This is a genomic window from Collinsella sp. SGI.180, from assembly GCF_050313455.1.
GTDB lineage: Bacteria > Actinomycetota > Coriobacteriia > Coriobacteriales > Coriobacteriaceae > Collinsella.
Genome location: NZ_JBNPLL010000001.1, coordinates 173,014 through 218,327 on the forward strand (window position 1 = coordinate 173,014; position 45,314 = coordinate 218,327).

Annotated in this window: 34 protein-coding genes and 2 tRNA genes; 7 read left to right on the forward strand and 29 right to left on the reverse strand. The window is 61.2% G+C overall.

Annotation, left to right across the window (positions count from 1 at the left end):
* Positions 1–371 precede the first annotated feature (371 nt).
* Together fucO and ACQRAP_RS00665 are read right to left on the reverse strand one after the other, a co-directional pair.
* A complete protein-coding gene (gene fucO, locus ACQRAP_RS00660) occupies positions 372–1,538 on the reverse strand; it encodes a lactaldehyde reductase (protein WP_154515935.1) in 1,167 nt (388 codons plus the stop codon).
* A 228-nt stretch (positions 1,539–1,766) separates the two neighbouring features.
* Entirely contained in the window at positions 1,767–2,483 is a 717-nt protein-coding gene (locus tag ACQRAP_RS00665) for a YoaK family protein (RefSeq protein WP_154515938.1), read from the reverse strand.
* Positions 2,484–2,733: 250 nt separating this feature from the next.
* On the opposite strand from ACQRAP_RS00665, the gene ACQRAP_RS00670 reads away from it, so the two are divergent.
* Positions 2,734–4,878: a YgiQ family radical SAM protein gene (locus tag ACQRAP_RS00670; protein ID WP_427794647.1), complete on the forward strand. Its 2,145-nt coding sequence runs from the start codon at positions 2,734–2,736 to the stop codon at positions 4,876–4,878.
* Here ACQRAP_RS00670 and ACQRAP_RS00675 read toward each other — a convergent pair.
* The 3 genes from ACQRAP_RS00675 to ACQRAP_RS00685 form a co-directional block, all read right to left on the reverse strand.
* Positions 4,875–5,786 (reverse strand): CPBP family intramembrane glutamic endopeptidase, encoded by a 912-nt coding sequence (locus tag ACQRAP_RS00675; RefSeq protein WP_427727440.1) that lies wholly within the window; start codon positions 5,784–5,786, stop codon positions 4,875–4,877. The two genes, ACQRAP_RS00670 and ACQRAP_RS00675, sit on opposite strands and share 4 nt — an antisense overlap.
* An 88-nt stretch (positions 5,787–5,874) precedes the next feature.
* The gene (locus ACQRAP_RS00680) at positions 5,875–6,078 is read right to left on the reverse strand and encodes a type II toxin-antitoxin system RelB/DinJ family antitoxin (RefSeq protein WP_117734431.1); all 204 of its coding nucleotides are present in this window, start codon (positions 6,076–6,078) and stop codon (positions 5,875–5,877) included.
* 973 nt (positions 6,079–7,051) lie between these two features.
* On the reverse strand, positions 7,052–9,250 hold the full coding sequence (locus ACQRAP_RS00685) for a DEAD/DEAH box helicase (RefSeq protein WP_427794648.1): 2,199 nt from the start codon (positions 9,248–9,250) through the stop codon (positions 7,052–7,054).
* Positions 9,251–9,886: 636 nt separating this feature from the next.
* Between ACQRAP_RS00685 and ACQRAP_RS00690 the strand changes: the two genes are divergently transcribed.
* The 4 genes from ACQRAP_RS00690 to ACQRAP_RS00705 all read left to right on the forward strand — a co-directional run bounded on the left by ACQRAP_RS00690 (position 9,887) and on the right by ACQRAP_RS00705 (position 13,539).
* Complete coding sequence (locus tag ACQRAP_RS00690) at positions 9,887–12,229, forward strand: heavy metal translocating P-type ATPase (RefSeq protein WP_427794649.1); 2,343 nt, start codon at positions 9,887–9,889, stop codon at positions 12,227–12,229.
* 147 nt (positions 12,230–12,376) lie between these two features.
* Positions 12,377–12,598 (forward strand): heavy-metal-associated domain-containing protein, encoded by a 222-nt coding sequence (locus ACQRAP_RS00695; RefSeq protein WP_154515953.1) that lies wholly within the window; start codon positions 12,377–12,379, stop codon positions 12,596–12,598.
* A gap of 51 nt (positions 12,599–12,649) precedes the next feature.
* Positions 12,650–12,919: a metal-sensing transcriptional repressor gene (locus tag ACQRAP_RS00700; protein ID WP_229778266.1), complete on the forward strand. Its 270-nt coding sequence runs from the start codon at positions 12,650–12,652 to the stop codon at positions 12,917–12,919.
* 146 nt (positions 12,920–13,065) lie between these two features.
* Positions 13,066–13,539, forward strand: a complete 474-nt coding sequence (locus ACQRAP_RS00705) for a hypothetical protein (RefSeq protein ID WP_427727434.1) — start codon at positions 13,066–13,068, stop codon at positions 13,537–13,539.
* A 90-nt stretch (positions 13,540–13,629) separates the two neighbouring features.
* Here ACQRAP_RS00705 and ACQRAP_RS00710 read toward each other — a convergent pair whose 3' ends face one another.
* From ACQRAP_RS00710 to gltB, 5 genes are all read right to left on the reverse strand, one after another.
* Positions 13,630–15,000: an amidohydrolase family protein gene (locus ACQRAP_RS00710; protein WP_427727432.1), complete on the reverse strand. Its 1,371-nt coding sequence runs from the start codon at positions 14,998–15,000 to the stop codon at positions 13,630–13,632.
* Positions 15,001–15,490: 490 nt separating this feature from the next.
* Positions 15,491–16,567, reverse strand: a complete 1,077-nt coding sequence (locus tag ACQRAP_RS00715) for a hypothetical protein (RefSeq protein ID WP_427727431.1) — start codon at positions 16,565–16,567, stop codon at positions 15,491–15,493.
* A gap of 435 nt (positions 16,568–17,002) precedes the next feature.
* Positions 17,003–17,710 (reverse strand): hypothetical protein, encoded by a 708-nt coding sequence (locus tag ACQRAP_RS00720; RefSeq protein ID WP_427794650.1) that lies wholly within the window; start codon positions 17,708–17,710, stop codon positions 17,003–17,005.
* A 424-nt stretch (positions 17,711–18,134) separates the two neighbouring features.
* Complete coding sequence (locus ACQRAP_RS00725) at positions 18,135–19,616, reverse strand: glutamate synthase subunit beta (RefSeq protein ID WP_427794651.1); 1,482 nt, start codon at positions 19,614–19,616, stop codon at positions 18,135–18,137.
* A 5-nt stretch (positions 19,617–19,621) separates the two neighbouring features.
* Positions 19,622–24,319, reverse strand: coding sequence for a glutamate synthase large subunit (gene gltB / locus ACQRAP_RS00730; protein ID WP_427794652.1), 4,698 nt, complete (start codon positions 24,317–24,319; stop codon positions 19,622–19,624).
* 523 nt (positions 24,320–24,842) lie between these two features.
* On the opposite strand from gltB, the gene ACQRAP_RS00735 reads away from it, so the two are divergent.
* Positions 24,843–26,099 carry an Nramp family divalent metal transporter gene (locus tag ACQRAP_RS00735; protein WP_427794653.1) on the forward strand — a complete coding sequence of 419 codons (1,257 nt, stop codon included), beginning with the start codon at positions 24,843–24,845 and terminating at the stop codon, positions 26,097–26,099.
* Between the two features lie 469 nt (positions 26,100–26,568).
* On the opposite strand, the gene ACQRAP_RS00740 is transcribed toward ACQRAP_RS00735, so the two are convergent.
* From ACQRAP_RS00740 to ACQRAP_RS00765, 6 genes are all read right to left on the reverse strand, one after another.
* A complete protein-coding gene (locus ACQRAP_RS00740) occupies positions 26,569–26,712 on the reverse strand; it encodes a rubredoxin-like domain-containing protein (RefSeq protein ID WP_035137395.1) in 144 nt (47 codons plus the stop codon).
* Between the two features lie 90 nt (positions 26,713–26,802).
* Positions 26,803–27,306 carry a flavin reductase family protein gene (locus ACQRAP_RS00745; protein ID WP_117743517.1) on the reverse strand — a complete coding sequence of 168 codons (504 nt, stop codon included), beginning with the start codon at positions 27,304–27,306 and terminating at the stop codon, positions 26,803–26,805.
* 232 nt (positions 27,307–27,538) lie between these two features.
* A complete protein-coding gene (gene smpB / locus ACQRAP_RS00750) occupies positions 27,539–28,009 on the reverse strand; it encodes an SsrA-binding protein SmpB (protein WP_006235325.1) in 471 nt (156 codons plus the stop codon).
* Positions 27,999–28,916, reverse strand: coding sequence for a hypothetical protein (locus ACQRAP_RS00755; RefSeq protein ID WP_154515983.1), 918 nt, complete (start codon positions 28,914–28,916; stop codon positions 27,999–28,001). The genes smpB and ACQRAP_RS00755 overlap by 11 nt, the downstream gene beginning before the upstream one ends.
* Before the next feature lie 95 nt (positions 28,917–29,011).
* Positions 29,012–29,088: transfer RNA gene (locus tag ACQRAP_RS00760), tRNA-Glu, on the reverse strand.
* Positions 29,089–29,105: 17 nt separating this feature from the next.
* Positions 29,106–29,179: transfer RNA gene (locus ACQRAP_RS00765), tRNA-Gln, on the reverse strand.
* Between the two features lie 252 nt (positions 29,180–29,431).
* On the opposite strand from ACQRAP_RS00765, the gene ACQRAP_RS00770 reads away from it, so the two are divergent.
* The gene (locus ACQRAP_RS00770) at positions 29,432–29,572 is read left to right on the forward strand and encodes a hypothetical protein (RefSeq protein WP_427794654.1); all 141 of its coding nucleotides are present in this window, start codon (positions 29,432–29,434) and stop codon (positions 29,570–29,572) included.
* A 341-nt stretch (positions 29,573–29,913) separates the two neighbouring features.
* On the opposite strand, the gene ACQRAP_RS00775 is transcribed toward ACQRAP_RS00770, so the two are convergent.
* From ACQRAP_RS00775 to ACQRAP_RS00835, 13 genes are all read right to left on the reverse strand, one after another.
* Positions 29,914–30,426, reverse strand: a complete 513-nt coding sequence (locus tag ACQRAP_RS00775) for an arsenate reductase family protein (RefSeq protein ID WP_427794661.1) — start codon at positions 30,424–30,426, stop codon at positions 29,914–29,916.
* Positions 30,396–30,962 carry a VanZ family protein gene (locus ACQRAP_RS00780; RefSeq protein WP_427794662.1) on the reverse strand — a complete coding sequence of 189 codons (567 nt, stop codon included), beginning with the start codon at positions 30,960–30,962 and terminating at the stop codon, positions 30,396–30,398. Before ACQRAP_RS00780 ends, ACQRAP_RS00775 begins: the two co-directional genes overlap by 31 nt.
* A gap of 120 nt (positions 30,963–31,082) precedes the next feature.
* Positions 31,083–31,688: a recombinase family protein gene (locus ACQRAP_RS00785; RefSeq protein ID WP_427717749.1), complete on the reverse strand. Its 606-nt coding sequence runs from the start codon at positions 31,686–31,688 to the stop codon at positions 31,083–31,085.
* Between the two features lie 156 nt (positions 31,689–31,844).
* Positions 31,845–33,998: a ribonuclease R family protein gene (locus ACQRAP_RS00790; RefSeq protein ID WP_427794655.1), complete on the reverse strand. Its 2,154-nt coding sequence runs from the start codon at positions 33,996–33,998 to the stop codon at positions 31,845–31,847.
* A 267-nt stretch (positions 33,999–34,265) separates the two neighbouring features.
* Entirely contained in the window at positions 34,266–35,186 is a 921-nt protein-coding gene (ftsX, locus tag ACQRAP_RS00795; protein ID WP_154515997.1) for a permease-like cell division protein FtsX, read from the reverse strand.
* A complete protein-coding gene (gene ftsE, locus ACQRAP_RS00800; protein WP_427727416.1) occupies positions 35,173–36,390 on the reverse strand; it encodes a cell division ATP-binding protein FtsE in 1,218 nt (405 codons plus the stop codon). The genes ftsX and ftsE overlap by 14 nt, the downstream gene beginning before the upstream one ends.
* Positions 36,391–36,726: 336 nt before the next feature.
* Positions 36,727–37,668: a transketolase family protein gene (locus ACQRAP_RS00805; RefSeq protein WP_154516000.1), complete on the reverse strand. Its 942-nt coding sequence runs from the start codon at positions 37,666–37,668 to the stop codon at positions 36,727–36,729.
* A 1-nt stretch (position 37,669) separates the two neighbouring features.
* Complete coding sequence (locus ACQRAP_RS00810) at positions 37,670–38,500, reverse strand: transketolase (protein ID WP_154516003.1); 831 nt, start codon at positions 38,498–38,500, stop codon at positions 37,670–37,672.
* Between the two features lie 207 nt (positions 38,501–38,707).
* Positions 38,708–39,598 (reverse strand): YitT family protein, encoded by an 891-nt coding sequence (locus tag ACQRAP_RS00815; protein ID WP_427727413.1) that lies wholly within the window; start codon positions 39,596–39,598, stop codon positions 38,708–38,710.
* Positions 39,599–39,760: 162 nt separating this feature from the next.
* Positions 39,761–40,909 carry a peptide chain release factor 2 gene (gene prfB / locus ACQRAP_RS00820; RefSeq protein WP_154516009.1) on the reverse strand — a complete coding sequence of 383 codons (1,149 nt, stop codon included), beginning with the start codon at positions 40,907–40,909 and terminating at the stop codon, positions 39,761–39,763.
* The gene (gene secA, locus ACQRAP_RS00825) at positions 40,909–43,716 is read right to left on the reverse strand and encodes a preprotein translocase subunit SecA (protein ID WP_427794656.1); all 2,808 of its coding nucleotides are present in this window, start codon (positions 43,714–43,716) and stop codon (positions 40,909–40,911) included. Before secA ends, prfB begins: the two co-directional genes overlap by 1 nt.
* Positions 43,717–43,872: 156 nt before the next feature.
* The gene (locus tag ACQRAP_RS00830; RefSeq protein ID WP_427794657.1) at positions 43,873–44,145 is read right to left on the reverse strand and encodes a hypothetical protein; all 273 of its coding nucleotides are present in this window, start codon (positions 44,143–44,145) and stop codon (positions 43,873–43,875) included.
* A complete protein-coding gene (locus ACQRAP_RS00835; RefSeq protein ID WP_427794658.1) occupies positions 44,132–45,235 on the reverse strand; it encodes a hypothetical protein in 1,104 nt (367 codons plus the stop codon). The genes ACQRAP_RS00830 and ACQRAP_RS00835 overlap by 14 nt, the downstream gene beginning before the upstream one ends.
* Positions 45,236–45,314: the final 79 nt, after the last annotated feature.

Here is a 45,314-nt window from a genome sequence, read left to right on the forward strand (position 1 = left end):
ACCGTGGGCCCCAACGACCCCATCGCGAACGACAAAACGACGCGGTTACAGCAGTGTTGCAGGTCGTCGCAAAGCAGAAACTCAGTAACAACCCCCTCCACTCATCGATAGCCCGCCCACAATGGCTGTCGATGGGCGCCTGTGGGCCACTACGGACCCTTCAAAACGTTATGCATTTTTAAGAGCTTGCTGAATACTCCCAAAAATGCACGCTGGGAAGTGCACCACCTATCCGCAGCGGGCAGCATGCTTTAGTTTTACCCGTCCCAAGACATCGACGCAGCACAAAAAGCCCCGCCGTGCGTAGCGCGGCGGGGCCAGCGGCAAGTCAAAAGACCATACGCCTACGGGCGAAGGACCACCAAACTGGGCTAGGCAGCCGGGCAGATCTTCTTGAAGAGCTCGATGACGTCGTCGAGCGTCGCCTCGCGCGGGTTGCCCGGGAAGCAAGCGTCGGCCATGGCGTCCTTGGCCAGGACCTCGATCTCGTCAGCCTTCATGGCCTCGCAGACGTGCGGGATGTTCACGTCAGCGGAGAGCTGCTTAACGGCGGCGATAGCGGCGTCGGCAGCCTCATCGGTGCTCATGCCCGTGGTGTCAACGCCCATGGCGACGGCGACCTTGGCCAGGCGCTCGGCGCAAACCGGCTTGTTGAACTCCATGGCAATCGGCAGCAGCATGGCGCAAGCGACGCCGTGCGGGGTGTCGTAGTGAGCGGACAGGGTGTGAGCCATGGCGTGATCGATGCCCAGGCCAACGTTAGAGAAGCCCATGCCGGCAACATACTGACCAAGAGCCATGCCCTCGCGGCCGGAGCCGGGCTGGCCGGACTTGGCCTCGGCAACGGAGTCGCGCAGGTTCTCGCTGATCAGCTTGATGGCCTCAAAGTGGAACATGTCGGAGAGCTCCCAAGCGCCCTTGGTGGTGTAGCCCTCGATGGCGTGGGTCAGAGCGTCCATGCCGGTGGAAGCGGTCAGGCCGGCGGGCATGGAAGCCATCATGTCGGGGTCGACGACGGCGACCTCGGGGGCGTCGTTGGTGTCGACGCACACGAACTTGCGGACCTTCTCGGGGTCGGTGATGACGTAGTTGATGGTCACCTCAGCAGCAGTACCGGCGGTCGTCGGCACGGCGATGGTGAACACGGCGTGGTTCTTAGTGGGAGCAACGCCCTCGAGGCTGCGGACATCGGCGAACTCGGGGTTGTTGATGATGATGCCGATGGCCTTGGCAGTGTCCATAGAGGAGCCGCCACCGACGGTCACAATAGCATCAGCCTCGGCGGCCTTGAAGGCCTCGACGCCGTCCTTGACGTTCTGGATAGTGGGATTGGGCTTGATCTCGGAGTAGAGGCTCCAAGCGATGCCGGCGGCATCGAGCTCGTCGGTCACCTTAGCGGTAACGCCAAACTTGACCAGATCGGGGTCGGAGCAGACGAAAATCTTCTTGTAGCCGCGACGCTGGAGCTCGCCGGGGATCTCCTTGATGGCGCCGGAACCATGATAAGAAATGGTGTTGAGAACGAAACGATTAGCCATTGATAGCCTCCCATCGTGTGCGGGGCACCCATTACGCCCCACGCTATGGCTCCCATCCTAACGCTTTTGAAGCGAAAAACGCGTGAGAACGTCAGATTATTTAAAGCGTTTCAACAACTGGTATCGTCACCGCCTGACCACTAAACAAAAAGGGGCGGCCGAGATGACCGTCCCCTCCCCATTATTGATCAGTGTGGCAAGGGGTCAGCCCCTTGCCACATCCTGCCGCTATTTTTGGCAGGCCTCTTTCCAATCTTCGCAGGCGCGCTTCCAGCGAAAACGCAGGTCGCGCTCGCGGTCGATAAACATGATGGCAAACGCCACGAACAGCAGCACGCTCGCCACCGCAATAGCGTGCAGCCCCATGCGCTCAATACACCAGTTTCCCAGCACAGCGCCAAACACAAAGGTAAAGATCACGCCAAAGTACAGCAGGCCGTTTTCCAAAAAGCCGCGCTTGTGGGTGATGATGTAGTCGTCCACGTTTTGCAGCGCGTTGCGAAGGTTACCGATGCACATGGTCGTGGCAATGCCGTGACCGTGGATCTTGCGGAAGCTCTCGACCTGCATACCACAGGCAAACGAGATGAGGCAGTTGGCGAGCAAGTTGTAGCCGCCACCGGGGATAAAGCTCACGCCCAGCAAGATGACGGCTTCAAAGAACACCGTCACCTGGCGCCAGTGAATCACGCTGCCAAACCGTTCGTGTACCAGGTCGGCAAGCATAATGCCCACGGCAAACGACACCACAGGGAAGAAATAGCGCCCCGCGAGCGCCCAATTGCCCTCCGAGATGCTCACGCCCACCAGCAAGATGTTGCCCGTCTGCGCGTTGGCGAAAACATGGTCGCGCCCAATGTACGAATAAACGTCCATAAAGCCACCGGCGAGCGCCAAGATGATGCCCAGCTCAATAGACTCCGATATCTGTTTGGCACGCTGCATCGTCGTGCGCCCTCCTTGTTGACGACCTTCTCGTGCGTTGGCGGAAACATAGCCGCCGTTCATACTGTAACCCATTGACAACATGGCGCGCCCGCGAGACGGACTCCCCAACGCGCAGATACACCGTCTGGAAACAAACGGCGGGCGCGGCATCGACACCCGACACCTCGTGTACTCCACCAGTCTTTTTAGCCCCGTCCCAAAAAGACTGGTTACAATTACGTGCAGCATACAAACACCGGGAGGAATCGTGGCAAAAAAGCCCCAGGACGCTCAGCACAACCAGCACGGCAAGCATGCCCAACGCGGCCAGCAGCAAAAGCGTGGAAGCAAAGCCCAGGGCTCGCGCCCCGCGCATGCCCCGGCAGCGCCTGTCCGCCCCTGGCGCCCGGGCCGCGATAAGTTCCTCCCCGTCAGCCGCGCCGACATGGATGCGCGCGGCTGGGACCAGTGCGACTTTGTCTACATCTGCGGCGACGCTTACGTGGACCATCCCAGCTTTGGCATGGCCATCATCAGCCGCGTCCTCGACGCGCACGGCTACAAGGTGGGCATCATCTGCCAACCCGACTGGACCGACCCCGCCAGCATCACCGTGCTCGGCGAGCCGCGCCTGGGCTTTCTCGTCAGCGCCGGCAACATGGACTCCATGGTCAACCACTATTCGGTGACCAAGCACCGCCGCCACACCGACGCCTATACCCCCGGTGGCGAGGAGGGGCACCGCCCCAACCGTGCCGTCACGGTCTACGGCAACCTCATCCGCCAGACATTCAAGGACGCCCCCATCATCATCGGCGGCATCGAGGCAAGCCTGCGTCGCTTGGCCCACTACGACTACTGGCAGGACAAGCTCAAGCGCTCGGTACTGCTCGACTCGGGCGCCGACATCCTCATCTACGGCATGGGCGAGCACGCGATTGTCGAGATCGCCGACGCGCTCGACGCGGGACTGCCCGTCGATCAGATCACCTATATCAATGGCACCGTCTACCGCACGGGTTCGCTCGACGAGGTCTACGACTACGACCTGCTGCCCAGTTGGGACGACCTTACCGCCGACAAGCTCAACTACGCGCGCAGCTTTAACGTGCAGCAGCAGAATATGGACCCCATCACCGGACATCGCCTGGTAGAGCCCTACCCCAACAGCGTCTATGTGGTGCAGAACCCGCCGTCGGCGACGCTCACCACCGACGAGATGGACGAGGTGGCCGAGCTCCCCTACGCACGCGATTGGCATCCCGATTACGACGCGGCGGGCGGCGTGCCGGCCTTTGCCGAGATCAAGTTTTCCATTAGCTCCAACCGCGGCTGTTTTGGCGAGTGCTCGTTTTGCGCGCTCACCTTCCACCAGGGTCGCGTGCTGCAGATGCGCAGCCACGACTCGATCATGCGCGAGGCCGAGCTGCTCACGCGCGATCCCGAGTTTAAGGGCTATATCAACGACGTGGGCGGGCCGACGGCCAACTTTAGCCGTCCCGCCTGCGACAAGCAGCTCAAGCACGGCGTATGCAAGAACAAGCGATGCCTGTGGCCGAGCGTGTGCAAGAACATGGTGGTCGACGAGAGCGGCTACACCCAGCTGCTGCGCGACCTGCGCCAGCTGCCGGGCGTCAAGAAGGTCTTTGTCCGCAGCGGCATCCGCTTCGACTACACCATGGCCGATGCCTCGGACGAGTTTTTGCGCGAGCTGCTGGAGCACCACGTCTCGGGCCAGCTACGCGTAGCACCCGAGCACGTGAGCGACGCGGTGCTTTCCGTGATGGGCAAACCGAGCCGAGCCGTCTACGACGCATTCTGCCGCAAATTTGAACGCTTGAACCGCGAGTACGGACTCAAGCAGTACGTGGTGCCGTATCTGATCTCGAGCCACCCCGGATCGACGATGAAGGAAGCCGTGGACCTTGCCGAGGCCGTGCGAGACATGGGCTACATGCCCGAGCAGGTGCAGGACTTCTACCCCACGCCGTCCACCATGTCGACGTGCATGTACTACACCGGCGTGGACCCGCGCACCATGGAGCCGATCTATGTGGCGCGCGACCCGCACGAAAAGGCCATGCAGCGCGCGCTCATCCAGTATCGCAAGCCCGAGAACTATAAGCTCGTGCGCGAGGCGCTAGAGAAAGCCGGCCGTCGCGACCTGATCGGCTACACCAAGCATTGCCTGATCCGCCCCGTGCCGCCACGCCCGGGCGAGACATCTGCCGGCGGCGGACATGGCACCGGCAAGAAGGGCGGCAAGGGCCACGGTGGCGCTGGCGGCGCTGGAGCCAAGGGACCCAAGGGCAGCAAGGGCCACGGCGGCATGTCGCGCGCGCAGAACACCGCCGGGCGCAACCGTGCGGCTCAGGGGCGTCAGGGTGCCAACGGAGGCGGTCGCCGCAACTAAGGCAGCAATGCGCTCGCTGCGTCCATCCCACACGCGTGGCGCAGCGAGCGCATTGCCTCAACGAGGATGACGCCGGCGATGGCGACCGTAATTGCCACGTCGAGCGGCGTGTTCACAAACCACAGCAGGCCCATGAGATACGACCCGGCATTAAACGCAAAGTGCAGCAGGATCGTGTAGCGGAGCTTTCCGGTCGTTACGAGCACCCAACCAAAGATGAGGCCGGCGGCACCCGCGTAGCAACCCTGCACCCAATTCATGTGCATAAAACCAAAGATTGCCGCCTGCAGCACAATCGCCGCGGCGACACCCCACGTGCTTGGGGCCGCCCAGGACACTATGGCGCCGTCTTGCGCACTCGCACGACGCCGGCGCTTCCAGAGCGGACGGCACTGGGGATTAAACGCACGCAGTGAAAACTCAAAGATAACACCGCGCACCAGGAGCTCTTCGCAAAACGGCGCGCCGAGCACCGTGGTCAGGACGGCAAGAGGACTGGTATCGCCCATGCCCGTTTCCTCGACAAGCTCGCTGTAGTCGGCCGCGGCATCGGGCAACAGCGACAGCACGGCGTCGGTCACGTAGCTAACGACCACCTGCAGGGCAAGACCGATCACGATAACGCAGGCGATGCGTTTCCACGCCCCACGCGCTCCCCCGCCGAGCGGATGCTCGCTTTGCGAACGCGCCATAAACGAGCGCGGCCACAGATAACGCCACCACAGCAGCGCCATCAAAAACGACGCCGTCTGAGCGGCGGCTTGGAACCATTGAATATCGAGATTGTCGATCGGATAGCCCGTCAGCACCGACACGGCATCGAAAACAGAAAACAGAACCACGCTCAGGGCTATATCGGCAGCGACGACGCCAAAACAGGCGAGCGCCCACGCTATCGCATTGAGCATGCCAACCTCCTCAAAACCCGGCACTGAGGGACGTTCCTTAACTGCCGGCAGACAAGGAACGTCCCCAAGTACCGGCAGTTTGGGACAGTCATTGTTGATGAGAATCGGGTGCAGTGCCAAAGGCCCCGTTGGGCGAGATGTCGAACGGGAAGGTGCCGCAGCGATTGAACGCGGCGATAAACATGCGGATGGCGTTGGACGGCGTGGTGCCCACGAGCTGGGTTGCCGCCGCGAAGGCCGCCTTTTCCTCGGGCAAGACCTTCGCGACAACCGGGGTCATGTGTTCTGCCATGGCGCTTCCTTTTTGAAACGACGGTGGTGCGGATAGATGCGGGCCACGCGGCTGGGCGACGGGCTGTGAAGGCAACCCGATTGGCCCGCATCTGGAGTTTGTTTTTGCGGCGTTGGTATTACTTGGTATTCCTAAGTTATACCCGGCAGATAGAATACCACACCCGGTCCCATGGGGACGGAGAAAAGACGGATTATTTTGTTGCTGGGTTAGTATTTAGAGCGTGATGATGTCCGAGATATCGAGGGCCTAAGCGTCGGCGTATGGCGCGCCCAGGCTGGGTATCCGGCGCATGGCGCCCTATTGTCTTGCATAATTTCGCTTATGCCATGCATAAAAAGACGGGGGCACCCCTTCTCGTCCCAACGTACCCCCGCTTGTACCGTGCAAAAACCGGAGTTTTCAGCATCGCGGCCCCCGCAGGCGGTGCCGCGAATCGTGGACGCCGCGCGATTGGCGTCGTTTTGGGGCACGGCGCGACGCGAAACGCGCGTTATCGCCGCGCCGGACGCCGTCAGCCAACCCAAATCGCCTGCCGAAGGATCCCGCTGGCTCAAAAAGACGATTCCGGCGCGTATGCAGCCACCCCGGCTTGCTGAAAACTCCCGAAAATGCACGGCGCGCCCCGGGGGACCCGTGCGCGCCACGAAAAACACGCCCGCATCCAAAAGAATGCGAGCGCGAAAGCCGGATGGCGGCAAGGGCGCCAGGCAGCGGGCGAAATCCCCGGCGTGTCCGCCCGGGCACCGCAGCCGCCGCGCGTCAGCAGAAAACCTCATGCCCTGCGTTGATGTCGGCCCCCCGCATACGCGAATCTCCAACTAGGTCGATAGCCCGTATCTCTTGCCACGACCGTCTCCGCGCGTTTCCACGAAGAAGACTCGCCCCAACTAATACCGAGCCCACTAAAAGGGCCCCGAGCATAGTCTGCTCGAGGCCCAAACTCGTGTCGCCTTACCGCGCGACGCGCATGTTACTTGCGCTTGCCGCCGCCGTCACCGGGGCGACGGGAGCTGCCGCCGCGCTTGCCGCCACGGCTGTTGCCATAGCTGCCACGGTTATCGCGACCGCCGGCACGGCCACCACGGGAGCCGGCCTGGTTGCCGCCGCGACCGCCACGGTGGCCGCCGCGACGCTCTTCGCGGGTATCGTCGTAGTTGCGCCAATCATCGCGACGATCTCGACGGGCACGCGGGTCGCGACGATCGCGCGACTCGCCAGAACGGCCAGCGCCACTGCGGCCGCCATTGCCGCGAGCATCCTCGCGACGCTCACCGCCGCGGCCGCCGCGCTCTTCAAAGCGCTTGCCGCCACGGGACTCACCGCCGCGGCCGCCGCGCTCGTCATCGCGACCGGAACGACGACGGTCGCCCGCGCCGCGCTTGCCGCCGCGCGAACCGCGGCCCTCGTCCTCACGCTCAACACGGCGACGACCGCCGCGGTCCTCGTCCTCACGACGACGGCGGTGCGCCTCGCCCTGGAACTGCTTGGCACGACGCTCGGCACGGTTGCCGCGCGGGCCCTGCTCAACAGCACCGCCGCGCTCCTCGGCAGCCACCTCGCGGGCCACGCTCTCCACGGCCTCGTCCACGCGAGCCTGAACGCCCTCGCGCACGCGGGTCTTGCCGCCGCGCTTGGGACGGCTCGGGCGCTCGCTGTCGCCGCGACGCTCATCGCGACCACGGTTGGAACGACCGGCCACATCGCCGTAATCGTCGCCGTTGCGCTTGCCGTCGCGACGCGCCTGCTCAAGCTTCTTCTTGCTCTTGGACTTACCGCGCTTGGTCTTCTTCTTCACCTTAAAGGCCGCAGGGTCGCGCTCGGGATCAACCGCGGGCGGATTGGGGCCCACGTGCAGGTCGCCGGCCTCGTAGATGTCGGCAGTCTTGTCCATGAGTTTCTCGATCTCGTAGAACTCATCCACGTCCTGCTCGGTCACAAACGTGATGGCCCAGCCCAGCTCGCCGGCGCGGCCCGTACGGCCAATACGGTGGATGTAGTCGGTCGGCTCGGCCGGCACGTCAAAGTTCACGACGTAGCGCACATCACTGATGTCGATGCCGCGGGCGAGCACGTCGGTTGCCACCAGCACGTCAACGGTACCGTCGCGGAAGGCCGAAAGTGCGCGCTCGCGCTGGGCCTGGCTGCGGTTGCCATGAATCGCGGCAGCCTTGATGCCCTTGCGCTCCAGACGACGGCAGCAGCTGTCGGCACGGTGCTTGGTGCGCATAAAGACGATGGTGCGCTCCGGGCCTTCCTTTTTGAGGAACTCGGGCAGCAGGTTGTTCTTGGCCTCGATGGACACCGGGAACACAAACTGGTCGACGGTGTCGGCGGTCGACGTGGCGGGCGCGATCTCCACGCGGGCCGGGTCGCTCACCAGATCGGTGATCTCGCCCACGGCCTCCTCGTCGAGGGTCGCCGAGAACAGCAGCGTCTGGCGCTCGGCCGGCGTCTCGCGCACAATACGGCGAACGGCGGGCAAAAAGCCCATGTCGAGCATGCGGTCGGCTTCGTCGAGCACCAGCACCTTGACCTCGTCCAGGTGGCAGGCACCCTGCTCGATCAGATCGACCAGACGGCCCGGCGTTGCGACCAGGATGTCGCAGCCGTACTTGAGGGCAGCGGTCTGCGGCTTGTAGCTCACGCCGCCCACGACGGTCACGGCAACATGGCCGGTGACGTCGGCGATCTTGCTCGCGACCTCGTCGATTTGCTGGGCGAGCTCGCGCGTAGGGGTGATGACGAGCATCACGGGGCCACGGCCGTTGCCCTCGGGCTTTTTAGCACCGCGACGACGGTTACGGCCGCCGCGCTCGCGCACAGGTTTGGGAGGAGCGATGTGCTCCAGATTGTTCATGGTCGGCAGCAAAAAGGCGGCCGTCTTGCCGGTGCCGGTCTGAGCGGCGGCAAGCAGGTCGCGGCCCTCGAGCACCACGGGGATCGAGCCGGCCTGCACGGGCGTCGGCGCCGTGTAACCCAGGTTCTCGATGGCACGAAGTATCTCGTCCGAAAGACCCAGCTCGTCAAAGGCGGGCAGGTTCTCGGTAGCGGACTCGACGGTCTCGGCGGCGCTGGCCTCGTCGGCCGCATCGAAGGCAGCCTGGGCCATGGCCTCGCGGGTCTCGTCCAGGATCTCGGCGTCGGTGACGTCGGATACAGAATTACGCATATGTTGTTGTTCCTTATCTGCACGCGCAAGGGGCACGGCATGCGGCCGCGCGGGCGTGCTTGGTAGTGCGCTAGTACATACAAAAAGGGTGCGCACAGAGAGGACGTTGCTCAGCACGCTGGCGATCGCTTTGGCAGCCATATCACGCGCCGTCCAGACGCAGCAGCTCTAAGCGATGGAGCAGATTCGCCGCCGGTTAGTATACCTGCACTCCGTATGCCCCCACGTAAACCACAGATGACGGGGCGGACGGGGTGGGTCTGGGCCAATTGTCTCAATCTGTAACAGTTACGAGGCAAAACCAGGTCTACACGTTACGAATCGAGACAAACCAAAGCCTCGCAAAACAACATCTCGATCTGTAACAGATAGAGGTCATTTTCCCTGCCAGATGTTACAGATCGAGATGTTAAGCAACCGCCGAACTGTTTGTCTCAATCTGTAACAGTAACTCGGCAAAAACGGAACTAGATGTTACAGATTGAGATGAAGGGCGAGGATGGTGCACTAACCCGGCAGTCGACCCCGCATCGGAATGCCATACATTTCAACTTTTGCAATACACCCCCAGGGGGTATGGGTGTATAGTATCGAAAGGTTAACAATTCCAACACCGAACCACAGAAAGGAGAAGCCATGGCTCAAGATAAGTTCGACGTAGGCGGCATGACATGCGCCGCCTGCCAGGCGCACGTGGACCGTGCCGTGAGCAAGCTCGACGGCGTCCAAAGCGTCGCGGTCAACCTGCTCGCCGGTTCCATGATGGTCGACTACGACCCCGCGCAGGTCTCCCCCGACGATATCTGCACCGCTGTCGATCGCGCGGGTTACTCGGCCTCGCCCGTCAGTACGGGCACCGGTGCCGCCGGCTCAAACGGCAGCGCGCAAGTCAGGTCCGGCACCGCCCATATGGAGTCGCCCACCAAAAAGCTGGAGGCCGCCGCCTCTGCCATGCGCACCCGCCTCATCGTCTCGATCGTCTTCCTCATCCCACTGTTCTACATAGGCATGGGACACATGCTCGGCTGGCCGCTGCCCGGCATTTTCACCGACCATATCCACAGCATGACGCTCGCCCTCACCGAGCTTGTCCTGCTCATCCCCATCGTCTACGTCAACGACGCGTACTTTATCAACGGGTTTAAATCGCTCGCGCACGGCGCACCCACCATGGACGCCCTCATCGCCGTGGGCGCCACCGCTTCCATTGCCTGGTCGCTCTATGCCATGTTCATCATGGCCGACCAGCTGGCCACGGGGCAGGTTCACGAGGCCATGATGACAGGCATGGACAATCTGTATTTTGAGAGCGCGGGCACGATCCTGTCGCTCGTCACCGTGGGCAAATACCTCGAGACGCGCAGTAAGTCCAAAACCGGCGGCGCCATCGAGGCGCTCATCGATCTGGCGCCTAAAACCGCTGCCGTCGTTGCCGACGACGGCAGCGAAACCACCGTCGACGTCGATAGCATCCTTCCCGGCCAGGTCCTGCGCGTGCACCCCGGCGAGTCAATCCCCGTCGACGGCGTGGTGCTCGAAGGTAGCTCGGCCGTGGACGAGAGTGCGCTCACCGGCGAGTCAATCCCCGTGGAAAAGACCGCCGGCGACACCGTCAACGCCGCCACCGTCAACCGCACCGGCTCGTTTACCTTCCGCGCCACGCGGGTTGGTGCCGACACGTCGCTGGCCAAGATCATCCAGCTCGTCGAGGACGCCAACGCCACCAAGGCGCCCATCGCCCGCATGGCCGACAAGGTCGCCGGCGTGTTCGTGCCCGTGGTGTTCGTGATCTCGGCCGTGACCTTTGCGGTGTGGATGGCACTGACCGGCAGCATAAACGAGGCACTTACCTCCGCCGTGGCCGTGCTGGTGATCAGTTGTCCCTGCGCGCTCGGCCTAGCCACGCCCGTCGCCATTATGGTAGGCACCGGCAAGGGCGCCGAGATGGGCATTCTGTTTAAGAGCGCCGAGGCGCTGGAGAACCTGCGCAGCGTGGGTACCGTGGTGCTCGATAAGACAGGCACGGTCACCCGCGGCAAACCTGCCGTGACCGATATCGTGGTAGCCACGCGCGCCGACGGCTCGCCCGCCATGAGTGAAAAGGCGTTACTGAAGCTCGCTGCCGCGCTGGAGCGCTCGAGCGAGCATCCGCTGGCCGAGGCGATTATGACCGAGTGCGAGGCGCGCGGAATCGTGGCGCGCATGGTCGAGGACTTTGCCGCCGTGCCTGGACGAGGCGTTACGGCGCGCGAGGGACAAAACGCCATCGCTGCCGGTAACGTTCGCCTGATGAACGAGCTGGGCGCGGAGGTGCCCGCCGGTCTTGCCGAGCGATTCGCCGCCGAGGGCAAGACACCGTTGTTCTTTGCCAAGAACGGCGAGCTTGTCGGCACCATTGCCGTGGCTGACGAGGTCAAGGAGACGAGCGCTGAGGCCATCGCCGCGCTGCGTTCGCTCGGCGTCGACGTGCACATGCTCACCGGCGACAACCGTGTGACGGCCGAAGCAATCGCCCGCCGCGTAGGACTGAGCAGCAAGCAGGTCATTGCCGACGTGCTTCCCGCCGACAAGGAACGCCACGTGCGCGAACTGCAGGATGCGGGCGGCAAGGTCGCCATGGTGGGCGACGGCATCAACGACTCCCCTGCCCTGGCGCGCGCCGACGTGGGCCTTGCTATCGGCACCGGCGCCGACATCGCCAAGGAAGGGGCAGATGTGGTACTCATGCGCAGCGACCTCATGGACGTCGCCCGCGCTATCGAGCTTTCGCGCGCCACGATTCGCAACATCAAGCAAGACCTGTTCTGGGCGCTGTTCTACAACGGCATCGGCATTCCGCTCGCTGCGGGCGTGTTCTTCCCCCTCACCGGCTGGCAGCTCTCGCCGATGTTTGGCGCCGCAGCCATGAGCCTGTCGAGCGTGTGCGTCGTGTCCAATGCTCTGCGCCTGAAATCCTTTAAGCCTAAAGTGGCAAAATAGGCTCACCATTACGTCCATTTAGAACGGGCTTTCCAGGTGCCCGAGATTGACCTGAAAGAGGAGCGACGCGTACTTTGGTACGCGAGCGACGGCTTGAAGGTCAAGGTCGGGTGCCTGGGAAAGCCGACATAACAGAGAGGAATACCCATGCGTTACACAATTAAGACTTCCGGCCTTATGTGTGGCCACTGCGACGCTACTGTCGAGACGGCACTGCTCAACGTTGCCGGCGTGACCGACGCCGATGCCGATCACGAGACTCAGACGGTACAGGTGGAGTGCGCCGACACCGTGGCCGCTGAGCAGCTCGCTGCCGCCGTCGAGAGCGCCGGCGAGAAGTTCCACGCCCTGTCCGTGACCGCAGCCTAGCTGCTACCAGAAGCATTCGACCCCATCGACCAGAAACGAGGACCCGCCATGATGGCAGACCACAAATCGGTGAACCGTATGCTCAAGACGGCGCGCGGCCAGATCGACGGCATCCTGCGGATGGTCGAGGAGGACCGCTACTGCGTCGATATTTCCACGCAGCTCATGGCCACACAGGCACTCCTCGCGCGCATTAACGCCGACGTGCTCAAGGCGCATATCGAGGGCTGCGTGACTTCGGCAATCGAATCGGGCGACGAAGACCTCAAAGCCGCGAAGCTCGCCGAGATCGAACGCGTCGTCGACAAGCTCTCTAAGTAATCGGCGCATTGAGGACAGACCACTTTGCACCGTCTTGATGTTCCGAGGACGGGTATGTTTGCACCACATTGGTGCAGATTAACCTGTCCCCCTTGCTCTAAATCGGGTATAAAGGCGTGCGGCATATCGAATGAAAGGCAATTTGCATGAATGACTTTATGAAGGGCCGCAATGGCGCCGACGAGCTCACCATCGTGATGGGTTTTGCCGGCATCGTCATCGCGATGATCGGATCGATGGCCCGCGTCCAGTGGCTCAGTTGGATCGCCATCGCCGTCATCGTGATCGGCGTGCTGCGCGGCCTGTCCAAAAACATCGACGCACGTCGTAAGGAGAACGACGCCTTTGTCGCCGGCTCGGCTAAGGTCCCCGGCTTGGGCAAGTTTGTCGCCAGCTTGGGTGGCGGCGCTGCAGCGGCCAGCACCTCACGCGCGGCCGGCACCAGTAAGGAAGACTTTGAGCGTGCCAAGCGCACGGCCAAGAAGATGTGGAAAGGTCGCAAGACCACGGCATACCTCAAGTGCCCCAACTGCGGCCAGATGCTCTCCGTTCCCAAGGGCAAAGGCAAAATCCGCGTCACCTGCCCCAAGTGCCACGCCAAGATGGAAACGCGCTCGTAGCCGCCATACCGCAGGACAAAATAAAAGCCGAGGCCTCGCACTGGGACCTCGGCTTTTTTGAATGCGACAAAGGGCCCGCCCCCGTCACGCCTACGCCACGCCGTCGCGGGCAAGCTCCTCGGCAAGCGCCTCGGCTGGCATGGCCATAATCGTGTCGAGCTCGGCGTCCACCTCGGGAATACGCCTCACCTTGAGCTTGCGCACCAGATCGCCACGACACATCACGTGCATCGGCTCGCGCAGAGCGCACAGGTCATCGAGCGGGTTCTCGCGCGTCACCAGGATATCGGCAGCCTTGCCGCACTCGATCGCACCGGTCTCGCCGCCCAGCCCCAGCAGCTCAGCATTGACCTGCGTAGCCGTATGCAGCGCAAACGCATTGCTCACGCCCACGTACTTGGCAAAATAGGCCACCTCGCGCCACATGTCGTACTGGGTCACGAACGGGCAGCTCGAATCCGTACCCAAACCTACCTTGATACCGGCTTCCAGCGCCGCACGAGCGCTCTCGATAATGCCCGAGCACACGATATCGCCGTTCTTCTTTTGCGTGTCAGTCGAATGAGTCTTTTCCGGATCGAGCAGCACAAACGGCAGTGCGGGGCTGATCGTGCAGGTCACACTCGGCGCACGCCCCTCGAGCTGAGTTCCCGCGGCGCCGCGGTACAGCTCCAGGATCTCGGGCGTCAACGGAGCGCCGTGCTCGATCGTATCGACGCCGGCCTCGAGCGCGGCCTTCACGCCCTCGGTGCTCTCGACATGAGCCATAACCGGAAGGCCCATATCGTGCGCTGCCTTGCACGCCGCTGCGGCAACCTCCACCGGCATACGCAGCACGCCCGGCTCGCCCACCTCGGTCGCATCGAACACACCGCCCGTTACGAACAGCTTAATGACGTCGGCACCGCGCGCATACAGGTCGCGCACCTGTTCGGCCGCCTCGGAGGGACTGTTGGCCACCTGGGCGAACAAGCCCGCTCCGTGGCCACCCGGCACCGTGACGCCCGTTCCCGGCGCCACCAAACGCGGACCCTGATACTTGCCGGCATCGATGGCATCGCGCACGGCCAGATCGGCAAACAGCGGGTCGCCCGCGCCGCGCACCGTGGTCACGCCGCTTGCCAGCTGCTGTTGGGCGCTGCCCTTAAGAATATGGCGCACGATAGCGCGCCCCACGGGATTATCGAGCTTCTTCATCAGCGCGCCCGCATCGCCCGCCGAAACCGGCTTGCCCGAGCCGCACAGATGCACATGCATATTGATGAGGCCCGGCATGAGATACGCCCCGGCCAGGTCGAGGACCTCGGCACCTGCAGGCGCCTGCGCCACAGCACTCGGCCCCATCCACGTGATGACACCGCGCTCAACGGCCACGGCCATGTCGGGCTGCGGCTCCATATGCTCCGAACCATCCAGGACGGTCGCATTGATAAACAACGTGGAACGATCGGCAGACGCCATATCGAGCTCCTCCCTCACGATTAACTTGAACATTTGTCCATTATCACCTAATGCAGCAAACTAAAGTCGAACATATCGGTTAGCGGAGGGACGAGAGAGATGTGAGGGCAAACGGAGACAGCACGGCAATGCTCCGGCCGTTCCAGCAAAACGTCTTGATTTGTAACAGGTAGACCAGGTTTTAGCAGCCAGATGTTACAGATCGAGATCTTTCGGCACCGCGTCCAGCCTTTGTCTCAATCTGTAACAGTTGGGTCGAATTTTGGCCGTTAGATGTTACAGATCGAGATATTATCCAGCCCTGTCGTCAAACATCTAAATCTGTAACATGTAGACGGGTTTTCGGCCTCTAGATGTTACAGATTTAGATCTTTTAGCGGCAGCAACCTTCTGTCTCGATCTGTAACAGTTACGAGGCCAAACGGCCCCTTGTTGTTACAGATCGAGACAAACTCGACAGGAACAACCACATCCGCGTTAGTCGTATCCCTCAGCGCCCATACCACTGACGCTTCCATCCCTCAGCCAAATCGGCCCGCTGCGAAATACCCGCCAGCCTCATCTTTTCAGCCAGCTTCCCCGGGTTCTTGAGCTCATCAAACGTGAACCTCAGCACCTTGTGCCCGAGCAATGTCAGATGAGATTCCCGCTGACGCTCTGCTACGAACGGGTCGACCGACTCCCGATCCCCACCGTTCTGTAAGGTATACTTCCCCTTTCCATCGAGCTCGCCAATCACGCACGTCCCGTCCTCGAGCCTCCAGAAATAATCGACCCGAAACACCTGGCTCGAATCGAGCGGATCGCGAAACTCCACCTGCAACTCTGGCACCGGAAAACCGTATGCAATAAAGAACGCTCGGAACCGAGACTCGCCACCGTTTTCGGACAGCCCGTCCGCATGCGACGCAATCACCTGAGCTCTGCGATACCCGCGTCTGCCCTCGCAATCGGCCTGGAGCCGTTCGCAGAGGTCGACGCGCGATATGCCCTTCGCCCGCAGCGCAGAATCGGCAATCGCCAGACCATATGAAAACGGCGCACGCAGCAGACAATCCTCCACCGTGCGCCAAAACGGCGTCACTCGCACGCCGTCGACGCACTCAAGCGCACCCGCCGCCTGCGGACGCAGCAGCCTATATCCCGTACTCAACGCCACCGAACAACCCGTCTTGACCAAGTAACGCGGCCCGAGCAGATCATTCGGCACCTCCAGACCCCATATCAGCGCGGCGTCATACCCCCAAAACGCCCAATCGGGATGAAACTCCGCAAGCCCCTTGATGGTCCACCGAGCCCGCTCCGGCGGCGTCAACGCATCCCATTCATGCTGAAAACAGAATAGGTGCGATTCGGGCTCCGCAATATCGTCTGTGCCCACATGGCGCCGCAGCCACATGAGCTCGGCATTGTCGTGCGTCGCAAGCAGCACGCCTTGTTCAGCCGTCTCCGTGAGCCTGGCAAGCATCCTATTCCGCGCCAAGGTGCTACGTGTTGCATGTTTGTGTTTGAAAACGGTATTAGACACTTTCATCACCACCACGTCAGACAAATGGACCATCGTCACCGTTGCCTCCGCTGACAAATGTCTTGATCTGTAACAGGAAGACAGTCTTTGAGCCTCTAGTTGTTACAGATTTAGATTGTTCGGCACCGCGCCCAACCTTTGTCTCGATCTGTAACAGTTAGGTCGAATTTTGGCCTGTAGATGTTACAGGTTGAGACATTTCCCCAGCTAGGTGCCAAACGTCTCGATCTGTAACAGTTGGATCGAGTTTTGACCTGCAGATGTTACAGATCGAGACATCCCCCCCTGCCGGGTTCCAAACGTCTCAATCTGTAACAGTTAGACGTTCTCCAGACCCCTAAACGTTACAGATTTAGACAAACCAGCAACGCCCAAGCACTCGTCTCGATCTGTAACGGGTGGACCGGTTTTTTGTCCCTTGACGTTACAGACCGAGACAAATAGACGGGCGGCGGCGGCGCGACTGCCCATCCCCTACTCCCATTCCTGTTTGTAGATGTTGAGTGACTTTACGTAGCGCCCCTGGGCACCCATGATGTCGCGAACCAGCCGTAAGAAGAAGCTGATACACGAGGTATCGAAGCCATCTTCTAGGTCCTCAGGATGCACGGCGCCAGGCCCGTCGACCGCCGTGTCGCTCAGGCGCGCAATGTCATAGAGGTAGAGCTGCCCCGCCGTCAGCCAGACGTCGTCGACGCACGCGAGGCGCACCGCAATCGCGCCATCGCGCCAGTGTTCCTTTTGCACGATATGCGGATCGTAGACGTCAAAGCGACGGTCGGTACGCGTATCGCGCAGCGCGACCATACCGGTCGCGGGATCCTTATCCAAAATGCCAAAGCGCGAGAAATAGTGCGTGTCGCGCACCTGCTCGAGCCGTCTGAGCGAAGTAGGCGAAAGCGACGCCGGCGGCTCGTCAACATACAGCTCAAGCAGCGTCTTGCCATGGTAATAGGGACGCTCGAACAGCAGCCAATCGGTAAATGCCATGTTATAGGCCATGATTTCATTTTGCGAGGGCTCCTCGCAATAGCTGAGCCATGGATCGACTATCACTTCGAACTGTGTACGCGCCGCCTCCAAAAACTGAAACTTGCGCAGCATCCAAAACTGGGCCATGCCGGCAATATCGTCACCGACGGCCTCGGCCAGACGTCCCCGGTCCAAAACATGATCAGCCATGGCATCCTCCTCAAACTGATAAACCTCAATTTGAGCTTACGAGGAGGGCGGGTGGTCGCCGCCATCACGGGCGAAATGGGCATCGGGCTGCAAACCAGATGCTGACCAAGCACTTGACGGGATACTTGCAGATTATACAAATTGCCACAAAATCGCGGGTAGAACTAGACGAATCACCCGCGCCGCTGTCCGCAAACAACTAAAGCCGCCACATAAACAGCAGAGCGCAACGAGCGCAAACGCCAACGGGTAGGCAGCCAAACGTCGGCAAACGAGCAAAACGCTCGCAAACCCGCAAGGAGTGTCCCCGGATGCCGGCATATAAGGAACGTCCCCAGCTGCCGGCACTTGGGGACGTTCCTTATATGCCGGCCGTTGGGGACAGCCCTTGCCGATTCGATTGTTGAGTAACTCTGTGATTGTCCTACAGCCCCAGCGCCTCGGCGACCTCGGCTGCGCAGGCGAGGGCATCGGCCATGGCACTCACCACGAGCGAGCTGCCGTTGCGGGCATCGCCGGCCACATACACCGGCGCGGCATCCGCGGCAACGCCATCCACGCGAGCCGCAAGATGCGAGTCCTCGGAGCCCATCACGGGCAACGGACGGCCCGCCGTGGCAATAGGCACGCCAACAGCGTCGAACACGCAGTGCTCCGGACCCGTAAAGCCACAGGCGATCAGCACCAGCTGGGCCGGCACCTCGTGCTCGGAGCCCGCAATGCGCTCGGGCTTGCCGGCCGACCAGTCCAGATCGACCACGCGCAGGCCCGCGGCAGCGCCCTTCTTGTCCAGCAATACCTCGAGCGTATCCACGCCCCAAGCACGCATCTCGCCGCCCATGGCAGCGATAGCCTCCTGCTGACCGTAGTCGGTCTTCTTAACGTTGGGCCACTGCGGCCAGGAATTGCTCGCGGCACGCTTATCGGGCGCGGCCGGCAAGAACTCAAACTGACGCACACTGCGTGCACCCTGGCGCACCGCGGTACCCACGCAGTCGTTGCCGGTATCGCCGCCGCCAATGACTACAACGTCCAGGCCGCGCGCGTTCACCGCGGGCTCGTCGCCGTCGAGCACCGAGACGGTCGAAGCCGTCAGGTAGTCCACGGCATACACCACGCCCGGGGCATCCACATTCGTAGCCAAAAGACCGCGGGGCGCACGAGCACCGGCAGCCACCACAACGGCGTCAAAACCATTGAGCTTGGCCGCCACCGCAGGGTTCGTAACGTCAGTACCCAGCTCAAAGACAATGCCCAGCTCGCGCATGAGCGCCACGCGGCGCTCGACCACGGACTTCTCGAGCTTCATGTTGGGAATGCCGTACATGAGCAGACCGCCTGGGCGGTCGTCGCGCTCAAACACCGTCACGCGGGCACCGCGACGCGCAAGGTCCCATGCAGCCACCAGGCCAGCCGGGCCGGAGCCCACCACGGCGACCGAGGGCGCGTCCTCCCCTGCCGGCTCAAAGCGACGCGGGCCGCCGTTTGCCCATTCGTGGTCGCTGATCGCGCGCTCGTTATCGTGAATCGTTGTGGGCTGGCCGTCGACCGAACCCAGGTTGCACGCAGCCTCGCACAGTGCCGGGCACACGCGGCTCGTAAACTCGGGCATGGGCGAGGTGAGCGACAGGCGCTCGGCCGCATCGTCCCAGCGACCGCGATACACCAGCTCGTTCCACTCGGGAATCAGGTTGTGCAGCGGACAGCCACTCGGACGCGCCTTGCCAAAGCTCGCACCCATCTGGCAAAACGCCACGCCGCACATCATGCAGCGGCTCGCCTGGGCGCGGCGCGCATCGTCGTCGAGCTCCACATACAGCGGATCGAAATCGCGGCTGCGCTCCTCCACGGGGCGCAGCTCGTGGGTCACGCGATCGATATCAAGAAAAGCACCGGGCTTACCCATGGCACTTACGCCTCCTTCTTGGTCGAAGCAACAGAGCTGACAGCCACGGGCGCAGTGCCCGCTGCACCGCCCGCGACATCAAAGCGAGCGACATCCGCGGCGCTCGCGCGGCCGGTCACGATGTCAAACGCCAACTCCTCGGCCTGCGCGTGCGTCTTGCCCACGGCCTCGGCCGCAGCGACAATCGCCAGCACGCGCTCGTACTCGGTCGGAATGACCTTCACAAAGTGCTTGCTCATCGTCTCGAAGCTGTAGAGCAGCTTAATGCCGCGCGGGCTCTGCGTCGCGTCCACGTGCTCCTGGATGAGCGCGCGAATCTGCGCCAGCTCGCCAGCCGTCGGGGCCTTGAGTTCCACGCTCTCGTGGTTCACACGGGCCTCGAGCGTGCCGTACTGGTCAAAGACATAGGCCACGCCACCCGTCATACCGGCGGCGAAGTTCTGCCCGACCTCGCCCAAGATGAGCGCCAGGCCGCCCGTCATGTACTCGCAGCCATGGTTGCCGCAGCCCTCGACCACCACGGTGGCACCGGAGTTACGCACGGCAAAACGCTGTCCGGCAAGGCCGTTAATAAAGCCGCGGCCGCTCGTGGCACCAAAGAACGCCACGTTGCCCACGATGATGTTCTCGTCGAACTTGTAGGTCGCATGCGGGTTGGGGCGCACCGACACCTCGCCGCCCGAAAGGCCCTTGCCAAAGTAGTCGTTGGCGTCGCCGCACACGTTGAGCGTAATGCCGCGCGGCAGAAAGGCGCCAAAGCTCTGACCGGCCGAACCATCGCAATCGATGGTGATGGAGCCGGCGGGCAGGCCCTCGGGATGCGCCTTGGTCACCGCATTGCCCAAGATGGTGCCCACGCAACGGTTGACGTTGGCGATATCGGCGCGGAACCGAATCGGGCGCAGGTGCGCACGGGCATCGGCCGTATAGGGCACAAACAACGTGGAGTCGAGCGTCTTGTCGAGCTCGCTGTCCGCAGCCATCTGCGGCAGGAAGTGGCGACCGTCGGCGCCCGGGATATGGGCACCGAACTCGCAGGTCGCGCTCGCCAGCACGGGCGACAGATCAAGCAGGTTGGCCTTGCGGTTGCCCGGTACCTCGATCTGGCGCAGGCACTCGGGATGGCCGACCATCTCGTCGACGGTGCGGAAGCCCAGGCTCGCCATGACCTCACGCAGCTGCTCGGCAACAAAGAGCATAAAGTGCTCAACGTGCTCGGGCTTGCCGCGGAAGCCGCGACGCAGGCGACAGTTTTGCGTGGCGATGCCGGCCGGGCAGGTATCCTGCTGGCAGTCGCGCTGCATGAGGCAGCCCATGGAGATGAGCGGCATGGTCGCAAAGCCAAACTCCTCGGCGCCCAGCAGGCAGGCGACGGCAACATCGGTGCCGTCCATGAGCTTGCCGTCGGCCTCGAGCACCACGCGGGAGCGCAGGCCGTTTTGCAGCAACGTCTGCTGAGCCTCGGCAAGGCCGAGCTCCAGCGGCAGGCCGGCGTGCCAAATGGAATCGCGCGCCGCGGCACCCGAGCCGCCATTGTGGCCGCTGATCAAGATCTTGTCGGCGGCACCCTTGGCCACACCGGTGGCGATGGTGCCGACGCCGGCCTCGCTGACCAGCTTGACCGACACGCGCGCACCGGGGTTGGCGTTCTTAAGATCAAAGATCAGCTCTGCCAGGTCCTCGATGGAGTAGATGTCGTGGTGCGGCGGAGGCGAGATCAGGCCGATGCCGGGCGTGGACTGACGGACCTCGGCGATCCAGGGGTAGACCTTCTTACCGGGCAGGTGGCCACCCTCGCCGGGCTTGGCGCCCTGGGCCATCTTGATCTGAATCTCGAAGGCGCTGCACAGGTAGCGGCTCGTTACGCCAAAGCGCGCACTTGCCACCTGCTTGATGGCGGAGTTCTTGGAGTCACCGTTAGCCAGCGGGGTCTCGCGACGCGGATCCTCGCCGCCCTCGCCCGAGTTAGAGCGTCCGTGCAGGCGGTTCATGGCGATGGCCATGCACTCGTGCGCCTCTTTGCTGATAGAACCGTACGACATGGCACCGGTGTTAAAGCGGCGGACGATGTTGCGCGCGGGCTCCACCTCGTCGAGCGAAACCGGCGTGCGGCCGTTGGCATTAAAGTCGAGCAAGTCACGCAGACGCACGGCACGGCCGGTGCGGTGCAGGCGGGCGCTGTACTCCTTAAAGGTGTCGTAGCTGTCCTCACGGCAGGCGGTCTGCAGCAAGTAGACAGTCTGCGGATCGATGAGGTGATCCTCGCCGCCGAGCGGGCGCCACTTGGTCAGACCCAGCGTGGGCAGCTGATCGGGAGCCGGGCTCTTAAGGATAGCGAGCGCGGCGTCGTAGCGCTCGTTTTGCTCGCGCTCAACGTCCTCGACACCCATACCGCCCACACGGCTCACCGTGCCGGCGAAGTACGCGTTGACGAACTCCGGCGTAAAGCCCACGGCCTCGAAGATCTGCGCCGAATGGTAGCTCTGCACCGTGGAGATGCCCATCTTGGACATGATGGAAACGATGCCGGCGGTCGCAGCCTTATTGTAGTTGGCGATGCCCTGCTCGGCTGTCACGTCCAGATCGCCGTGCGCCGCCAGGTCGCGAATGCACGCATGCGCGTTGTACGGATAGATGCCGCTCGCGGAGTAGCCCACCAGCGCCGCAAAGTCGTGCGGAGACACGGCGTCGCCACACTCCACCACGATGTCGGCAAAGGTACGCACGCCGGCGCGGATCAGGTGGTTGTGCACGCAGCCCACGGCGAGCAGTGACGGCACGGGTACCTCGTCCGCTCCGGCGCGATCGCTCAACACCACGATGTTCACGCCGTCGCGGACCGCAGCCTCAACGTCCTCTGCAAGCTGCTTGAGCGCAGCCTGCAGCACGCCCTCGCCGGCATCGCGGCGGTAAACGGCACGAAAACGGCGGGTCTTAAAGCCAACACGGTCAATCGCGCAAATGCGGTCGAACTCCTCCTCGCTCAGCAGTGGGCGCTCCAAACGCACCAGTTGGCAGGCCGTACGAGAGTCCTCGAGCAGGTTGCCGTGGTTGCCCAGGTAGAGCGTGGTCGAGGTGACCATATGCTCGCGCAGGGCGTCGATCGGCGGGTTCGTGACCTGGGCGAACAGTTGATAGAAGTAGTCAAAGAACGAGCGCGTCTTCTTGGACAGGCAGGCCAGCGGCGCATCGATACCCATCGAGGCGAGCGGGGCCTTGCCCTGCTGGGCCATGGGGCGCACGACCTCGTCAACATCATCCCAGTGGTAGCCGAGCTTAGCCATGCGCACGGCGGCAGGCACCTCGGCATCCTCGGCAGGCGTTGCCGCGGCGGGCTTGTCGAGCGCGTCAACGGTCAGCGTCTCCTCGGCAATCCAATCGCGGTAGGGCTTTTCCTTGGCATAGCGGGCGCGCAGCTCGTCATTGTAGATCACACGGCCGCGGGCAAAATCGACCTCGAGCATCTGGCCCGGTCCCAAACAACCGCTTGTCAGGATATTCTCGGGACGCACCTCGATGGTGCCCACCTCGCTTGCCAGCATAAAGCGGCCGTCGCGCGTCACGTAGTAGCGAGCCGGGCGCAGGCCGTTGCGGTCAAGGGCGGCACCCAGCGTACGGCCGTCGGTAAAGGCGATGGCCGCCGGGCCGTCCCAGGGCTCCATGAGCATGGACTGGTAGGCATCGTAGGCGCGACGCTCCTCGCTCAGGTTGTCGTTGTGGTCCCAAGGCTCGGGCAGCAACATGGACGCGGCACGCGTGAGCGGACGGCCGTTCATGACCAAAAACTCGAGCACATTATCCAGAATCGCGGAGTCGGAACCCTCGCGGTTGATGATGGGCATCACACGCTCAAGATCATGCTGCAGCACGGGGCTGTACAGGTTAGGTTCGCGGGCGCGAATCCAGTTGACGTTGCCCTTGAGGGTGTTGATCTCGCCGTTGTGGATAATAAAGCGGTTGGGATGTGCGCGCTCCCAGCTAGGCGTGGTGTTGGTGGAGTAGCGCGAGTGGACGAGCGCCACGGCCGTCTTGACGGCGGCGTCGTTGAGATCGATAAAGAAGCGGCGCATCTGCGTGGCGACCAGCATGCCCTTGTACACGATGGTGCGCGAGCTCATGGAGCACACATAGAAGATCTTGTCGCGCAGGGCAAACTCGGCGTCGGCCTTTTTTTCGATGGTACGGCGGCACACGTACAGGCGACGCTCAAAGGCATCGCCGGCGAGCGTGTCGTCCGGACGGCCCAGGAAGGCCTGCAGGATGGTGGGCATGCAGGCGCGGGCCGTCTCGCCCAGATCGTGAGGGTCGACCGGCACCTCGCGCCAAAAGAGCAGCGGCACGCCGGCCTCGGCACAGCCTTCCTCAAACACGCGGCGGGCATCCTCTACGCCCTTGTCGTCTTGCGGGAAGAACAGCATGGCCACGCCATAGTCGCCCTCTGCCGGCAGAATCTGGCCGCACTTTTGAGCCTCTTTGCGGAAAAAGTGATGCGGAACCTGGAACAGGATGCCGGCGCCGTCGCCGGTATTCTTCTCGAGTCCCGTGCCACCGCGGTGCTCCAGGTTGACCAGAATGGACAGCGCATCGTCCAGAATCTGGTGGTGGCGCTCACCGTTAATATCGGCAAGCGCGCCGATGCCACATGCATCGTGGTCGAATTCGGGGCGATAAAGGCCCTGCTGCTGAGCGGAATCTGCCTGCATCGCGATCCTCCCCTAGATATATAGACAGTCAGTTGAATAGGCATACTAGAAGCATCGCCAGCCCATTGTGTTTCCCGCCCGTTTCGAAACAATTGCGTAACGCACGCCCTACGAGTGGACACCGCCGACCTCAAGGGCAAGAACAAGGGCCCCAGGTTCGGCCTGTAAGTTCACCGCTTCAAACATCTCAATCTGTAACAGGAGGACCCAATTTCGACGACTAACTGTTACAGATTGAGATGTTCTCGAGAGACGGTTACGAATGTCTCAATCTGTAACACGAGGGGCCGGTTTTGGCGGCCAGCTGTTACGGATCGAGATTTTCCATAGGACCATTTCGTCCTGTCTCGATCTGTAACACCTAGGCCCAATTTCCATCCCTAGTTGTTACAGATCAAGACATTTCGGCAACCCCCTTTTACCATCCTATTCAAATACAACAATTTTGTTAGTCATGATCAAATTTTGAGCCTAAAACGGGTATCCTTTGCGGCGTCAAACAAACGGCACGCAGGAGTGCACCATGATCGACCATCTCAAACATCACTTTGGCTCCCCGCGCACCGGCGGCCACGGCGGACTCGACATCGCACGGCATATCGGCCCCGGGCTGCTCGTGACCGTCGGCTTTATCGACCCGGGCAATTGGGCCTCCAATATGGCCGCCGGCTCGCAGTTTGGCTACGCGCTGCTGTGGATCGTCACGCTGTCCACGATCATGCTCATCGTGCTGCAACACAACGCGGCTCACTTGGGCATCGCCACGGGCATGTGTCTTGCCGAGGCCACGACGCGCCACCTGCCCCGCCTCGTCGGGCGTGCGATACTCGGCAGCGCGTATCTAGCCACGGTCGCCACCGCCATGGCCGAAGTCCTGGGCGGTGCGATCGCACTTCAAATGCTTTTTGGCCTGCCCGTACGTGCCGGCTGCATCATCGTGGCGGCGGCATCGATTGCCATGCTCATGACAAGCTCCTACAAACGCGCCGAACGCTGGATCATCGCCTTCGTGGGCGTGGTGGGACTTTCGTTTTTAGCCGAGCTTCTGCTGGTCAAGGTCGACTGGCCGCAAGCCGCCACAAGCTGGATTACACCCAGTATGCCCACCGGCTCAGTCGCGATTATCGTAAGTGTCCTGGGCGCGGTCGTTATGCCCCACAACCTCTTCCTGCACTCCGAGGTCATCCAATCCATGCACTTCGAAGGCCAAGGCGAGCAGGTTATCGAAGAACGCCTGCGCTACGAGCTCTTCGACACGCTCTTTTCGATGGGTGTGGGCTGGGCAATCAACTCGGCCATGGTCATCCTGGCCGCAACGACCTTCTTTGCGCACGGCATTGTCGTAGACGACCTCGCCGTCGCAGCGGCCACGCTCTCCCCCATTCTGGGCCCGGCAAGCTCGACCATCTTTGCGGTGGCACTGCTGTTTGCGGGCATATCGAGTAGCGTGACGGCGGGCATGGCGGCGGGCACCATCACCGCGGGCATATTCGACGAGGAATACGACATCCACGACCGACATTCCTCGATCGGAGTGGCGGCCTGTTTCGTCGGCGCAGTGGCGGCGTGCCTGGTCGTCCCGAATCCTTTTGAGGGTCTCATTTGGAGTCAGGCACTGTTGTCGCTTCAGCTGCCGATTACGGTCTTTGTGCTCATACGACTCACCAGCTCGCCCCGCGTCATGGGCAAATACGCCAACTCGCGCCCGCTCAACGCGTTGCTCGTAGGGATCGGCGTCATCGTGACGATTCTCGACATCGTGCTGCTAACGGGGATGTAATGGGATGGCGTGACTGTCCAGATATAACGTCTCAATCTGTAACACGTGAGGCCGTTTTGAGCCCTTAGATGTTACAGATTGAGATTTTCTGAGAGATAGTTTCAGTTTGTCTCGATCTGTAACAAGTGGACCCAATTTCCGCGCCCAGATGTTACAGATCGAGATATTTCTTCAGCCCCAACCTTTTGTCTCGATCTGTAACAAGTAGAGGGGGTTTACGTGCCTAAATGTTATAGATTGAGATTTTGAGAATGATGGTTTTGGTTTGTCTCGTTCTGTAACAGGAAGACCCGTTTTGAGCCGTTAGATGTTGCAGGTTAAGACAAAAGGTCGGCCGGACTCACAACAGACAGGATCGGCTAATAGCAGCCGTGATCCCTTGGGGACGGAGGAAAAGGGCCCCGGCCGGGATATCCGACAGGGGCCCTTGGACAGAGCTATATGTTGCTGCAAGTCGTGTGTCTACGAGTTACTCCTCGACGAGCTCAAACTGATCGGGACCGACGCCACACACCGGGCACACGTAATCCTCGGGCAGTTCGGGCGTGTCGACCTCTACCTCGTAACCGCAAACGGTGCACACGAACTTGTACGTCTTCTTTTCCTCGGCCATGATGTTCTCCTCTCGAACGTGGCTGCTGGTGTACTTTGCTTAATTAGTATATATTCTTAATAATATAATGCAAGCGGTTTTACCGCATTTCTACCCTTGGTACGAAGACGCCTTGGGCGGCGTCTTGCCCTTCAGGACCTTATGGTAGTAATCGTAGGTGAGCGGCGTCTCGTCGCTCAGGCGCTCGGCATCCTCGACCTCGCCGATAAACAGTAGATGCGTGCCCACATCCACTGTGTCGATCAAACGGCAGCTAAACAAGGCCGCCGCATGCTCGGGAACATAGGGCATGCCCAGTGCGGTCTCGCGCGTCTCGTACTTGGCAAATTTGTCATAGTTGCTGCTGGTACGGAATCCAAAGTTACCAATGTAGGGCATATCGGCCGTCTGATCGATCACGGTCAGCGCAAAGGCCTTGGCAGACGAGATAACGCTAGACGTGACATTTTCCTTGTTCACGGCAACCGAAATGCGCGGCGGCGTGGACGTCACCTGCACTGCGGTGTTGATAATGCAGCCGGCGCGCGATCCATCTGCCGCGGCACTCACCACATACAGCCCGCACGGCATAGTAAAGAACGCAGTTTTATCCAAAACGATCACTCCCCTAACTCGGAATTGAGCCTTGCAGACGTATATACCCACAATGAGACATATGTGTCAGAACGGTAAGAAAAATGAGCCACACGCAGTTGCGGTGAAAAAGTCCCTGTTTAAGCCTGGATACCCAACGAACAGGAACTATTCCACCGCAACTTGCGAGGAACAGACCGGGGGTACGACAACAGTGATGGATAAACATCCCCGCCCGCCCGGATATCAACCCTTAGCGATTACGCTCCTTAAGCGCGCGATCGATTTCGCGCTGAACGTCACGTTTGGCCATGTCCTCGCGTTTGTCGTAGAGCTTTTTGCCACGGCCCAGGCCCAACAGCAGCTTAACGCGACCATCGGTATTAAAGTAGAGCTCGAGCGGCACCAGTGCATAGCCGCGGTTGCGTAGTTTGCCGTCAAGAAAATCAATCTCCTTGCGATGCAGCAGCAGACGGCGCCGGCGATCGGGATCACGGTTCCACACGCCACCGTGGCTATAGGGATGGATGTGCAAACCCACCAGCCAGCACTCGCCGCCGCGAATCAGCGCAAAAGTATCGGTAATCTGACAGGCGCGCTCGCGAATCGACTTGACCTCGGTACCGCTCAGCTCAATGCCGCATTCGAATGTCTCGTCGATAAAGTATTCGTGATGCGCCGAACGATTCTTGGAGATGAGCTTGCGCTCGCGCTTACTGGGCATCGCCGGCCTCCTCGGCGTCATCGGCTTTCCCGCTCGCGGCCTCGCGTTTGGCCTTGCGCTCGGCGTTGAGCTCGGCATCGCTTTCGCGCACCAGCTTAATGATCGCCGCGCATGCCTCCTCGCCCACCAGGTCGCGGGCACGGACCGTCAGGCGCGTAGCCTCCTGTTTGTCACCGTCGCTCGCAGCGTCGGTCGCACACATAATCAGACAAATGGCAATCTCGGCCGAAGGCGAGGTCGGTACGCCCTGTAACGCCAGCTCGCCCATCACATGCTCATCACTCTCGTCGGCGGCATCCGGATAGGTGGCATGGATCTTGCTGAGCAAGCGCGTCGTATGTGAATCGCCAGGGGCCAAGCGCAGCGCCAGACGTGCGCAACCCACGGCCGCCGAGACGTTCTCGGTCTCGGGCTCCAAAAAGTACTGGCCCAAGTTGGCGTAGGCGCGGGCGGCGCACCTGCCGTCACTCGCACGCTCCAGCACCGAAAACGAAAGCGAAGCCCACTCCTGCTTGTCCTCGAGCGCACGGAACAGCTCGGCCAGATCCAGTCGGTAGTTGCAGTTCATGGGGTCCCAGCGCACGGCCTGCATCAAGGCATTGCGGGCGCTCACATAATCCTGCTGACGGATGTAGGCAAACGCCATGTCGGAGTACAGGCGATCAAACGGCACCTCGACCTGCACCAGCTCGCGTGGATCCTTTTCCACGCGGCGGTAGGCCAGGCGCTCAAACTTGCTATCGAAGCTAAAGTACTGGCGGTTCTCCTCCGTTTTGCACTCGGCATCGATATACTCCTCGGCGAGCTCCACCAAACGCTCCAGCAGCGGCGTCGCCGTGGCCAGGTCTCCCTGCGCCAGGTAATTCTCGGCATACGTAATGTCTTGTAGGCTGATGGGCAGGTCCATGGCAACTCCTCGGTCCAGGTGAAACGCGGCTCATTCCACACATGCGGTGTATACACAAAACCCGGGTCTCTTGCGAGGCCCGGGCATTCAATTTTTGGTAGCCCGTACCAGATTCGAACTGGTGATCTCCGCCTTGAGAGGGCGGCGTCCTAAACCGCTAGACGAACGGGCCATATGTAGCAAATGCAATGGCTGGGATGGAGGGAGTCGAACCCCCATTGACGGAACCAGAATCCGCTGTCCTGCCATTAGACGACATCCCAATGACTGCATCGCTGCGCTCGGCTGTGCCTTTGCGCAAGAAAGAAATATACGGGAAGCATCGCGATGACGCAAGTCTTAATTTTGACTTTTTTAAAATTCGGTCAAATTGGCCTAATTTCGTCCAACCCGTGAAGGACCTGTGATGCCGACCGCTGTACACGAAGGGCAAAACGCCGCGAGCGGTAGCCCTCAACCGTTGGCAGATACTAACGCGAAAACGATAGCACCAGGCAACACAATCGAAGTATCTTTTGATCATGCGGACGTCATGGCATGCGGCGCTCCCCGACCTCAAGCGCATCCAGGCAAGCCTCGTCGAGCTGTCCGGCATGCCGACCGTCAAATCCGAGACGAACCTGGAGCGGCGGCAGCGCGAGCGCCTGCAGCGGTAACGAATTCCGTTTATCTGCCCCGGCATTCAGGCATACCTGCCCTTTATGGACGAAGAGTACTGGAGCGACACGCCCGACAAGCACGTAAAGATCTACGACCCACACGAATGAGCGCAGCTGAAGGACTGACTGGGGCAGGCCCGCCCTGGAGTAGGCCCGCCGGCAGAAAGCGCATCCCAGATTTCAAGCTCAAACTGGTCCCCACTTTCCCGTCGAGCCCTCAACCGGAAACCGTGTCCCAGAATCAGCGCTCGAAACGGGATGTCATGTCCGATAGAGCCCTCAACCGGAAAGCACATCCCAGAATCAGCACTCAAAATGGGACGCACTTTCCGAAGCCGCTACAGCAACGCCTCGGTCCAAGCCGCTTCCCTAAAGCCGGGGATCGCAAAGTCGTCGCCCACCAGCAGCGGGCGCTTAACCAGCATGCCGTCAGTCGCGAGCAGCTCAAAGCACTCCTGGTCCGTCATACCCGCATCCAGGCGCGCTTTCAGACCAAGCTCTCGATATTTCATGCCCGACGAGTTAAAGAAGCGTCGCACCGGCAGCCCCGAACGAGCAATCCAGGTCGCAAGTTCCTCAGCCGAAGGATTGTCTGTAACAATATCGCGATCGACGTACTCAACCCCATGCTCGTCCAACCAGGCCTTGGCCTTTTTACACGTCGAGCATTTGGGGTATTCAGCAAACAGCACTGCCATGGGGATTCCCTTCTTAGAAAAGACAAGTGTCTGGCAAACAGCGCATCGATGGCCATCTGCGACCGATGCCGATATTGTAACCAGCGCCGACGTACAGGCGGTCGCGATTTTCCATCTTGAGGTTAGCGCCTCGCATGGGCGCCAATGGGACAGGTCGCGCGCTGAACCAGCGCGGCGGCCAACAGCACCAACAGCATAGCGACAACGTAACCCGCGGCATCGAAGCCCAGGTCGATCATGTCAAAATGACGACCAGGAACAAAGATCTTGTGCACTTGGTCACCGACAGAGCAGACGGCGCAAAAGAGCAGAGCGAGTACGTACCGGAATCGCGCGCATGGCAGGCACTCGCCCAGGCATGCCACTGTCGCCAAAGCAAACAGTCCTACAAAGAAGAACTCAACGGCATGTGCGACGCGACGAATGTTGGCACCCATCCACAGACGAACGGGCGCAAGCGGGTCGGGATGAACAGTGGCAGTCGTTGAATCCGTGCCCTCGACGGCATCCCCCGCCTGGAACTCCTGCGTGGCGTCGGGCCGCACGTCCGCGGCCCGTCCTTCCACCGCGCGCGCGGTGGACTCGCTGAGCGACGACGTCTGCTCCACGTTTTGCTCCGTCAGCATCCAAATACTTGCCAGCGTCACGACCAGCAGGACAATCGAAATCCATCCGACCATGTGCTTCACACGCGCCAAGGGCTAACCTCCGTCATTTTTTGAGCAGCAGCGAGTGTACCCCCAAATGCAGTTGTCGCCGTAGCGAAATCCAAAATGTTCGAATCGGGGCGCCAAAGGACCGTGGCGCCCCTACTCCATCTCGCGCATCCAGCGATCGAACGTCCCCACGCACACGCCTAGCCGCTTTGCCGCCTGACTCCGCGTGATATCACCCGCCTCGTAGGCATCGCGTACCAGCTCGAATTGCGGGGGACAGGGCTTGCGGGGCCGGCCAAAGCGCACGCCGCGCGCTCGCGCCGCCGCAATGCCCTCGGCTTGGCGCCGGTGGATGTTCTCGCGCTCCACCTGCGCCACATAGCTCAGCAGCTGCAAAACAATATCGGCAATCAACGTACTCGTCACGTCCGACCCACCACAGTCTCTGGCGCGCGTGTCGAGCAATGGCATGTCCAGCACCACGATGGCGGCGCCGAGCTCTTTGGTTATGCACCGCCATTCCTCGAGGATCTCGCTGTAGTTACGGCCCAGCCGATCAATGGAAAGTACCACCAGCACATCGCCGGAATCCAACGCGCACAGCAGCTCGCGATACCGCGGTCGATCGAAGTCCTTGCCACTCGCATGGTCGGCAAAGATATTCGCCGGTTCCACGCCATAGGCGCCCAGCGCATCCAGCTGCCGATTCAGATTTTGATCACGCGAGCTCACCCGCGCATACCCGTACACCGTTGTCATCTCATCCCCGCTCTCTCGTAAACCTCCCAAAAAGGGACAGGTTTATTTTGGTAGGTTTTATCTCCCCTATAGCAGGCGGAAGACGCAAGCGCGCGAGCGGCAAGACGATTGAACCGCCACAAAAAAGGCAGCCCCAAAAGACCGCCCCGTTCTCTATCAATCACCAAATTCCGGCTCATGAATAAGCCTGAAATCCAAGTGCCCGCGCGTGGTATTGACGCGCGAGACCTCGATGATCACGCGTTGCCCCAACTCAAAACGGCGCCCCGTGTCGGCACCCGTCAACGTGAGCGCGTCCTCGTCAAACTCGAACCACTCGCTTCCCAAGCTCTTAATCGAGACCAAGCCCTCGACCTGTGTCAGGTCGAGGCGCACAAAGAGGCCCATGCTGCTGACCCACGAAATGGTTCCGGCATAGCGCTCGCCCAGACGATCCTCGTAATACTGGGCAATCTTGATCTTTTGCGTCGCATGGCTGGCGGCGTCGGCCGCACGCTCGGCATCGCTGCATGCACGGCAAATCTGCGGCAAGATGCGCGGCAGCGACTCGCGACCCCTGCCGATCAGCCGCGGCGTGCGCACCAAGGCATCCTTGCCGCCCAGCTGCTCATACGCCAGCTGCAATTTGAGCACGCGATGGACAACAAGGTCCGGATAGCGTCGGATAGGGCTCGTAAAGTGGCAGTAGCACGGCGCGGCGAGCGCAAAGTGGCCCTCGTTGCGCGGCTTGTACAGCGCGCGCTGCATACTGCGCAATAGCAACGTGTTGACAAGCGGGGCATTTGCCGTGCCAGCGGCAGCGTCAACCGCCACCTGCAGCTCATCGGGACTTCCCAGGGCAATGCCGGCCGCGCGGCGATCGTCGATGATACCCAGCTGCGCCAGCGCCACAGCGGCCCCGTGCAAGCTGTCGGGGCTGGGATCCTCATGCACGCGATAGCATGCCTCAATATCGCGGTCTGCCAGCCACTCGGCAACGCACTCGTTGGCAAGCAGCATAGCTTCCTCGATGAGCGACGTGGCACACGAGCGCTCGCGGGCCACGATCTGCACGGGAATGCCGTCCTCGTCCAGCAAAGCGCGAATCTCCGCCGTGTCAAAGTCGACCGAGCCGCGCGCACGGCGAATGCGACGGCGTCGCTCGGCAAGCTCGTTGGCAGCAACTAGGAAATCGCTCAGATCCACGTCGTAGTCGCGGGCAGTCTCTTCGCAAGTCAAACCGCGCTCAAGCGCCTCCTCGCGCGACGCCTCGGCTGCAGCAACATCCTCGGCGGCACCTTCCAACACGGAGTACTCCACCGCACCGGCACGCACCAGCAGTGCCTCGGCACCGTCATAGTCCATGCGCACGCGCGAGCGAATCACGCTGGGATACGGATCGTAGTGGCGGACGTGCCCCTGCGCATCGAGCTCGATGTCGACGGTAAACGCCAGGCGATCCTCGTCGGGGCGCAAGGAACACAGGTCATTCGACAGGCGCTCGGGCAACATGGGGAGCACGCGATCGGCAAGGTACACCGACGTCGTGCGATGGCGAGCCTCTAGGTCGATATGTCCATCCCAGGCCACATAATGCGATACATCGGCGATATGGACACCCAGCTTGTAGCCGCCCTGCGTCGTGCGCTCCAACGAGATGGCGTCGTCAAAGTCGCGCGCGTCGACCGGATCGATCGTGATGATAAAACGGTCGCGCAGATCACGGCGAAGTGGGTCCTTAAGAGCTGTCGCCACGTCGAGCGATAGCTCCTCGGCCTCGGCAAGGGCGGTCTCGGGATAACTATCGGTATAGCCGTAACGAGCCATGACATATTGAACGCCCAAGTCGGGTGCATCGTCGCCGCCAATGCGGCGCTCAAGAGTCACGGTGCCCGATTCCAAGCGTGTCGGATAGGTCAAGATGCGTGCGACGACTGCATCGCCCGGATGCACGCCCAAACGCTCCGCCGAAGTATCCTCGGGCAACATAAAGAAATCGGCCTTGAGACGCGAATCAAGCGGCTCGATCACACCGAGCGGGCCTGCCGTCTGATACGTGCCCACCACGCTTATGGCCGCGCGCTCGACAACGCCCTCGATCACGGCACGGCGATCGCCGCGCGGTCCGGTCTTAATGCTCACGGCCACGATGTCGCCGTCCATAATCTCGCGCTTGCCGCGACCCATAACCTTATAGTCGCCATTATCGGTGACAACATAGGCGCTATGCTCATGGAGCTGCACGCGGCCCGTCAGGCTGGGACGCCGCTCGCTACGCACCGGCGCGCGCTTGTTGCGAGCGCTACGCTTATGTTTGTTATTGCGCCCCATGGCGCCTCCTTACTATCTGTTGCGGGGCCCGCAGGCGCAACCGCATCATGTCAAAACACCGTGCAGGCCTAAACCGCACGCATCAAAGAGTCTACCCAATCAACAACAGGGCACGCACCTCGCGTCATGATCCCTATGTGACGGAGAAAATCGAATTATCGAGACAAGCCGAACTGCCGGTGAGCCCTTTTCCTCCGTCGCACGGGATCAAAAAACGGGCCGCCCCAGAGCGGGACGGCCCGTTAGCAAAACTAATTCCAGCTGTGTCTACACGCGCAGGTAGCGACGCATGGCAATGGCGGAACCAAAGAGACCGATGATCACGCCGACCAGGATCAGTGCGGCATACGTCACCAGGTAGTATTGCATCGGCAGCGCAAACGACATCCAGCCAATGCTCTCCTGAAGACGCGGAACCAACAGGTTGCGAAGCAGCTCCAAAACACCGATGGAAAGCAGCGAGCCCAAAACGGCCTGCAGCACGCCCTCGGTGATAAACGGACCGCGAATAAAGCCATTGCTGGCGCCCACCAGGCGCATAATAGCAATCTCGCGGCGGCGAGCCGTAATCGACAGGCGAATCGTGTTGTTGATAAAGATGAACGCGATAAACGTCAGCAAACCAACAAGCACAACGGCAGCGATGCGGATGTAGTTCGTCACCTGGAACAGGCGGCTCACTTCCTCCTGACCGTACAGAACGCTCGCATCGACGTCACCGTCATCCGCGATCTTCTGGAAATCGGAGTTCTTCTTGAGCTTCTTGGCCGTGCTCTCGACCTGGGACGGATCGTCCATCTCGATCGCGAACGAAGCAGGCAGCGGATTCTGGCCATCAAGTGCGCTCAGAGTGGCGTCGGCGTTACCCGACATCTTGCTCGTGTACTCGGCCAGCGCGTCGTCCTTGTCCTTATAGGTCACGGACTTAACGTTGTTCCACGTCTTGAGCTCACTCTCGAAAGCCTGGACGTCGGCCTGGTCGGCGTCATCGCTAATAAACGCGTTGATAACAACCTGATCCTCAACGGTGCCGATCACGGAGTTCAGCATCGCGGAACCCATGATGAACAGGCCGATGATAAACAGCGATAGGAAAATCGTGATGACGGCGCCGAGCGAGGTGGTCCAGTTACGGAAGAAGTGGCTCATTGCCTCTTTGAGCGAATAGCCCACGTTAGTTGGTGCCATAGTTGCCGTAACCTCCCCTCTCCTGGTCGCGGATTACGTGGCCGCCCTCGAGGGCGATCACGCGACGATGCATACTATCGACCATCTCGCGATCGTGGGTAGCCACGATCACGGTCGTGCCGGTGCGGTTAATGCGCTCGAGCAGCTTCATGATACCGAGCGAAATTGCCGGGTCGAGGTTGCCCGTTGGCTCGTCGCAAATCAGCAGCGGCGGACGGTTGACCATGGCGCGGGCGACGGCCACGCGCTGTTGCTCGCCGCCGGAAAGCTGATCGGGCAGCGAGTCCATCTGATCGGCCAAACCGACCAGACGCAGTACCTCGGGCACCTGGCTGCGAATGACGCCTTTGGGCTTGCCTATGCACTGCAGGGCAAACGCCACGTTTTCATAGGCGGTCTTTTGCGGCAGAAGCTTAAAGTCCTGGAACACGGCGCCAATCTGGCGGCGCAAGAAGGGAACCTTGCGGTTCTTGATTTTCATGAGATCCTGACCGGCGACCAAAATGCGACCGCTCGTAGGCCTGACATCACGGTTGAGCGTGGAAAGCAGCGTGGTCTTACCCGATCCGGAATGACCGACCAAGAAGACGAACTCACCCGGATAGATCTCGATGTTGATGTCGTCGAGTGCGGGCTTGTTGGGCTGTGCCGGGTAGATCTTGGTGACATGTTCCATCAGAATGACGGGCTCGACACCGGCCTGCTTGGCCATCTTCTTGCGACTTGCCTGCGGATCGATAGGCGCGAACACCGACGTAAAATCGGGGTTGTTGAGCGCGTTGTCAAGACTTGCGACCTCGGCAGCCTGATCATTCTCGACCATGGGCGCAGCGGGCTGCGTAGGATCGGGAATGCCGGCAAAGAGGCCGGACTGCGCCGGCTGCGGCACGGGCGTAGCAGGAACCATGGGATCGGGAATGCCCGCCATGGTCGGCTGAGGCTCGGCTGACGTCTGAGGCTGGTTCACGCGAGCAGTCACCTTTTGGACGGGCTCAAAGCCCGCAGCGGCAGAAAGCTCGACATCGCTGGTGGGATTGTAGGCAAAGGGATCGGATGCCGGCCGTGCCTGATCTGCCGGCTGTGCGGGGGCCTGGGCAATATGCTGGCCCTCTGAATCCGGAGTGGCGAAACGTGTGCCCGGGACACCTTGCCGTGTCTTGGGGGCCTCATCGCCCGCACCGGAGGTACGGAAGTGGTTACCCACTGGTGCTCCTTATCATCGTGCGTTTAAACTACATGAGCGCTTTGTATTTTAGCAGCATTAGCTTCACTGCACATAAGAAGCATGGCAGGGTTTTGGTCTCACCGGCCGCGCACAGGGCTACTAAGGAGTCGCCGCGTTTTTCTTGGGGTGCTGCATATACAAAGTTGGAAGGGCTGAGTTGCACTTTGTTGGTCTGGGTCCGCTTCCCGGAGGAAGCCCTTGCTTGGTGCGGACCTGATTTGTTTGTTGCCGACAAAAACAGGGGCGCCCTCTTTGGGGGCGCCCCTGTTCTGGCTTGCTTACGGTTGCTGAAGCGATACTTTGCCTCGTCTTGCCCTAGGCCAAGAACTCCTTGGTGGTTGCCACGATGTTGGCGGCATCCAGGCCGTACTTGTGCAGGAGCTCGGCGCCCGGACCGGACTCGCCAAAGGTGTCGTTGACGCCAATCTTCTTGAGCGGCGTCGGGCACTGAGCGCAGAGCACGTCGGCAACGGCGCTGCCCAGGCCACCGATCACGGAGTGCTCCTCGACAGTCACGACGTGGCCGGTCTTGGCGGCGCTCTTGACGATCAGATCGGCGTCGATGGGCTTAATGGTGTGCATGTTGATGACCTCGGCGTCGATGCCCTCGGCAGCGAGCTGCTCGGCAGCCTCGAGAGCCTCGCCAACCATCAGGCCGCAGGCAATGATGGTCACATCGGCGCCCTCACGCATGACGATGCCGCGGCCCAGCTCGAACTTGTAGGTCTCGGGGTCGTTGATGACCGGCGAGGCCAAACGGGCAAAGCGCATGTACACGGGGCCGTCGCACTCGTAGGCGGCGCGGACCACGGCGCGGGCCTCCACGTCGTCGGCCGGGACAATCACGGTCATGCCAGGGATAACACGCATAAGGGCGATATCCTCGCAGCACTGGTGCGTGGCACCGTCCTCGCCCACCGAAATACCGGCGTGCGTGGCGCCGATCTTGACGTTGAGGTGCGGATAGCCGATGGAGTTACGGACCTGCTCAAAAGCGCGGCCGGCGGCGAACATGGCAAAGGTGCTCGCGAAGGCAGTACGACCGGTGGTCGCGATACCGGCGGCGACACCCATCAGGTTGCTCTCGGCAATGCCCACGTCAAAGAAGCGGTCGGGGCAGGCGGCCTTAAACTTACCGGTCTGCGTGGCGGCAGCCAGGTCGGCGTCGAGGACCACAAAGTCGTCGTGCTCGGCAGCGAGCTCAACGAGGGCCTCGCCGTAGCTTACACGCGTGGCGATTTTCTTGACGTCTGCCATCCTAGAGCTCCTCTCCGGCGGCCGTGAGCTCTGCCATGGCCTGCTCAAACTGTTCATCGTTGGGGGCTTTGCCGTGCCAACCAACCTGGTTCTCCATAAAGGAAACGCCCTTGCCCTTCATGGTCTCGGCGATAATGGCGGTAGGCTGACCCTTAGTGGCGCGAGCCTCGGCAAAGGCGGCGCGAATCTGACCGAAGTCGTTGCCGTCGGCGAGCTCCACCACGTGGAACTTAAAGGCGCGGAACTTGTCGGCGAGCGGCATGGGATCGTTGACCTCCTCGACGGGACCGTCAATCTGCAGGCCGTTGTGGTCAACGATCACGCAGAGGTTGTCGAGCTGCTGATTGCCGGCAAACATGGCGGCCTCCCAGACCTGGCCCTCCTCGCTCTCGCCGTCGCCCAGCAGGGCGTACGTGCGGTAAGTATCGCCCCAGTGCTTGGCGGCGACGGCCATGCCCACGGCGGCGGAGATGCCCTGGCCCAGCGAGCCGGTGGACATGTCGACGCCCGGGGTGTCGTTCATGTTGGGGTGGCCCTGCAGGTGGCTGCCGATATGGCGCAGCGTCTCGAGGTCCTCCTTGGGGAAGAATCCGCGCTCGGCGAGCACGGCGTACAGACCCGGAGCGCAATGGCCCTTGGAGAGCACAAAGCGGTCGCGGTCGGCCTTGCGAGGATCGGCCGGGTCGACATTCATTTCCTCAAAGTACAGATAAGTCATGATGTCGGCAGAGCCGAGCGAACCGCCCGGATGGCCGGACTTGGCAGCGTGCACGCCGGTGACGATGCCCTTCCTTACCTCATTGGCAACCTTTTTGAGCTCTTCGTCGCTCATTGTGCCTTCCTTTCATCCTCTTTAGACAAGATGCGCACGGCGCAGAAGGTAATCCCAACCCAGCCGCAATGCACGTGCGCCATTCATTATGCTGGAAACTGAAGGCTTTACCAGAGTTTTTATCATTATTTGAATAATTTAGCTGGCAGACCCGCTGATGAATCGGTTTATCAATGTGAACGTCTTTTGGATGGAGCGCAGTCTGCCCTACGCGTTAATGTCCTTGAACCCCTCACCGAAGGCTTCCGTAACGTCGGCGACCGTCACGATAGCTTGAGGATCGCGCTCGCGCACGATGGTCTTGAGTGTATTGAGCTCGCGGCGGCTAACGATCACCATAATCACCGGCTTCTCCGCGCCCGAATACATGCCGGTCGCCTTAAATTTAGTGCAGCCGCGACCCAGGCCATACATGATATCGGCCGCGATATCGGGGAAATTGTCCGAGATGATGAGCACCATACGGCGCTTGTTGCCGCCATCGACCACAGCGTCGATCACATAGCCGCTAATTACCATCGAAAGCCCTGCATACAGCGCGTTCTCTAGAGAGAAGACGGGGGCCGATGCCGCGCATACGGCGACATCGATCGCCATGACGGTCGAACCCACCGGCAGCGAGGTATTACGCGAGATAATCTGGCCGATGGTGTCGGAGCCGCCGGTGTTGGCGCCGGCGCGTAACACCATGCCGTAACCAATGCCCGTGATAATGCCGCCCCACATAGCGGGAAGCATCAGGTCTGCATCTGCCAGAGGCGCTACAAACGGGGCAAACAGGTCGGTAAAGAAGCCCAGTAGCACAAAGCCTGTCGCCGTCTGTACCACATAGAACATGCCGCCCTCGCGCATTACGACCAGCAACAGCAAGGCGTTCATCACGATGGTTTGGATACCGACGGGCAGCGACACGCCCCGCGCGGCACCGACCGCCTGGATAATAGTCGCAAGGCCCGTAACGCCACCGGCGGCAAGACCGTTGGGAATCAAAAACAGGTCGGTCGCGATGGCCGCCAAAGCGCACCCAAGCATGATCTGGGGTAGATCGTGGAAGAAGTTCATTGAAAGAATGCGCTTAATATCCAGACGATATGCCATGCTACCTCCCTCAAAAAAGCGCACCCCATTGGGTGCGCTTTGAACTTCTTACCGTATTTGATTCTACCGATTCGCCGAGGAAAAACCACCCCGCGGCGGGTTTGCTCTGGATATAAAACCGCCTGTCCAGAGTTTAGTGTCGGTCCGTGACTCACCCGGGGCTTAAGCGGACGGAGACTCCGCATCAGCATTGCCGGTAGCCCAGCGATGGTAGCCGATCACAAACGGATCCAAGTCGCCATCGTCGAGAACGGCGTCGACGTTGCTGGTCTCCACGCCCGAGCGCAGGTCCTTGACCATCTGATACGGATAGAGCACGTAGCTGCGGATCTGGTTGCCAAAGCCAATCGTGGTCTTGGGACCGCGGATCTCGTCGAGCGCCTCGGCGCGCTTCTCGAGCTCAATCTCGTACAGGCGGGCCTTGAGAATCTGCATACACGCGGCCTTGTTCTGAATCTGGCTGCGCTCATTTTGGCAGGTCACTACAATGCCGCTGGGAAAATGCGTCACGCGCACGGCGGAGTCGGTGGTGTTGACGCCCTGGCCGCCCGGGCCGCTTGCGTGGTACACGTCGACGCGGATATCGTCGGGGTTGATCTCGATATCGATATCGTCGGGCAGCACCGGAATGACCTCGACGCCGGCAAACGTAGTCTGTCGACGCTTCTTGTCATCGGTGGGGCTAATGCGCACCAAACGGTGAACGCCGGCCTCGGCACGAAGCATACCGAAGGCATCCTTGCCCTCAACGGTAAAGGTCGCGCGATCAATGCCAATGACCTCGGCAGCGGGGCAATCGTTGATGGTGACCTTCCAGCCGCGGCGCTGGCAGTACTTCATGTACATCTTAAAGAGCATGAAGGTCCAGTCCTGCGCCTCCAAGCCGCCCTGTCCGGGCTTGATGGTCACAATCGCGTCACCGTGATCGAACTCGCCGGTAAACCAGCTCGAAAGTTCGAGCTCGTCGATGGCGCGCGCCAGACGATCAGCCGTGGCGGCAGCCTCCTCACGCAGTGCAGCGGCATCGGGGTCATCGCCCATTTCCTCGGCAAGTTCCAGCGCCGCGCGGGCATCGGAGAGCTCGCCGCGCGCGGTATCCACGGCGGCAATATCCTCCTTGGCGCGCGCAATCTCTTCCATCGTGGCGCGAGCGGCATCGGCGTCGTCCCAAAAGCCGGGAGCGACGCTCTTGGCCTCAAGCTCGGTCACGTGGGTGCGCTTCTCGTCCAAATGGAGATACGACTCAACCTCGCCGAGCCGGTCCGCAAACGCGTCCAGCTCGGCGGGCGTTACTTCTAAAGCCTCGGCCATTAACGATTCCTGCCGTGGCAGTGCTTGAACTTCTTGCCGCTGCCGCAAGGGCACGGTTCGTTGCGGCCCACGTTGACATACGGGTCGTCGCTCTCGGACTTGCGGTAGGTGGTCACCTTAGCGCCGTTGTTGACAGCTGCCGGTCCGCCCTGGACGGCCGTGCGAGCCTGTGCCCGTGCCTCCTTGCGCAGGACCGAGTTGCCGTTGTCGCCATCGACGTCGGCGGGGCCGGAGAAGCGCGCACCCTCGAGCGCGGGGTCCTCCTTGCGCTCCACAGCGTGCGGGGCGGCCTTGATCTCGATGCGCAGGACGGTGCGCAGGTAATCCTCGTACATGGTGTCAACGAGCATCTGGAAGGCACCATAGGCCTCAGTCTTGTACTCGACCAGCGGGTCGCGCTGACCAAAGCCGCGCAGGCCGATACCGGTCTTGAGGTAGTCCATCTCCTGCAGGTAGTTCATCCAGCGGGTATCGATGACGCGCAACATAACCTGAGTATTGAGCTCGCGCATGAGGTCCTCGCCCAAGCGCTCGGCCTTCATGTTGTAGCACTTCTCGACGTAGGCTAGGACATCGGCAGCAAGGGCCTCGTAATCCTCGTCGGGGAACTTGGGCGTATCGATATGGCCGGTCAGCTCCACGACCCACTTGCGCAGGCCATCGAGGTCGCGCTCGCCGTCGTGGCTGTCCTTAGTGCAAAACTCCTGCACGCAGCGGTACACGGTGTCGTGCATGACCTCGGTGATGTGGTCGGTCAGGTCCTTACCATCCAGAATCTTGTTGCGCTCGGCGTAGATAACCTGGCGCTGCTTGTTCATCACGTCGTCGTACTCAAGAACGCTCTTGCGCATGGAGAAGTTGATGCTCTCGACCTTGTGCTGGGCGCTCTCGACGGCCTTGGAGATGATCTTGTGCTGGATGGGCATGTCGTCGCCCATTTCTGCCGTGACCATCATCTTGGAGACGCGGTCCATCTTGTCGCCACCGAACAGGCGCATCAGATCGTCCTCGAGCGACAGGTAGAACTGGGTCTCGCCCGGATCGCCCTGACGGCCAGAACGGCCACGCAGCTGATTGTCGATACGACGGGACTCATGGCGCTCGGTACCGATGACGGTCAGGCCGCCGGCGGCAAGCACGCGCTCGCGCTCGGCCTTGCAGGTCTCCTTGGCCTCGGCGTTAAACTGCTCGAGCTGCTCGGGCGTCACGTCCTCCATGGTCAGGCCCTCGTACTCCAGGCGCTCGCGCACCAGCTCGTCGGGGTTGCCGCCCAGCAAGATGTCCGTACCACGACCGGCCATGTTGGTGGCGATGGTCACGGCGCCGTAACGACCGGCCTGGGCAACGATATGAGCCTCGCGCTCGTGGTGCTTTGCGTTGAGGACCTCGTGTGCGATGCCGCGCTTGGTAAGGGCTGCCGACAGCTTCTCGGAACTCTCGATGGAGACGGTACCGACCAGGACCGGCTGGCCCTTGGCGTGACGTTGCTCGACATCATCGGCAACGGCGTTGTACTTGGCCTGGATGGTGCGGTAGACCAGGTCCTCGTGATCGACACGCTGCACGGGCTTGTTGGAGGGGATGACCTCGACGGGCAGCTTGTAGATCTCGCGGAACTCGGCATCCTCGGTAAGCGCCGTACCGGTCATGCCGGAGAGCTTGTCATACAGACGGAAGTAATTCTGCAGGGTGATGGTGGCAAGGGTCTGGTTTTCCTCGCGCACGAGCACGCCCTCTTTGGCCTCGATGGCCTGATGCAGGCCCTCGGAGTAGCGACGGCCCTCCATGATGCGGCCGGTGAACTCATCGACAATCTTGACCTCGCCGTTGGTAACGACGTACTGCTTGTCGCGGTGGAACATGTATTGGGCCTTCAACGCCTGCTGCAGGTGGTTGACCAGCTGGCCCGAAAGGTCGGCGTAGATGTCCTCGATACCCAGGCGGCGCTCGATCTTCTTGAGGCCGCGCTCGGTGGCGGCAATGGTGTGCTTGGCCTCGTCCATGACGTAGTCGCCCGTGGGCTCCACGTCCTCGGTGGCGGTGAGCATATCGTGCGACACGTCCTCGCCGCGCTCCAGCCCGCGCACGGCGCGCGCGAAGTCCTTGTAGGTGCTGGCCGACTTGGTGCCGGCGCCCGAGATGATCAGCGGGGTCCTGGCCTCGTCGATCAGGATGGAGTCGACCTCGTCGACGATAGCGTAGCTGTGGCCGCGCTGGACGCGCTGCTCGGGGCGGGTGACCATGTTGTCGCGCAGGTAGTCAAAGCCAAACTCGGAGTTGGTGCCGTAGGTGACATCGGCCTGGTAGGCCGGGCGCTTAAGCTCGAGCGGCATGTTGTTCTGCAGCAGGCCGACGGTCATGCCCAAATACTTGTAGATGCGGCCCATCCACTCGGAGTCGCGCTTTGCCAGGTAGTCGTTGACGGTAACGACATGCACGCCCTTGCCGGCAATGGCGTTAAGATAGCCGGCCAGGGTGGAGACGAGCGTCTTGCCTTCGCCGGTCTTCATCTCGGCGATATGACCCTCGTGCAGCGCCATGGCGCCGATGAGCTGTACGTCAAAGTGACGCATGCCCGTGATGCGCTTTGAAGCCTCGCGCACGGTGGCAAAGGCCTCGGGGAGCATGTCGTCAAGCGACTCGCCGTTAGCATAACGCTCGCGGAACTTATCGGTCTGGCCGCGAAGCTCCTCCTCGGTCATCTTCTCAAACTGAGGTTCAAGCCCGTTGATCTGGTCAACGATCTTGTAGTAGCGCTTAAGGTCCTTATCGGATCCAAAGGACAGCAGCTTTGACATGAATCCCATGTGGTTTTCCTTTTTTGGCCATCGCCCGTAGCGCACTGCACTGGGCGAGTTAAACACAGATAGTTGTACTTTAGCCAAACGGGACGCACGCTATACGCTCGACCTCATCCCCCACGTAATAACTACGACCGACCTGCCAAAAAGGGACGTTTTATTTTAGTGGCTACGGCCCAGATAAGCGCCGATAACTTTGCGCTGCTCGGCGCTCGCCCGATAGTAGACGCGAAGCTCGCCTTCGGCATTCAAATCAAAGCGCGCCTCGTCAATCAGGCCATTCTTGTGCGCGGTCATGAGCGCCTCCTGCATGCGCGGCCTTGCAAAGGCGGCAAACGATGCATACTCGGCCGCGAGATCGGCCATCACATCGTCGACGCAAGCCTCGTCATGGCAAACAAAATAATCGAGCATGGCATAGTTAAGCGGAAGCATCCCGATCACCGTCCTTTTTAACCATGTCGAGGGGATTCACGGCAATCAGGCAAATGCCGACGAGGTTGACGACGGCCGCCACCCATGCGACGGACGGAAGCGCGTAGCCGTCAAAGCCCAAGACCAGGCCGACGATAATCCACGTAAACAGCGGCGCTGTAAAGGTATAGGTGCCGTTGATGGCCATGCCCAGCGCCGTGCCGCACATGGAGTTGGCGCGATACCAGCTCATAAACGAAAAGTAGGCGGCAAAACCGGAGCAGGCGAAAAACACGACGGAGGATTTGTCGGTGAGCGCTTGGGCGACAAGGACGTAACTCTGACCAAGGGACTCTCCGCATGCCAAGGTTAGGACCGGCAGTACCAAGCACAGGTTGCCGACCCCCGAGACAAGCTGACGGATGTTGATGGCGATCTGAGGATCGATCATGCAGGTGGCGCGGCCGCCCACGCATCCCTCGACGCCCCAGCACAGGGCGGCTAACAGCGCCAGGCCCAGGCCAAGCGCCACGCCGGAAGATGCCTGCCCGCTCAGGCCGGCGCTACCGATCATGGCGCCGGCGACCACGCAGACAACGATGCCGGTGACGACACGGGGGCTAAGCGGCTGTCGGTAGAGCACGCGGGCGAGCACCGCACCGATCGCGGGGTTGAGCGCGGCGATGGGCACGGCAAGCGTGCCTGCCTGCGAAAGCGCGATAACGTAGGCGGCAGAAGCGATGGGCCCGCCAATGAAGGCGGCGGCGATAACGATGACGCCGGGCTTTGAGGCGATGCAGCGGCCTAGGTCGGCGAGTTTGCCCTGACCGGCAGTGAAAAACGTGGCCCAGACGGCACTCAGCACGTCATTGACGCCCGAGGCGATCGTGGGCAAGATGAATACCGCCAAAAGGCCGGAGGGAGCAAATGCATCGAACCAACCGGCCCAAACGCCAAAGAGCTGACCGGCGGTAACAAAGGCCGTGTACAGCGCATACATGCAGCTCGAAAGCGCCGCGACAGCGATACCCTTCCTAAAATAGGCAGCATCGAGCGCACGCTTCTTTGCCACCGCGAGCTCGCGATTACCCAAGGACGTCGATGTGTCCACGTAGCCTCCTATCGGTTACCTGCCAAAAAGGGACAGGTTTATTTTGGCAGGTTTTATCTGGGCAAACGAAAAATCGGCC

Excerpts from the sequence above, each read along its gene's own strand:
- ACQRAP_RS00805 (WP_154516000.1), bottom strand. The coding sequence starts at position 37,668 with ATGGCAGACGTCAAGAAAATCGCCACGCGTGTAAGCTACGGCGAGGCC.
- ACQRAP_RS00690 (WP_427794649.1), top strand. The coding sequence starts at position 9,887 with ATGGCTCAAGATAAGTTCGACGTAGGCGGCATGACATGCGCCGCCTGC.
- ACQRAP_RS00740 (WP_035137395.1), bottom strand. The coding sequence starts at position 26,712 with ATGGCCGAGGAAAAGAAGACGTACAAGTTCGTGTGCACCGTTTGCGGT.
- ACQRAP_RS00725 (WP_427794651.1), bottom strand. The coding sequence starts at position 19,616 with ATGGGTAAGCCCGGTGCTTTTCTTGATATCGATCGCGTGACCCACGAG.
- ACQRAP_RS00810 (WP_154516003.1), bottom strand. The coding sequence starts at position 38,500 with ATGAGCGACGAAGAGCTCAAAAAGGTTGCCAATGAGGTAAGGAAGGGC.
- ACQRAP_RS00755 (WP_154515983.1), bottom strand. The coding sequence starts at position 28,916 with ATGGACCTGCCCATCAGCCTACAAGACATTACGTATGCCGAGAATTAC.
- ACQRAP_RS00705 (WP_427727434.1), top strand. The coding sequence starts at position 13,066 with ATGAATGACTTTATGAAGGGCCGCAATGGCGCCGACGAGCTCACCATC.
- ACQRAP_RS00830 (WP_427794657.1), bottom strand. The coding sequence starts at position 44,145 with ATGCTTCCGCTTAACTATGCCATGCTCGATTATTTTGTTTGCCATGAC.
- fucO (WP_154515935.1), bottom strand. The coding sequence starts at position 1,538 with ATGGCTAATCGTTTCGTTCTCAACACCATTTCTTATCATGGTTCCGGC.
- ACQRAP_RS00815 (WP_427727413.1), bottom strand. The coding sequence starts at position 39,598 with ATGGCATATCGTCTGGATATTAAGCGCATTCTTTCAATGAACTTCTTC.
- secA (WP_427794656.1), bottom strand. The coding sequence starts at position 43,716 with ATGGGATTCATGTCAAAGCTGCTGTCCTTTGGATCCGATAAGGACCTT.
- ACQRAP_RS00720 (WP_427794650.1), bottom strand. The coding sequence starts at position 17,710 with ATGGCTGATCATGTTTTGGACCGGGGACGTCTGGCCGAGGCCGTCGGT.
- ACQRAP_RS00700 (WP_229778266.1), top strand. The coding sequence starts at position 12,650 with ATGGCAGACCACAAATCGGTGAACCGTATGCTCAAGACGGCGCGCGGC.
- ACQRAP_RS00665 (WP_154515938.1), bottom strand. The coding sequence starts at position 2,483 with ATGCAGCGTGCCAAACAGATATCGGAGTCTATTGAGCTGGGCATCATC.
- ACQRAP_RS00710 (WP_427727432.1), bottom strand. The coding sequence starts at position 15,000 with ATGGCGTCTGCCGATCGTTCCACGTTGTTTATCAATGCGACCGTCCTG.
- gltB (WP_427794652.1), bottom strand. The coding sequence starts at position 24,319 with ATGCAGGCAGATTCCGCTCAGCAGCAGGGCCTTTATCGCCCCGAATTC.
- prfB (WP_154516009.1), bottom strand. The coding sequence starts at position 40,909 with ATGGCCGAGGCTTTAGAAGTAACGCCCGCCGAGCTGGACGCGTTTGCG.
- ACQRAP_RS00680 (WP_117734431.1), bottom strand. The coding sequence starts at position 6,078 with ATGGCAGAACACATGACCCCGGTTGTCGCGAAGGTCTTGCCCGAGGAA.
- ACQRAP_RS00695 (WP_154515953.1), top strand. The coding sequence starts at position 12,377 with ATGCGTTACACAATTAAGACTTCCGGCCTTATGTGTGGCCACTGCGAC.
- ACQRAP_RS00685 (WP_427794648.1), bottom strand. The coding sequence starts at position 9,250 with ATGCGTAATTCTGTATCCGACGTCACCGACGCCGAGATCCTGGACGAG.
- ACQRAP_RS00785 (WP_427717749.1), bottom strand. The coding sequence starts at position 31,688 with ATGACAACGGTGTACGGGTATGCGCGGGTGAGCTCGCGTGATCAAAAT.
- ftsX (WP_154515997.1), bottom strand. The coding sequence starts at position 35,186 with ATGGCACCAACTAACGTGGGCTATTCGCTCAAAGAGGCAATGAGCCAC.
- smpB (WP_006235325.1), bottom strand. The coding sequence starts at position 28,009 with ATGCCCAGTAAGCGCGAGCGCAAGCTCATCTCCAAGAATCGTTCGGCG.
- ACQRAP_RS00790 (WP_427794655.1), bottom strand. The coding sequence starts at position 33,998 with ATGGGGCGCAATAACAAACATAAGCGTAGCGCTCGCAACAAGCGCGCG.
- ACQRAP_RS00735 (WP_427794653.1), top strand. The coding sequence starts at position 24,843 with ATGATCGACCATCTCAAACATCACTTTGGCTCCCCGCGCACCGGCGGC.
- ACQRAP_RS00675 (WP_427727440.1), bottom strand. The coding sequence starts at position 5,786 with ATGCTCAATGCGATAGCGTGGGCGCTCGCCTGTTTTGGCGTCGTCGCT.